Genomic DNA, 57,421 nt, shown 5'->3' on the forward strand with positions numbered 1-57,421 from the left:
GCGCGGAGCGGACGAGCCCGGGAAACGCACGCGCTCAGGCGCGCTGACTGCTGATCGAGACCACCTCGCCGGTCAGATAGGTGGTGTAGTCGCTGGCCAGCATGGCGATCGTCGCGGCGACCTCCCACGGCTCGGCCGCGCGGCCGAACGCCTCCCGCTCCGACAGGTGATCGAGCAACTCGGTCGAGCTGACCTTGTCCAGGAACGCGTGCCTGGCGATGCTCGGGGCCACCGCGTTGATCCGTACGCCGAGTTCGGCGGCCTCGATCGCGCTGCATCGGGTCAACGCCATGACGCCCGCCTTCGCCGCGGCGTAGTGCGCCTGGCCGTGCTGCGCCCGCCAGCCGAGCACGCTGGCGTTGTTCACGATCACGCCGCCGTGCCCCGCGTCGCGGAAGTAGCCGAGAGCGGCGCGGGTGCACCGGAAGGTGCCGTTCAGGGTGATGTCGAGAACTCGATCCCACTGCTCGTCGGTCATGTCGACCACGGGCGTCTCCCCGCCGAGCCCGGCGTTGTTGACCATGATGTCGATCCGCCCGAGGGCCTCGGCGGCACCGCGGATCAGCGCGTTGACCTGGTCGGTGCGCTGCACGTCACAGGCGATCGAGGCGACCCGCCGGTCCGGGAACTCACCGGCCAGCTCGGCCGCGGTATCCGCCAGACGTCGCTCGTGCCAGTCGGAGACCACCACGTCCGCGCCCTCGGCCAGCAGCCTGCGCGCGGTGGCCGAGCCGATGCCGGTGCCCGCGGCCGCGGTGATCACGGCGGCGCGTCCGGTCAGCAGGCCGTGCCCCGGAACAGGCGCGGGGGCGACCGACAGCGGGCCGGTCACGGACGCGCCTCGCGCGGTAGACCGAGCACGCGCTCGGCGATGATGTTGCGCTGCACTTCGTTCGAACCTCCGTAGATGGTGTCGGCGCGGGTGAACAGATACAGCCGCTGCCATTCGTTGAGATCGTCCTCGCCCGTCACCAGGCCGCGAGCGCCGAGCACGGCCATCGCCAGCTCACCGAGCCCGCGATGCCAATTGGCCCAAAGCAGTTTCCCCACCGAGGCCTGGCCCGCGCCGTCGTCCACACCCGCGCCCTCCATCGTGCGCATGGCGTGCGCGCGCAACACCCGCAGGCCGACCCAGGCCCGGTCGATCCGGTCGGCGATCAGCGGATCCTCGGCCGCGCCGATCCGGCGCGCCAATGCCTCGATGTCGGCCAGTTCCCGGGCGAACCGGATCTGCTGCCCCAAAGTGGAGATGCCGCGCTCGAAGGTGAGCGTGCCCATGGCGATGCGCCACCCGTCACCCGGCTCGCCGACCACCAGGTCGGCCGCGGTGCGGGCGTTGTCGAAGAAGACTTCGTTGAACTCCGACGTGCCGGTCAGCTGGATGATCGGGCGCACGTCGATGCCCGGCTGCTTCATCGGGACCAAGAGATAGGACAAACCCTTGTGCCTGGCGGACCCGCGCTCGGTGCGGGCGACGACGAAGCACCAGTCCGCGACGTGCGCCAGCGAGGTCCAGATCTTCTGCCCGTTGATCGACCACTCGTCGCCGTCCAAGTGCGCGGCGGTGGTGATCGCGGCCAGGTCGGAGCCCGCGCCCGGTTCCGAATAGCCCTGACACCACAGTTCGCTGACATTGCGGATGCCCGGCAGGAACCGGTCCTTCTGCGCCTGGGTGCCGAACGCGAGCAGGGTGGGGCCGAGCAGTTCCTCGCCGACGTGCGACACCCGCGCGGGGGCGTTCGCCTTGGCGTACTCCTCGTGGAAGATCACTTGCTGGCGCACCGTGGCCGAGCGGCCGCCGTACTCCTTCGGCCAGCCAAGGCAGGTCCACCCGGCCGCGGCGAGGTGGCGATCCCAGGCCAGGCGTTCGTCGAACGCCTCGTGTTCGCGGCCGGGTCCGCCGAGGCCGCGCAGCCCGCGGAATTCTCCGTTGAGGTTCTCCTCCAGCCACTCGCGCACTTCGGCGGCGAATCGCTCGTCCTGCGCGGCGGAAAACCGCCCGTCCGGAGCGGCGGTGTCGGATTCTGAGGTCTGGATCGCACCCACGCCGGTAGGATAACCTACCAAGCACTTGCTTTGTAGAGCACACGCATAAGTGACTCGCGGACGGTGAGGACAACCGTGACAACCCCTGCACAGACGACACCGATGGCACTGCACCACGCCGCTCGGACCTTCGGCGATGCCCCGGCGATCGCCGACGGCGAGGTCCGGCTGGACTGGACCCACTTGCTCGAGGCGGTCCAGGAAGTGGCGCGGGCGCTGATCGCGCGTGGCGTGCGGGTGGGCGACCGCGTGGCCATGTGGGCGCCCAATACGCACCACTGGGTGGTCGCCGCGCTGGCCACGCACTACGCCGGAGCGGCACTGGTACCGCTGAACACCCGCTATGTGGCCGACGAGGCCGCCGACGTGCTCGGGCGCGTGGACGCGAAGGCGCTGTTCATCGCGGGGACGTTCCTCGGCCGCGACCGGCTGGCGGAATTGCGCGCGACCGCCGCGGACCTGGCCATCGACACGGTGGTGGTGATCCCGGTCGAGCCGGGCACCGAGAACACCGACATCGCCGCGCTGGACTGGTCGGAGCTCGCGACCGTCGCCGCGCCGGTCGGCGTGGCCGAGGCCGAGCAGCGCGCCGAGTCGGTCGGCCCCGACGACATCTCCGACATCCTGTTCACCTCCGGCACCACCGGCCGCAGCAAGGGCACGCTGGTCGCCCACCGGCAGGCGCTGTCGGTGGTACGGGCCTGGGCCGAGTGCGCCACCTTGTGCGGCGACGACCGGTATCTGGTGGTGAACCCGTTCTTCCACAACTTCGGTTACAAGGCGGGCATCCTCGCCTGCCTGGTCACCGGGGCCACGATCATCCCGCAGGCCACCTTCGACGTGCCGGAGACGATGCGGCTGATCGGCGCGGAGCGGGTCACCGTGCTGCCCGGCCCGCCGACGATCTACCAGACGATCCTGGATTTCCCGCGCCGCGCCGAATTCGACCTGAGCTCGCTGCGGGTGGCCGTCACCGGCGCGGCGACGGTGCCGGTCGTGCTGATCGAGCGGATGCGCTCGGAGCTGGCCTTCGACGTCGTCATCACCGCCTACGGCCTGTCCGAGAGCGCGGGCTTCGGCACCATGTGCCGCGTCGAGGACGACGCCGATACCATCGCGAACACCTGCGGCAGGCCGATCGCGGATTTCGAGCTGCGTCTCGGCGAGGCGGGCGAGGTCCTGCTGCGCGGGCCGAACGTGATGCTGGGATACCTCGACGACCCGGACAGCACCGCGCAGACGATCGATGCCGACGGCTGGTTGCACACCGGCGACATCGGCACGATCGACGAGCGCGGGTATCTGAAGATCACCGACCGGCTCAAGGACATGTACATCTCCGGGGGCTTCAACGTCTATCCGGCCGAGGTCGAACAGGCGCTGGCCCGGCTGGACGGCGTGGCCGAGTCCGCGGTCGTCGGCGTGCCCGACACCAGGATGGGCGAGGTGGGCAAGGCGTACGTGGTGCGCAAGCCCGGCTCGGCGCTCACCGAGGACCAGGTACGCGCCCACGCGGCGACCGTGCTGGCCAACTTCAAGGTGCCGCGAGTCGTCGAATTCCGTGACCAGCTGCCTTACAGCGCCGCCGGGAAAGTGCTCAAGCGTCAACTACGTGAGGAGAAGTCGTAATGTCGGAACCGGCAACCGCGAACGAGGGTCCGGCGATCCCGGACGAAGGTGAAGTGGTCACCTACGAGCGGCGCGGACGCGTCGCGATCGTCACGCTGAACCGGCCGGACTACCGCAACGCGCAGAACTCGGTGATGACCTACGCCATCGACGCCGCCTTCGAGCGCGCGGTGGAGGACCCCGAGGTTGGCGTGATCGTGCTGGCGGGCAACGGGAAACACTTCAGCGCCGGGCACGACATCGGCACGCCCGGCCGCGACCACCACGTGCGATACCAGAACAAAGCGGCGCTGTGGTGGGACCACGTGGACCGGGCCGGCGGCGATCAGCGCTTCGCCCGCGAACTCGAGGTCTACCTCGGCATGTGCAGGCGCTGGCGGGAGATTCCGAAACCGACCATCGCCATGGTGCAGGGCGCCTGCATCGCGGGCGGACTGATGCTGGCCTGGGTGTGCGATCTGATCATCGCCTCCGACGACGCGTTCTTCTCCGATCCCGTGGTCCGCATGGGCATTCCGGGCGTCGAGTACTTCGCCCACCCGTGGGTGATGGGTCCGCGCGCGGCCAAGGAATTCCTGTTCACCGGCGACCGGTTCGACGCCGCGCAGGCCAAGGAATGGGGCATGGTCAACCGAGTGGTGCCCCGCGCCGAGCTGGAGACCGAGACGTTGGCGCTGGCCGAGAAGATCGCCACCATGCCGCAGTTCGGTCTCGCGCTGACGAAGAAGGCGGTCAACCAGGCCGAGGACCTGATGGGCATGCGGTCGGGCATGGACTCGGTCTTCGGGCTGCACCACTTCGCGCACGCGCACAACGCCGAAGTCGGCGCCGACTCGCTGGGCGGCATGAACGCCAAGTCGATGAAGGCCTCCGCGAGCACCGCAGAACAGAACGGAACGACGTAGTGGATCTGGATCTCGACCAGGCGACCCAGGAATTCCAGCGGGAGGTCCGCGAATTCCTCGCCGCGAACAAACCCGCTCGACCACTGGCCTCGATGGACACGAAGGCCGGATTCGAGGCGCACCGCGCGTGGGAGCGCACCCTCGCCGACGCCCGGCTCTCGGTGGTCGCGTGGCCGGAGGAGTTCGGCGGACGCAACGCCTCGCTGCTGGAATGGGTGCTGTTCGAGCAGGAGTACTACGCGGCGGGCGCGCCGGGCCGGGTCAGCCAGAACGGCATATTCCTGCTGGCGCCGACGCTGTTCGAACACGGCACGCCCGAACAGCTGGAGCGGATCATGCCGCGGATGGCGCGCGGCGACGACATCTGGGCGCAGGCATGGTCGGAGCCGGAAGCGGGCAGCGACCTGGCCGGTATCCGCTCGACGGCCCGGCGCACCAACGGCGGCTGGCTGCTGAGCGGCCAGAAGACCTGGAGTTCGCGCGCCGCCTTCGCGGACTGGGCGTTCGGGCTGTTCCGCAGTGATCCCGAAGCCGAACGGCACAAGGGCCTCACCTACGTCATGTTCCCGCTGACCGCCGACGGGGTCTCGGTACGCCCGATCCCGCAGCTGGACGGCGAACCCGGCTTCGCGGAGATCTTCCTCGACGACGTGTTCGTGCCCGACCGCGACGTGATCGGCACAGCCGGCGAGGGCTGGCGGGTGGCGATGAGCACCTCCAGCAACGAACGCGGCCTCTCGCTGCGCAGCCCCGGCCGGTTCAGCGCCACCGCGCGGCGGCTGATCGAGCTGTGGCGCGAGACGGGCGCGGAGCACAACACCGCGCAGCGCGACGCCGTGGTGGACGCCTGGATCGGCAGCGAGGCCTACCGGCTGCACACGTTCAGCACGGTCACCCGCCTCGACGAGGGCGGCAAGCTGGGCGCGGAATCGTCGATCACGAAGGTGTTCTGGTCCGAGCTGGACATCGCCATGCACGAGACCGCGCTCGACGTGCTCGGCACATCCGCGGAGCGTTCCGGGCCGTGGACCGACGGATACCTGTTCGCGCTGTCCGGCCCGATCTACGCGGGCACCAACGAGATCCAGCGCAACATCATCGCCGAGCGGCTGCTCGGACTACCGAGAGGAAGCAGCCGATGAGGTTCGCGCTCAGCCCCGAACAACTCGATTTCGGCGCCAGCCTGCGCAAATTGCTGGAAGCGGGCCGTGCGCCCGCCGCCGTGCGCGCGTGGGCGTCGGGCGACAGCGGGCCGGGTCGCGCGCTGATCCGGCAGCTGGCCGATGCCGGTGTGCTCGGCCTCGCCGTCGCGGAGCAGCACAGCGGTATCGGCGCCGAGCCGATCGACCTGGTCGTGGCGTTCCAGGAGCTGGGGCGGGCAGCCGTGCCCGGACCGCTGGTGGAGACCGCTGCGGCGATTCCGGCCCTGCTGCAAGCGCTTCCGGACCAGGATCTGGCGGCACGGTGGTTGCCCGGCTTCGCGGAGGGCGCGGCGCTGGGCACCATCGCCTTCGCGCCGCCCGGCCCCGGCGTCGCGCTGGACGCCGACACCGCCGAGGTGGTCCTGCTGGCCGGCGACAACCAGCTGGCCATCGGCCACCGCACCGGCCTGGTGCGATCGGTCGATCCCGCCCGCCGCCTGTTCGCGGTTGCCGCGGCCGAGACCGTCGCCGAGGGCGATCAGGTCCGCCCGGCCGTGGCCGCCGGTTTCGACACCGGCGCGCTGGCCTGCGCGGCTCAGCTCCTCGGCGCCGGGAAGGCTCTGCTGCACGCGTCGACCGAATACGCCAAGCAACGCAAGCAATTCGGCAAGCCGATCGGCGAATTCCAGGCCGTGAAGCAGAAGCTCGCGGACGTGCTGATCGCACTGGACTTGGCCGAACCCCTGCTCTACCGGGCGGCGCTGACCATGACCGAGACAACTCGGAGCCGGGACGTGTCGGCCGCAGTGATCGCCTGCGGCGATGCCGCCTACCGCGCGGCCCGCGCCGCCCTCCAGGTGCACGGCGCGATCGGTTACACCGCCGAGTACGACCTCTCCCTGTGGCTGACCAAGGTGACCGCCCTGCGTTCGGCCTGGGGCACGCCGGATCTGCATCGTGCCCGGATCGCACGGGCACTGCGGGAGGACACCGACTCGAATCGCGCCGCGCGAGGCATCGCATGAGCGGTCGGGCCACTGCCGAAAGGCCACACAGCACGGGTAATCAGGCCCGGAGAAGGCAGCGAAGCGTAACCACGCGGGGCCCAGCGCATGCCGGAAACAGACACAGCACGAGCGGTCGGTCCCGCAGGACACAGCGAGACGTGACCACGGAGTGTTCCCGCTCATGCGCGAAAGGACACCGATGAGCACCGACGAACATCAGGAATTCCTCGCCTCGGTGCGGGCGCTGCTGACCAAGCACGCGGGCTCGGCGGCGGTGCGCGCCGCGATGGACACCGAACTCGGCTACGACCCGGCCCTGTGGCGGCTGCTGTGCGAGCAGATCGGGGTCGCCGCCCTGGCGATTCCCGAGGAGTTCGGCGGCTTCGGCGCAAGTCTGGTCGAATCCTTGCTGGTCGTGGGCGAATTGGGACGCACGCTCGCCGGAGTTCCGATGCTCGGCTCGGCCGTGCTCGGCGCGCAGGCCGTGCTGCTGTCGGGCGACGCCGAAGCCTGCGCGCGGCTACTGCCCGAGGTAGCGGAGGGCACGCGCACGATCGCGCTCTGCTGGGCGGACGAGCGCGGCTGGGACGAACCGGGCGTACACGAGACGAACGGCGCCCTCAACGGGACCACGCATTACGTGCTCGACGGGATGTCGGCGGACACCCTCGTCGTCGTCACCCGGACCGGCCTGTTCGAGGTCGAGCCCACCGCGGCTGGCGTCACCCGGCGATCCGCGCCCACCATGGACCCCACCCGCAAGCTGGCCGAAGTCGATTTCGCCGACGTGCGCGCGCGACGGCTCGGCTCGGGCGACCAGGCGGCGGCCGTCGCCCGGCTGCGCCGCATCGCATGGGCCGCCGTAGCCGCCGAGCAGGTCGGGGCCGCCGACCGCTGTCTGGAGACGACGGTGGAGTATGCCAAGTCCCGCGTGCAGTTCGGCCGGGTGATCGGCAGTTTCCAGGCACTCAAGCACCGCATGGCGGACATGTACGTGCTGCTGGAATCGGCCCGGTCGGCGTCGGTCGCGGCGACCGCGGCGGTGGCGGCGGACAGCCCGTCGGCCGCCGAAGACGTGTGGGCCGCTCGCGTGCACTGTTCGGAGGCGCTCACCGCCATCGCGGCCGAGACCGTCCAGCTGCACGGCGGCATCGCGATCACCTGGGAACACGACGCGCATCTGTTCTTCAAGCGGGCCCACGGGGATGCGCAACTGTTCGGCGCAGCGCACCGTCCGGTGACGCAGCCCGCCTGAGCCCGGCGGCGGCGCACCGGTCCGGATCGACGGTGCGCCCTGTGCCGAGTGGCTGACGGCTGCTGAACCGATGAACTAAGATGTGACATGCGCCACATGCGCATAGGCGGGGATGCGTTTTCGAGTGGCACCGCAGGTCGGGATCGGTGCCGTCGCGAGTCGAACTGCCGACTCGTCACCCAACAAGTCGTCGGGGCCCACCAGCCGGGAGGATGCCATGACGCAAACAGTGAATTCCGATCTCGAGGCATTACGGTCCACCATGGACGGGCCGGTGTTCGGCCCTACCGACGCCGGGTACGACGGAGCACGCGCCATCTGGAACGGCGACATCGACCGGCATCCCGCTGTGATCGCCCAGTGCCTGTCGCCCGGTGACGTGGCCGCGGCGCTGGCCTTCGGCAGGGAACGCGGACTGGAGATATCCGTCCGCGGCGGAGCTCACTCCTACAGCGGGACCGCGGTCGGCGAGGGCGGCCTGATGATCAACCTCAGCGCCATGAAGGGCGTCGGGGTGAATCCGGAAACCGGGCGAGCGCGGGTCGGCGGCGGAGCGACGATGGCGGACCTGGACGCCGCGACTCAGGCATACGGGTTGGCGGTGACCGGCGGGGTGATCAGCGACACCGGAGTCGGCGGCCTCACCCTCGGCGGCGGCATGGGCTGGCTGACCCGCATGGCCGGGCTTGCCATCGACAACCTCGTCTCGGCACAGGTGGTTCTCGCCGACGGCCAGGTGATGCGGGCGTCCGAAGCCGAGAACGCGGATTTGTTCTGGGCACTGCGCGGAGGCGGCGGCAATTTCGGCGTGGTCACCGAATTCGAGTACCGCCTGCATCGCGTGGGGCCGGAAATCCACCTCGGCCTGTTCTTCTGGGACATGCCGGATGGGACCGCCGCACTCCGCCTGATCCGGGAGTTCATTCCCACGCTGCCGCGACGGTCGGGAGCGTTGATAGCGCTGGCGATGTCGGCGCCGCCCGCGCCTTTCGTCCCGGAGCGGTACCACGGCCGAGCGGGCCACGCATTGATCGTCGCGGGTTTCGGCACAGCCGAGGAGCACACCGCCGCGGTGGCGCCGATCCGCGAAGCACTGCCACCGCTGTTCGAATTCCTCAGCCCCATTCCGTATGCGGGGTTGCAGCGAATGCTCGACGGCGCAGCGCCGTGGGGTCTGCACGGATACGAAAAGGCGCTGGACCTGGGTGATTTCTCGAACGACGTCATCGCGGCCCTGACCGCGAACGCCGCCGAGAAGACCTCGCCGCTGTCATTCATGCCGATCTTCCCGCTCAGCGGCGCGTTCAGCACCGTCGGCGAGGACGACACGGCATTCGGTGGCGCGCGCACCCCGCATTACGGGTGCAATATCAGCGCGATCGCTCCCGACGCCGAGACGCTCGCGCTCGACCGGGACTGGGTGCGCAGAACATGGGAAGCGCTGCGCCCCATGGCTTCCAACCGCGGCGGGTACGTGAACTTCATGGCGGACGCGGACCGCGACCGAGTCCGCGAATCCTACGGAAGCACCAAATACGCGAAGCTGGCCCACATCAAGGCCAGCTACGATCCGGGCAATGTCTTCCACCGCAACGCCAACATAGTCCCCAGCTGACCCGGTCACCTGCCCGAGTGTCCGAGAGCCCGGGGATGCAACCCGTTCAGAACGATCTGCACGAGTCGGCGCCAATCGCCGCTACCGCTTCCGATGGTCGCGGACAACGCGCCGACGATCATGTAGACGTCCCTGACCGTGCAGTCGTCGCGCAGTGTTCCCGCCGCCCGGTCCCGCTCGAGCAGCTCGCCGATCACCTCTTCGAGCCTGCTGCGTGATTCGCCACGCGGCTCGCTGCCGGCCGATTGCCGCGCTGCCTCGATGGCCGCCGACAAGCCTCGATCCTCCGTCAGCACCTCGCCTACGTGGTGCAAATAGCGTGCGAGCCCCTGCCCCGGCTCGGCCCGCAGGCATTCGGTACGGGCGAATTCCTCGATCTCGGCGAAGCGCTGCGCGGCCGCGGCCTCGATGAGGTCGGCCTGGGTGGGGAAATGGCGGTAGACGGTGCCGATACCGACTCCGGCGGCGCGCGCGATCTCGGGCAGTTGCACCGCGCTGCCGCGCTCGGCGAACAGCGCGCGAGCCGCAGCCATGATGCGGGCGCGGTTGAGTGTGGCGTCGGCGCGCCGCGGACGGGGGGAGGGTGGCCTTGACACCGGCGATCCTTCCGTGTTTACGCTTCAAGCGGAACCGGAATCCGATTCCGATTACTGTCATCGAAGGGTATCAGTTCATGTCCCACAATCGCTTCCACGTCCTGCACCCCGGCGAGGTACGGCCCGGGCGGGTACCGTTACCGCCCGCGTTCGCGGTGAAAGCCACCACCGCCGACACCGAAGGCAGGTTCTCCTTACTGGAGGTGACCCTCGCGCGCGACATCCCCCGGCACACACACCATGTCGCCGATGAATGCATCTACGTTCTGGAAGGCACGCTCGACGTCGAATTCGACGATCGGACGCTATCCGCGACCCAAGGCATGTTCGTACTGCTGCCACATGGCGTGCCGCACGCGCTGCGCTGCGGATCGCAGCCGCCGCCACGGGTGCTCCAGATCTCCTCACCCGGCGACTGGGAGTGCTACCTCGAGGACCTCTTCGAAGCCGGCACGGAGGCACTGACCGACGGAGCGCTGGACCCGGTGAAGATCAATCCGATCGCCGCGAAGTACGACATTCGCTACGAGGAAACGGCCTGACCTACTCGATCGAGTCGCCAGGCAATGGTTTCGACGCCGGCCCGGCTTCACCGCGACAGCCTCCGTGGAGCCGTCCGCTCTACGGCACCTCGCTTCGGATCGTGTGGCCGGCTTCACCCCCAATAGATAGTTAGCTTATGTAATAATATTCCTGTGCAGCAAGCTCAGGTGACCACAGCGGATGACATCGTCGTCGACCTTCTCGTCACCGCGGGCAGACTCACCCGGCTGGCCGGGGTGATCAGCGGCGACGACCTGCCGCGCGCGATGTTGCGGGCACTGGCGGTGCTCGACGAACACGGCGCGCTGCGAGTCAGCGAATTCGCCAGGATCGACCGATGTTCACAGCCGGCGGCAACGGCGCTGATCGGCAAGCTGGTCACGGAAGGCTTCGCGACCCGGCGCAAGGACCCGGAAGACTTCCGGGCCGTGATCGTCGAACTCACCCCGGCCGGGCGGACCCGGCTGGCCGAGTTCCGCCGCGCATTCGCCGCCGCAATCGGCGGACACCTTCCAGGCTTCGACGACGAACGCCTGGCGCGGCTGGACACCGAACTACACGCACTGCTGGAGGCCTTGAAAACGGCTACGCGACAGCACGATCCGATCCCGAGGGGACAGTGATGAGCACTTCGGCTCCCACCCGCGCCACGGTCACGGCCGCGGACGACACCAAGCAACCGAAAGCCGTCTGGGCGGTCGCGTTCGCGAGCGTGATCGCGTTCATGGGCATCGGCCTGGTCGATCCCATTCTGAAACCGATCGGCGAACAACTGCACGCCTCACCGTCCCAGGTGTCGCTGTTGTTCACCAGCTACATGCTGGTCACGGGCGTGGCCATGCTGATCACCGGCGTGGTGTCCAGTCGTTTCGGCGCCAAGAAGACGCTGCTGGCGGGCTTGGCGATCATCATCGTCTTCGCGGCGCTGGCCGGGATGTCGGATACGGTCGAGCAGATCGTCGGCTTCCGCGCGGGCTGGGGTCTGGGCAACGCGCTGTTCATCGCCACGGCGCTGGCCACCATCGTCGGCGCGGCCAGCGGCGGCGTGGCTCGCGCGATCATCCTGTACGAGGCGGCGCTCGGCATCGGCATCGCGACCGGGCCGCTGGTCGGCGGCGTACTCGGCGGCATCAGCTGGCGCGGACCGTTCTTCGGCGTCTCGGCGCTGATGGCCGTCGCGTTGGTCAGCATCGTCGTCCTGCTGCCGGAAGGCCCCGAACCGGCGCACCGCACCTCGATCGCCGCGCCGTTCCGCGCGTTGCGCCACCGGGGACTGCTGATCGTGAGCATCACCGCCCTGCTGTACAACTTCGGCTTCTTCACCCTGCTCGCCTACACCCCGTTCCCGCTGGACATGGGCACCTATGCGATCGGTTTCATCTTCTGCGGCTGGGGTGTGCTGCTGGCGATCGCGTCGGTGTTCCTGGCTCCCGGGTTGCAGCGCCGGTTCGGTTCGCTGCCGATGATGGGACTCGCGCTGGGCCTGTTCGCGGCGGATCTGGCGATCATGGCCGTGTTCGCCGAACACAAGCCGGTGCTGATCGCGGGCACCGTGCTGGCGGGCCTGTTCCTCGGCGTGAACAACACGCTGATCACCGAGGCCGTGATGATCTCGGCGCCGGTCGAGCGGTCCACCGCTTCGGCGGCCTACAGTTTCGTCCGCTTCGCGGGCGGCGCCGCGGCGCCCTATCTCGCGGGCAAGCTCGGCGAGCACAGCATCTCGCTGCCGTTCTGGGTGGGCGCGGCATGCACCGCCGCCGCGGTGGTCGTGCTGATGGCCGGGCGCACCGCCTTGGCCCACCTCGACGACCACGATCCCGCGCCGCACAGCGTCGAGGAAGCCCAGGCCATCACGGTCGGCGACGACTGATCCGACGGCACATCGAAGGCGGCTCGGAGTGTCGTTTTCACCCCTGGCGCCTACCGGTGCGAGGAGTACGGTCGAGAAATATGACCGAAGCGAAGCGGGGCCGCGTCAGCGTCGAGACCAGCCAGAAGCGGGTGCGCGTCTACCTGGGCGGGCACCTCGTGGCCGACAGCGTGCGACCGGTGCTCGTGTGGGAAAACCCGCACTACCCCGCCTACTATCTGCCGGTCGCGGATCTGCGCGCGAAGCTCGAGCCGAACGGACATACCCAGCACTCCACGAGCCGCGGCGACGCGACCGTCTACGACGTCATGGTCGACGGCACGACGGCGGGCGGTGCGGCGCTGCGATATCACGACTCGCCGCTCACCGAATTGCGTGAACTGGTGCGGTTGGAATGGAACGCGATGGACGAGTGGTTCGAGGAAGACGAGCCGATCTACGTCCATCCGCGCAACCCGTACTCTCGGGTCGACATCCTGGCCAGTTCACGGCATGTGCGGGTGGAGATCGACGGCGTCACCGTCGCCGACTCGCGGGCGCCGCGCATCCTCTTCGAAACCGGTTTGCCCGCGCGGTATTACCTGCCGATGACCGATGTCCGGATGGACCTGCTGCACCCGTCGGCCACCCACACCAGCTGCCCGTACAAGGGCACCGCCGACTACTGGACCGTCCGCGTCGAGGGCAAGGAGTATTCCGACTACGTGTGGGGCTACCGCACGCCGCTTCCGGAAAGCCAAAAGGTCGCCGGGCTGGTCTGCTTCTACAACGAGAAGGTCGACATCTACGTGGACGGTGAACTCCAGGAACGCCCCCACTCGCCGTTCAGCTGAGGTCGGCGACAGCCCGTCTGATCGTTCGCGCACGACGGGGCAGGTCTGCGCGGCAACCCCGGGTCCGCGCCGGGCAGGCCGCCCAATCCCTCAGCGCTGCGCAGACCGGCCGTCACCTCGTGTCTCACCCGCAGCGCGGGCTCGACGACGAGACGGCCACCGGTATCGATGGCGCAGAAGACCGAAGGTGGTCCGGCGCCGGATCAGACCGCGATCAGGGGTGTGTTGTCGCCCGCGCGGCGGTATTGCCCTGGCGCCAAGCCGTATTCGCGCTTGAAGGCTTTCGCGAAGGCGAATTCGGAGGTGTAACCGACCCGGCGGGCCACGGCGCCGAGGCCGCTGCCGGTGTCGCGGAGCAGTCGGGCGGCGGTGAGCATGCGCCAGCGGGTCACGTAGGCCAGTGGCGGTTCGCCGACCGTCGCGGTGAAGCGGCGGGCGAGGGTCGCGCGGGAGACGCCCGCGATGTCACCGAGATCGGCGACGGTCCATGCTCGCGCGGGCTCCTCGTGCACGGCGCGCAGTACCGCCGCTACGGCGGGGTCGGCGAAAGCGCCTGCCCAGCCCGTGGATTGCACATCGGCCTGCTCATCGAACCAGGCGCGCAGGATGAACAGCAGCAACGTCTCGAGGATCGCGGGCACGGCCGCGTCGCTGCCCTGGCGTGGCTCGGCGATCTCCGCGGCGAGCAGGTCGACGGCGCCGCGCAACGCCGGATGACGCCCCGGACGTGCGGGCAGATGAATGAATTCGGGCAGTTCGTCGAGGATGGGATGGCTACGCCCGCGGCCGAGTTCGTAGGCACCGCACAGCAGCGCGGTACGGACGCCGGGCCCCGCGATCTCCCTGGGCTCGCCGGGCAGCGCGGTCTCGGTGACGGGGCTGTCCGGACTGTCGACCAGGTCGTGGTCGGCCCCGCGCGGCATGAACAACACATCCCCCGCGCCGAGCGCCATCGGATCGCCGTTCGGCGGCACCACCCAGCAGGAACCCTGCAAGACGACGTGGAAACCCGCGCCGGGCACTACGGGATAGCGGCGACCCCACGGAGCGTGCCGAATGAACAGGCCCGAGGTGGGACTGCCGGTGCGGATGGCCGCGATGGCCTCGCTGAGAATGTCCACGATTCACCGTAGCACTCGCTGTGTGAGAGTTTGAGACAAAGGATCAAGCTTTTAAGGCATTGGAATACTCATTTATCGTCAATAGATTCGTTTACATGACATCGACCCAAGCCACCCCCGCCATCGCCGTCTACGGGGCAACTGGACACACCGGCGGCTACTTGCTCGCGGAACTGCGCCGCCGCCACCTCACCCCGATCCTGGTCGGCCGCGATGCCGATCGCATCCGTGCCGCCGCCCATGCGGTCGACCTGCCCGACGCCGACATACGGGTGGCCGACCTGACCGACCACGCGGCCCTCGTCACCGCGTTCACCGGAGCCGACGTGGTGATCAGCAGCCTGCCCGCCTACGTGGAGCACGGCTCGGCGGTACTCGCCGCGGCGATCGAAGCCGGTGCGCACTACACCGACATGTCCGGCGAGCAACTTTTCCTGAAGCGGGTCCTCGACGAATTCGGGCCGCGCGCCGCGACTGCGGGTGTCACCGTGGTATCCGGCATCACCGACAGCAATCTCCCCGGTGACCTGCTCGCCCACCTCACCACGCGCCGGGTGGCCGGCCCGGCCGAAGTGGTGCTGAGCCACCTGAGCAAGAGCGGCGGCAACGGCTCCAAAGGCAGCGCCAAGACGGTCTTCGCCAGCCTGGACTGGTTCCGCGGCGGCGGCTGGCACTACGCCGACGGCGAATTGCGCACCGGCGCTGCCGCACGCCACGACAAAATGACCTTCCCCGGGCACACCGAGCCGACCGAAGTCGCCAAATTCCCACAGCCTCCTGTGCTGACGATCCCCCGGCACTCGGACGTCGCGTACGTCGAAGGCGTCCTCGCCACTTCGATCCTCGACACGCTCAGCGGCTTCACCGCCGAACTCATCGACGCGCTGCCCGACGCGCCCAGCGCGGACCTGCGCTACGACCTCGTCGTCGACGTATTCGGCGCGGACGGACACCACGTCCGCGGCGTGCTCAGCGGCGTCGACTCCTACCGCGATTCCGCGCTGATGGCGGTGGAGACGGCCGTCCGGCTTGCGCAAGGCGCTGCCGCGGCGGGTGCGCTCGCGGCCGCCGAGGCGTTCGACGCGGCCGATTTCCTCGACGCGCTGACTCCTTTCGGGATCACCTGGCGGATCGAGGAGAGCTGAGCGGCGACGGCGATCGGGCATAGTCGAACGATGACCGACAATCGACCGCCGCTCGCCGTCGCACTCGATCTCGCGCCGCACCCCGAGGGCGGCTGGTATCGCGAAACCTGGCGCAGCCCGGTGGAGTTCACGCCGGACGGCTACCCGGGCGCGCGCGCCGCCGCCACGGCGATCCATTTCCTGCTCCTGCCGGGCGAGCAGTCCGCCCCGCACACCGTGCGCTCCGACGAGCTGTGGTTCTGGCATCGCGGCGGACCGCTGGCGCTGGACATCGGCGGCGAGGTGGTGATCCTCGGCCCCGACCTGGAGCGTGGTCAGGCGCTCCAGGCGGTGGTCCCGGGTGGCGTCAGCCAGTCGGCACGACCGGCGGGCACGGAATACGTGCTGGTCAGCTGCATTGTCGCGCCGGGATTCGACTTCGCGGACTTCCGGCTGGACTGAGCGGGTTCAGCGCACCGGCACGGTGGCGAATTGGGCGAGTTCGTGCGGGTCGTGCGCACTGAACATTCGCACCCGGTCACCGTGGTCGGCGCGCAGGGTGCGCAGCCGCTCCAAATTCTCCACCCGCGCTCGCCCCAGCGTGCCGGCGAGAATCTCGAAGACGCCGAGCCCGACCGGCGGGCGCGCCCTTCCCGCCGCAAGCTGCCGGTGGTGGAAATAGGCGTCACCGCAGTGCAGCAACCACCCGTCGCTCTGCCGGACCGCGACGCCACTGTGCCCGCGGGTGTGCCCGACCAGCGGGATCAGCATGATGTCCTCGAGCACCGGGACGGCGGTGAAACCGAACCAGGTGTCCGCGCCGGTCTCGTGGGCCAGCCAGCGCGGGCCGTGCTCCCACTGGCGCGGCTGGTAACGCAACTTCTCCCCGAGGGTGGGGCGCTGGGTTGCCGCGTCGAGTTCGTCGGCGAAGACGTGCACGGTCGCGTCGGGGAAGTCGGACAGCCCGCCGGCGTGATCGATATCGAGATGGGTCAGCACGATGTGCCGGACATCCTCGCGCCGATAGCCGAGTCCGCGGATCTGGTGCAGCGCGGTGAGTTCCGGGCGCAGCCGCGGTCGCAGCAACTGCGCGGTACCGGCACCGAGCCGGCTGCGGTCGAGCACGTCGGCCATGCCGAACCCGGTGTCCACCAGGACCAGTCCGTCCTCGGATTCGACGAGCAGGCAATGGCCGACCAGGCCGCCGGTCAGCAGCCCACCGCTGCCCAGCAGCGCGCGCCCGCCGACCGGGCACATGGTCGCGCAGTCCAGATGCCGCACCAGCATCACGGGAACTCCCTCCTACGGCGCCGGATCGGACGTGGTCCGTTCCGGCACGAAGGTCCTTTTTGTTCCCGTCAACGTAGCCCGAGCACGATCGGCCCGCGACAGCACGGTCACCGCGAGGGCGATCGGCGGGCAAACCGATCCGCGCCGACCGCCCTGCGATATCCCGCCTAATCGGGGATTTCGAGCACGCCCTCGTCCACGGCCCAGGCGATGGTGCGCTCGAGGTTCGGACACGAGTCAGGACGGCCCGGCCCGTGGCCGCTCGCGCTGAGTTCGGCGAAAACCGGGCAGCGCTCGGCCGGGTTGCCGGTCCACTGCACCGAGGTCTGATGCGTGCTGCTCTTGCGCACCCGCACCTGACTCTGGCAGGCCTGACACCGCAGCGGGGTCAGGCCGTCCTCCAGATACCGCTGTCGGTCGACCACCGTCTGGGCGCGCACTTCGGCTCGCCGAGCGGGCTGGTCGGCGAAATCGGGTGCCTTCGCCCAGGTGGCCGACATCAGACGCTTGCCTCGGCTTCCTCGGACTCGCGCTTGCGCCGCAGGTTCTCGGCGACCTCGGCCTCCCACGCCTCGTTCGCCTTGGTGGTGTCCACCTCGAACTCGAAACGCTGGGTCATCTTCTCGGTGACGTCGGCCAGGTCGACGTAGAACTGGTCGTACCAGCGACGCAACTGGTAGACCGGCCCGTCTTCCTCGCACAGCAGCGGATTCTCGACCTTGGACTTGTGCTTCCAGATGTCGACGTCCTGCAGGAAGCCGACGCTGATGCCCTCGGTCATCTTCTCCGCCAGTTTGGTCGCCATCTCGCCCTCGACGCCTTTGGGCTTCTCCAGCGTGATGCCCCATTGCAGGACGAAGGAGTCCTGGGTGACCGGGTAGTGGCAGTTGATCAGGACGCTCTTGACCTCATAACCGCTGTAGATGTTGATCAGCGGGTTGATCATGTACGAGGGTCCGAAGTAGGAAGCCTCGGACTTGAGCAGCGTGTCACCGCCGTACTTGGAGGCCATGCCGATGTCCGGCCTGCCCTTGGTCTCCAGGAACTGGGTGGCGATGTGCCCCTCGAAGACGTTCTTGAAGTACGTCGGGAAGGCGAAATGGATGTAGAAGAAGTGGGCCATGTCGACGACGTTGTCGATGATCTCGCGGCAGTTGGCGCCCTCGATCAGCATCGAGTTCCAGGTCCAGTCGGTCCACCCGCTGTCGAGCTGCTCGCTCGGGTTGCCGTCCGCGTCGGTGTAAGGGCCCTTGATGTGCGGAATGGTGATTTCCGGCGGCGGCTGGCTGCCCTCGTGGTCGTGCCAGACGAACAGCTGGCCGTTGCGCTCCAGCGTGGTCCACTTCCTGGTGCGTGCCAGCGGAGGCACCCGGCGCGCGTACGGAATCGCGGTGCACTTGCCGTTGGTCCCCGACCAGCGCCAGTCGTGGAACGGACAGGCGATGTCGTCGCCCTTGACCTCGCCCATGCTCAAATCGCCGCCCATGTGCCTGCAGTAGGCGTCGAGCACCCGCAGTTCACCGTTGCTGTCGGCCCAGACGACGAGCTTGGTGCCGAAGACGTTCACCGCGTGCGGCTTGCCGTCCCGGAATGTCTTGGCCAGACCCAGGCAATGCCATCCCCGCGCATAGCGGGTCGGTGCGGTGCCGACATCCAGCTCCCGGACCTTCGCGCCGCTGCGCGTCGTTCGAGCCGCCTCTCGGAGCCCTCCGTGGTGACGCACGCTGCCGCCTCCGGGCCCGTCGCTCGGCGGCGGTGGGGTAACTGCCATCGCGTTTCCTCCTCCATCTGTACTAGAACACGTTACAAAACTGGCGCCCTGGACGCCAGCGATTCGCCTCACTTCCTGCATGAGCGCATGTCCAGGCAGGGGTGGACACCGGTTCTCGACAGAAATAGGAACCTGTTCTAGTCTCAGAGGCAAATGAGATTTCGGACATCAACCGACCAGGCAGGAGCAGGTCCCGAGATGACGCAAGAAGTGACCGAACGGGTCGAAGCGCTGTTGCCGACGTTGCGCGAACGCGCACAGGAGGCCGAGGACCTGCGGCGCATCCCCGACGAAAGCATGAAGGCGTTGCAGGAGACCGGCTTCTTCCGGTTGCTCCAGCCCAAGCAGTGGGGCGGTCACGCCGCCGATCCGGTGGTCTTCTACGACACCGTGCGCAAGATCGCCAGCGCCTGCGGATCCACCGGCTGGGTGGCAGGCATTGTGGGCGTGCACAACTGGCACCTCGCCTTGTTCGCGCAGCAGGCGCAGGAAGACGTCTGGGGCGAGGACACCGAAGTACGGATCTCCTCCTCCTACGCGCCGATGGGTGCGGGCACCGTCGTCGACGGCGGCTACCTGGTCAACGGCGCTTGGGCCTGGTCGTCCGGCTGCGACCACGCCACCTGGGCGGTGCTCGGCGGCCCGGTGATCAAGGACGGCAAGCCGGTGGATTTCGGCAGCTTCCTCATCCCGCGCGACGACTACCGCATCGATGACGTGTGGAATGTGGTCGGCCTGCGCGGCACCGGTTCCAACACCGTCGTTGTGAAGGACGTCTTCGTGCCGTCGCACCGGTTCCTCAGCTTCCGTGCCATGAGCGAGCTGAAGTCGCCCGGACTGGAACAGAACTCGGATCCGGTCTACAGGATGCCCTGGGGCACCATCCATCCCACCACCATCTCCACGCCGATCGTCGGCATGGCCTACGGGGCCTACGCGGCGCACGTCGAGCACCAGGGCAAGCGGGTGCGCGCGGCCTACGCGGGCGAGAAGGCCAAGGAGGATCCGTTCGCCAAGGTGCGCATCGCGGAGGCGGCCAGCGACATCGACGCCGCGTGGCGGCAGCTGTCGGGCAACGTCGCCGACGAATACGCGCTACTGGTGGCGGGCGAGGAGATTCCGTTCGACCTGCGGGTGCGGGCCAGGCGCGACCAGGTGCGCGCGACCGGTCGTTCGATCGCGGCGATCGACAAGCTGTTCGAGAGCTCCGGGGCCACCGCGCTGTCGAACGGCACTCCCCTGCAACGCTTCTGGCGCGACGCACACGCCGGTCGGGTGCACGCGGCCAACGATCCCGAGCGCGCCTACCTGATGTACGGCACGCACGAGTTCGGCCTGCCCGTCACCGACGGCATGGTGTAGGAGGACGGCGTGACCTCTACCGCGGAACTCACCGCCGAATCGACCTCACGCTACGCCCAGGTGCGGCCCGACCTGCGGCTGCACTATCACGAAGCGGGCGTGGGCAACGGGCCGACGATCGTCCTGCTGCACGGCGGCGGCCCCGGCGCGTCCTCGTGGTCGAACTTCGCGCGCAACATCCCGGTGCTGGCCGAGCACTTCCATGTGCTCGCGGTGGACCAGCCCGGCTACGGCCGCTCGGACAAGCCCACCGAGCATCCGCAGTACTTCGTGCACAGCGCGTCGGCGCTGAAGGATCTGCTCGCCCACCTGGAGATCACCACCCGGGTGCACCTGCTGGGCAACTCGCTCGGCGGCGGCGCGGCGGTCCGGTTCGCGCTGGACTACCCGGATCGGGCCGGCAAGCTGATCCTGATGGGTCCGGGCGGCCTGAGCACCAATTTGTTCGCGCCCGACCCGACCGAGGGCGTGAAGCTGCTGTCCAAGTTCAACTACGAGCCGACCAGGCAGAACCTGGAGGCGTTCCTGCGCATCATGGTCTTCGACCAGTCGCTGATCACCGACGAGTTGATCGACGAGCGGTTCGCCTCGGCGAGCACGCCCGAGGCACTGGCCGCGACCAGGGCGATGGGCAAGTCGTTCGCGAGCGCGGACTTCGAGAAGGGCATGCTCTGGCGCGACGCCTACAAGCTGCGTCAGCCGGTGCTGTTGATCTGGGGTCGCGAGGACCGGGTCAACCCGCTCGACGGCGCGCTGGTGGCGACCAAGGTGATCCCCCGGGCACAGTTGCATGTTTTCGGCGGATGCGGACACTGGGCACAGCTGGAGAAGTTCCACGAGTTCAACCGGCTGGCCATCGACTTCCTCGCGGGCCTCAAGGAGAAGTGATGGGAATCCGTTCACTGGGATATCTGCGAATCGAGGCGACCGACATGGCCGCCTGGCGGGAGTACGGGCTCAAGGTCCTCGGCATGGTCGAAGGCAAGGGCACCGACCCCGAAGCGCTGTACTTGCGCATGGACGAGTTCCCGGCCCGGCTGGTGATCGTCCCCGGCGAGCGGGACCGGCTGCTGATCTCGGGCTGGGAAACCGCCAACGCCGCAGAGCTGCAGGACATTCGCGTCCGGCTGGACGCGGCGGGCGTGCCCTTCAAGGAAGGCACCGCCGCCGAACTGGCCGACCGCCGGGTGTACGAGCTGATCCGGTTCGACGACCCCTCAGGCAACACGCTGGAGGCGTTCCACGGTGCGGCGCTGGAACATCGCCGGGTGGTCAGCCCGTACGGGCACCGCTTCGTCACCGAGGAGCAGGGGCTCGGGCACGTGGTGCTCAGCACCAAGGACGACAAGGCGGCGCTGGAGTTCTATCGCGACGTGCTCGGCTTCCGGCTGCGCGACTCGATGCGGCTGCCACCGCAGATGGTCGGGCGCCCGGCCGACGGCGAGCCGGCCTGGCTGCGTTTCTTCGGCTGCAACCCGCGCCACCACTCGCTGGCCTTCCTGCCCATGCCGACGCCGAGCGGCATCGTGCACCTGATGATCGAAGTGGAGAACGCCGACGACGTGGGATTGGCCTTGGACCGCGCGCTGCGCAAGAAGGTCAAGATGTCGGCGACGCTCGGACGGCACGTCAACGACAAGATGCTCTCCTTCTACATGAAGACACCGGGCGGCTTCGACGTCGAATTCGGTTGCGAGGGCTTGGAAGTGGATGACCACGACTGGATCGCGCGGGAATCCACCGCCGTGAGCCTGTGGGGCCACGACTTCACCGTCGGACAGCGACCGCAGTGACCGAGAGGGCGAGCGAAACGATGACCGCGGACGGATCCGGGATCGATCCACGGCAGTTCCGGAATGTGCTGGGGCAGTTCTGTACCGGCATCACCGTGATCACCACCTTCGACGACGACAGGGTGCCGATCGGCTTCGCGTGCCAGTCCTTCGCCGCCCTCTCGCTCGAACCGCCGCTGGTGCTGTTCTGCCCCACCAAGGCGTCCCGGTCCTGGGCGGCGATCGAGAAAACCGGGCGTTTCTGCGTGAACGTCTTGGCCGAACAGCAGCGCGAACTGTGCGCCCGCTTCGGCTCCCGCGAACCCGACAAGTTCGCCGGCGCGGCGTGGCACACCTCCGACCGCGACCTCCCGGTCCTGGACGAGGCCCTCGCCACCATCGAGTGCACCGTCGACAGCGTGGTGGACGGCGGCGACCACTACATCGTGATCGGCCGGGTCCAAGCCCTCTCCGAGACGACCACCACCGGACGCCCCCTGCTGTTCTACCGGGGCCAGTACACCGCCATCGAACCGGAGAAGACCACCCCGGCCCCCTGGCGCGCGGACCTGGAACACTTCCTCACGACGACGACGTTGGATACCTGGTTGTAGGGCGACAGACGCCGACCCCGACCGCCCAGCGCGGCAACCACGCCAGTCGACCGGATTCTCTTGCGGGGCCCAGCCCTGGCCGAACGTAGAAATACACTTATAACCGAATCAATGTTGCACTTGCACATGAACGACAATACTCTGGTCATGTACCAGTCCGGGTGAGCCGTGGCGTCGAACGGAGTCGAATATGGCAACGCTCCAGCGGGATGGTCGCGCCGCTGTGGCGGTGACCCCCCGCGAAATCGAGCAGGCGCGCAACGTCAGAGCATTCCTCGGCGATCGATCGACGCCGGCGGCAGTCACAGTCGGGGCGGGTGTGGGTCAGGACCTCACTCTGCCACCGGAGTTGACCGCCCTCCTTCTCCGGCTGGTCGACTTGGTGGGCCAGGGCTGCACGGTGACCATCGGGAGCATCCCTACCGAGGTGACCACCACAGTGGCTGCCAGCATGCTGGGCATGTCGCGACCGTCGTTGATGAAGCTCGTTCGCGAGGAGAAGATCCCCTCGCACAAGGTCGGATCACACACACGTCTGTACAGCAAGGACGTGCTTGCGTTCCGGCGAGCACAGCTGGAACGCCAGAGCAAAGCATTCGAGGAACTGCGCGCTCTCGAGGAGGAGTGGGGCGTTCTCGACTGAGTAGTCGCTGAGCGGTAGTCGCTGAGTGCCGAATCTCGCAGTGCCCGCCCGCTACGATCTGCTGGTGATCGGCGGGCGGGTGCAAAGAGTTCTTGTTGACGCAAACATCCTGTACTCACGGACGTTACGCGACTGGCTTTCGCTGTTGTACTTGCGGGGCGGCCTCGCAATGTTCCAGGTCTTCTGGACTGAAGACATCATGGCCGAGACGCTCTACTGGCGGAGAAAGAAGAACCCCTTCCTCTCCGAGAACCAGATTGGGGGAATTCGCCGCAGAGTCGCCGCCACCTTCGGCGACGACAGTGTCATCACTGGCTACAGGATCGATGACACAGTCGTCTACCCCGACGTTTTCGATGCCCACGTGCACGGTGCCGCCATCCACGGCGACATCGACGTCGTGTTGACCGCCAATCCTGCCGACTTCGACATGGACGAGTTCGATGACCTTCCCTACGAGGTCTACAGCGCTGACGCTTTCTTCCAGCTCATCGACGACTCTCAGCCGCAGCTCGTGCGCCGGGTCATGGAAGAGCAGCTGGCGTACTGGGTTCCGCGCAAGGGCAAGGCACTACCCGAAGCCCTTCGTGATGCGGACGCTCCCGTATTCGCCGAACGCATCCGCATATACCTGCAAGCCGCTGATATCCAACGGATTCTGGATGCCGCGGCCAGCATCTGACCAACCCCTCGGCCAGTCATCCAGGTCGATCCCGACCCGAGTCAGAATGCACCCTGGCATCGGCTGAAAGTGCAGCTGTGCCGGTCCTCCCGCAGTTGGCGGTGACACGCTCCAGCGTTGCCCTCGCGGGTCAGTACTTGTAGAAACCCTCGCCGGTGGCGATGCCGAGCTTGCCCTTATCGATGTAGTTCTCCTTCAACCACCGGGCCAGCCGCTGGGAGTCCTCGTCCTCGTTGTTGACGAGGATGTTGTACGGCGTGGTCAGGCCGATGATGTCGAGGATGCGGAATGGTCCGGCCGGTGCGCCGGTGCCGATCTGCCAGGTCTTGTCCACCGCTTCGGGATCGGCATAGCCGCCCGCCGCCAGGCTCATGCCCGCGTTGAGCAACGGCACCAGCAGCGAGTTCAGGACGTAACCCGCCTTCTCCTTCTGAATTTCGATCGGCACCATGCCGATCTTCGAGGCGAAGTCGACCACCGCCTGGTACACCGAGGGGTCGGTGTCGGTCGTGCCCATGATCTCGGCGGTGTTAAAGTGCCACACCTGATTCGCGAAGTGCAGCGCGAGGAACCGGTCCGGGCGGCCGGTGAAGTCTTTCATGGCGCTGGGCAGCAGGGTGGAGGAGTTGGTGGCGAAGATCGTGCGCTCCGGCGCGACGCGGCCGAGCTCTTCATATGTCTGCTGCTTGATGCTCAGCACCTCGGGAATGGCCTCGATGACCAGGTCCGCGTCCCGCACCGCCAGAGCCAGATCGGAACTCAGCGCGATGCCGGCCGCCACCTGTTCCGCCTTTCCGTCCCCGCCGCCGGGTACCTGCTCGCGGTAGACCGCCGCGAGCTTGTGGAGTCGCTCCTCAGCTGCGGCCAGCGCCTTGTCGTCTATGTCGTAGGCCGTCACCGCGAAACCGCGAAAAGCGGTCTGAAAGGCGATCTGCGACCCGAGCACCCCGGTGCCGAGAACGGTCACCTTGCGAATGTCGATGGTCATTCGTTTCTCCTCTCGACTGTTGCGAAAAAACCCGCGACGATCTCGACGACCTCGGAATCACCGCCGCCACGAAATAACGTACCGGCGGCCATCCCGGCGTGATCGAAGACTTGCCAGGCCTCCCATATCGCCCCACGAGTGGCACATGGGCGCGGCGAAACCCGAGAACACCACACGCTCATGTGCCACTCGTCGGTGAAGTGCTCAGATGATGAGCACTTTGGGTCGGAGGATGGGTGTGCAGACAACACCGCATCTCGGGAGGGCACCGTGGGTCAGTTGGATCAGGCCGGAATTCTCGTTTGCGCCGATGTCGCGCAGTGGGAGGAGTGGCTCGCGGCCAATCACCACCGGGCTGCCGACGTCTGGTTGAAGATCGCCAAGAAGGGGGCGGCGGGCACGACGATCAGCAACGGCGAGGCGCTCGACGGCGCGCTCTGCTTCGGCTGGATCGACAGCCACCGCCGCAGCCTCGACGCCGAGCATTACCTTCAGCGATACTCGCCGCGTCGTTCGACGAGTCCTTGGTCGCAAGTCAACGTCGCCAAAGCCGAAGCGCTGATCGCCACGGGCCGCATGCGTTCAGCCGGCTCGGCCGCCATCGCCGCCGCCCGGTCCGACGGCCGGTGGCAGGCCGCCTACGCGCCCCAGCGCACCGCTACCTGCCCCGACGATCTGACCGCCGCGCTCAGCGCAAGCCCACGCGCACGACAGAGGTTCGATCAGCTCGACCGCACAGCGCGGTACGCGCTGTTCCTGCGACTGATGAAGTCGCGGACGTCCGCCGAGCGCGCCACCCAGCTGCGCCGGATCGTCGCGGAGTTGAGCGGATAACCGCATTCCCCACTTGCGCGGAAATCGGTTGGGAATCGTGTGCGCGCACGCGAGGATATCGGTTGTGATCCTGCTTTTTCCGGCCGATGTGCTTCGCCCCCAACGCGTCGACGAGCATTTCGCCGCGGAGGCGGATGCAGCTCGAGCTGCCGGGCTGGAAGTCGCCGTGGTCGATCACGACGCGTTGAGCCAGCCCGGTGGCGCGGACGCGGCCGTCCGGCGCGTTCGGACGCAAGGTGCGGCTGTCTATCGCGGCTGGATGTTGCGCAGTGACCAGTACGCCGCGTTCGACCGGACCTTGCGGCAACGCGGCGTCATGCTACGCACGAGCGCCGAGCAGTACCGGCGCGCGCACGAGTTGCCGGGGTGGTATTCCGCGCTCGCCGAGATGACTCCCCGATCGGTATGGACCGCTGGGATCGATCGCACCGCGTTCGATCGCGCGTGCCGGGAGTTCGGGACGGGCCCTGTCGTCCTGCGCGACTACACCAAGTCGATGAAGCACTACTGGCACGAAGCCGCGCTCATCCCCGATGTGGCGAATCCGGACGCCGCCTGGCGCGTCGCGAGCCGATTCCATGAACTGCGCGGCGAGGACCTGACCGGCGGATTCGTCCTGCGCCGCTTCGAGTGTTTCCGGTCGGCCGAAGTCCGCACCTGGTGGGTGGACGGCGAGTGCCGGTCGATCGGGCCGCACCCGGACACCCCGGAGGAAATGCCCGACGCGGAGTTCGATCCGGCCACCGTGGAGGATGCCATCGCCGCCCTCGACCTTCCCTTCGTCACGGCCGACTTCGTACTGCGCGACGACCGGGTCTGGCGTCTGGTCGAGATCGGTGACGGCCAGGTCAGCGATCGCCCCAGGACCCTTCCGGCCGAGGAGCTGATCACCGTTCTGCGCGGTTGATGACTGATTCCATCGCAGTGCAGCTCGTAATTCGACACCAGCGACCGGCCATGTCTACGGTTACAGCCACCGATTCCGCGACCCCAGCCATATACAAGGCCGTTGCCGCGCGGTCGATCCTACGCACCTCGGCCGCCCCGCTCCAGCGGTGGTAGCACCGGCTGGAGCCGTGCTCAACTCGGGGAAGAGGACGTGGACATAGATGACGCCGTTCGAGGCGCGAGGCTGCTCGCCTCCGACATCGAAACTTCGCTCGGATTTGCGGTGCATGTAGAAACCGGAACTACCGATGAATGGCGTAGGTTCGCCGAGCGGACCGGTCGCCCAGAACCAAAGGAATTGGTGCGCGTTGCTGTGCCTGATGCCGGCACTGCCGCGGCCCTCGACCCCACCGAACCAGGCAGCGCGACCGCAGAGGAGTTCGCGATGGAACTGGCTCGAATTCTGCAGGATGATATCCAGATCCATATCCGGGAGCCGTGGCCCAAGGACCCGACCGCGAGTGGGCGATCGTTGGAACCGACCGAACGCGGTTGGCAAAGTTTGGCGGACAGGGCGTATCTCGTTCGATACGGGCAGCTGGGAAACTCCGCCGATCAGCCCGAGTCGCACGCGTACGTTGCCACCGACACACAACTCGGCTTTCTGGGCGGCCCGGGCCGCGAACGGTAGTTCCGTTCACGACCCGAGATCGTCCGGTCAGGCGGAGACAGTCGCCTTCTCCCGCTGCAACTCCAGCGCGATGTCGATGAGCTGATCTTCCTGGCCGCCGACGAGCTTGCGCTTGCCGGCCCGCACGAGCATTTCGGCGGCCGAGACGCCGTAGCGCTCGGCTTGGCGTTCGGCGTGCTTGAGGAAGCTGGAGTAGACGCCCGCGTAGCCCATCATCAGGGCTTGGCGATCGAGCAGGCACTCCTGGGGCATCGCGGGGCGGACGACGTCTTCGGCCGCGTCGGCGATGGCGAAGAAGTCGATGCCGGTCTTGACGCCCAGCTTGTCGCACACACCGACCAGCGCCTCGACGGGCGTGTTGCCCGCGCCCGCGCCGAAACGGCGTGCGCTGCCGTCGATCTGGGTGGCGCCGGCGCGAATGGCGTAAACCGAGTTGGCGACGGCCAGGTCGAGATTCTCGTGGCCGTGGAAGCCGACCTGCGCGTCGTCGCCGAGTTCGGTGACCACCGCCGCGACCCGGTCGGAAACCTGTTCCAGCACAAGCGCTCCGGCCGAGTCGACGATGTAGACGCACTGACACCCCGCGTCGGCCATGATGCGCGCCTGCTCGGCCAGCACCTCCGGCGGCTGAGTGTGCGACATCATCAGGAACCCGACCGTCTCCAGCCCGAGGTCCCGTGCCAGGCCGAAGTGCTGGATCGACACATCGGCCTCGGTGCAGTGGGTGGCGATGCGGCAGATGGACGCGCCGTTGTCCTGCGAGATCTTGATGTCTTCCTTCACCCCGACGCCGGGCAGCATCAGCACGGCGATCTTCGCCCGCTTCGCCGTCTCGGCCGCGATGGTGACCAATTCCTGCTCCGGCGTCTTGGAAAAGCCGTAGTTGAACGACGAGCCGCCGAGGCCGTCGCCGTGCGTCACCTCGATCACCGGGACGCCCGCGCCGTCCAGCGCGGCCACGATGTCGCGGACCTCGGTCGCGGTGAACTGGTGACGCTTGTGGTGCGATCCGTCGCGCAACGAGGTGTCGGTGACGCGGATGTCGAGTTCTGCTGAGTAGGCCATGTCGAAAGCTCCTTACACCCGGGCCGAGACGATCTGTTCGGCGATGACCTCGCCGACCTGCGTGGCGGCGGCGGTCATGATGTCGAGGTTGCCCGCGTACGGGGGCAGGAAGTCGCCCGCGCCCTCCACTTCGACGAACACCGACACCTTGGCCATCCCGCCGGAGACCACCGAGGGCTCGTCGAACTGCGGCTCGTTGAGCAGCCGGTAGCCGGGGACGTACCGCTGGATGTCGGCGACCATCCGGTGGATCGAGTCGGCGACCGCGTCGGTGTCGGCGTCGTCGGGGATGGCGCAGAAGATGGTGTCGCGCATGATCATCGGCGGCTCGGCCGGATTCAAGATGATGATGGCCTTGCCGCGCTGCGCTCCGCCGATGGTCTCCACGCCGCGGCTGGTGGTCTTGGTGAACTCGTCGATGTTCGCCCGCGTACCGGGGCCCGCGGAGACCGACGACACCGATGCGACGATCTCCGCGTACTGCACCGGGACGACGCGCGACACCGCGGCGACGATCGGAATCGTCGCCTGGCCGCCGCAAGTGATCATGTTGACGTTCGGCGCGTCGAGATTCGCGCCCAGGTTCACCGGCGGCACGACGGCGGGGCCGACGGCGGCGGGGGTGAGGTCGACCGCGCGGATACCCGCTTCGGCGTAGCGCGGGGCGGCGGCGCGGTGCACATACGCCGAGGTCGCTTCGAAGATCAGGTCGGGCAGCTCGGATTGCCCGAGTAGCCAGTCCACGCCCTCGTGCGAGGTTTCCAGCCCGAGCCCGCGCGCCCGCTTCAAGCCCTCGCTGTCCGGGTCGATCCCGATCATCCAGCGCGGCTGGATCTTCTCCGAGCGCAGCAGTTTGTAGAGCAGATCGGTGCTGATGTTGCCGGACCCGACGATCGCGGCGGTGACGGTCCCGTTGGACACGACAGCCTCCCTAGGTGAATTGCAGACGGACAGAGCCGAGTCCGGCGAACTCGGCGTGGAACGCATCGCCCGGACGGGCGTCGATGGCGCGGGTGCACGAGCCGGGCAGCACGATGTCACCGGCCTTCAACCGGACACCGAAGCTCGCGACCTTGCGCGCCAGCCAAGCCACCGCGATCACCGGGTCACCGAGCACGGCGTCGCTGCGGCCCTCGGCGACCACCTCGCCGTTGCGGGTGAGCACCGCGTCGATGGCTTTGATGTCGATGTCCTTCGGCGCGACGCGCTCGGCGCCGAGTACGAAACCGGCGGAGGACGCGTTATCGGAGATGGTGTCGGCCAGGCCGATATTCCAGTCCTTGATCCGCGAATCGATCAATTCGATCGCGGGTGCGAAGGCGACCGTGGCGGCGAGCACATCCGCTTCGGTGCATTCCGCGCCGGGCAGGTCGGCGCCGAGTACGAACCCGACCTCCACCTCAACGCGAGGAAACAGGTAGCGACCGGCTTCGACCGGAACGTCCTCGTAGACTTCCATTTCCGCGAGCAGGTGCCCGTAGTCGGGCTCGTCCACGCCCATCATCTGCTGCATGGCTTTCGAGGACAGGCCCACTTTGTGCCCGACCACGCGCGCGCCCGCGTCGAGCCTGCGCCGGATGTTGATCAGCTGGATCTCGTAGGCGTCGACCACGTCGATATCGGAGTGGCGAGCGATCAGCGGATCGATCGCCACCCGTTCGCGCTCGGCGCGCTCGAGTTCGTCGGCCAGTTCGGTTCGTACCGCGTCGGACAGCACGCTAGTTCCCTTCCGTTGCTTTTTTCAGCGCCGAGACCTGCTCGCCCGCGGCGGACCGGCCTGCCCTGCGGCCGGAGAAGATGCAGTCCGACAGCGACAGCCCACTGACGTAGGACTGGGAGCAGATGCCGATCGCGGTGCGCCCAGCCGCGAAGAGTCCGGGAATGTCGTCGCCCTCGGTCGTCTTGACCGCGCCGGTGCGCTCGTCCACGACGACGCCGCCGAGGGTGAGCATGGGGCACGGGTTGGTCAGGCTCGGTTCGATGCCCACATCCAACAACCAGAACGGGCCGGTGCGGACCGGATTGGTGAACTCCGCGGGCTTGCCGACCGGATCGGGGGCTCCGGTCTCGATCGCGGTGTTGTGCGCGTCGACCGTCGCGCGCAGCCCGGCGGGGTCGATGCCCGCCTTCGACGCGGCCTCTTCCAAGGTGGCGCCGCGAATCGCGGTGCGCCGCATCGTCTCGAACTGCCCGCGCTGGAACCAGGCGCCCTGCTTGCCGATCTGGCCGATCGCGGTGCGCATCAGCGGGTTGTCGGCCAGCAGCCAGCCCTTGCCGTCGTGCCGGGTGATCAGCGCGTTGCCCACGGCGGCGCCGTAGCGCGTCTCGTCGATCACCCGGCGACCGGCGGCGTCCACCAGCAACGCGCCGGTGAAGGAACTGGGCGGCAGCAGGAAGCGCCAGGCGGAGACGTTGTCCATGTGGTCCACCGCCGCGCCTGCCTGCTGCGCCATCAGGATGCCGCTGCCGTCGTCGGCGGTGGTGCCCAGGGCGAGACCACCGTGGAAGGCGGGCGCGTACTGCCGCACCATGTCGCGATTGGCGATGAATCCACCCGCGCTGAGCACCACCCCGCGCCGTGCGAGTACGCGAATCGTGTTGCCGTATCGGCGTTCCAGCCGTTCCAGCCGCTGTTCCAGCGCTCGCCGCAGCGGCGGATAGTAGATACCCGGCTTTGCCGCGATCTTCGCCATGCGGGTGTAGCGGTCGCGGACGCGTCCCGGCGCGTCACGCAGCGTGTGGCATTCCACGCCGATCACCGAGCCCGTCGGGTCGGTGATCAATCGGGTCACCCGGGTCAGGGTCTCCACTCGCACTCCCGCCCGGGAAGCCGCGGCGGCGAGCGGGCCGGTGAGCTTCTTGCCCGAAGTGCCCCTGCCCTTCACCCGATGTCCGCGTTGGGCGGCCGGGATGTCGCGGAAGGCGCCGGAGATCTCGCTGCCGGAGTAGTAGAGGTAGTAGCGGTCGTTGGGGTAGGAGGTCTTGTACGGGCACAGCGAGGCTTCGAACGGCACACCGTGCGCCTTCAGCCACTCGATCAGCTCCGGGCTCTCGTCGACGAACTTGCGCAGCGTCTCCGGGGTGACCGCGTCGCCGACCTCGCGCTCGAGGTAGGCGTACATCGCCTCCGGCGTGTCTTCGACCCCCGCCTCCCGCTGCACCGAGGTGCCACCGCCCGCGTAGATGATGCCGCCGGACAGCGCCGACGTCCCGCCTCCGGCGAACCGCTCCAGCACGAGCACCTGCGCGCCCGCCGCGGTCGCTTCCAGCGCGGCCGCCGCACCCGCGGCGCCGTATCCGACCACGACAACGTCGGTGGTCAGGTCCCATTCGAGGCCCATGTCCTTAACTCCGGTCTGAAACTGAAACAAGTTTCCTCGACAAATGGAACGTCGAGCAAGTCTTCTGCCACACAACATAGACCAATGGCGCGTCCATTCTATAACGTGTTCTACATGACTGATCGGGAATACGACGTGGTGGTGGTCGGCAGCGGCGCCGCCGGCATGACCGCCGCCCTCACCGCGGCCCAGCACGGGCTGAGCGTGGTGGTCATCGAAAAGGCCGCGCACTACGGCGGGTCGACCGCACGCTCCGGCGGCGGCGTGTGGATCCCGGGCAACAAGGCGCTGCGCGCGTCGGGTCGGCCCGACGACCGCGAGGACGCACGCACCTACCTGCACAGCATCATCGGCGACGTCGTGCCCGAGGAACGGATCGACACTTTCATCGATCGTGGCGCCGAAGCGATGGACTTCGTCCTCGATCACTCGCCGCTGAAGATGACATGGGTGCCGGGCTACTCCGACTATCATCCGGAGGCGCCGGGCGGGCGGCCGGAGGGGCGCTCGTGCGAGCCCAAGCCGTTCGACACGAAGATCCTCGGCGACGAGCGGTTCAACCTGGAACCGCCGTACGCGAAGGCGCCGCTGAACGTGGTGGTCATGCAGGCCGACTTCGTCCGGCTCAATCTGATCCGGCGTCATCCGAAGGGCATGCTCCGGGCGATTCGCGTCGGTGCGCGCACCTACTGGGCCAAGTTCACTCGCAAACACATCGTCGGCATGGGCCAGGCCATCATCGCGGCTATGCGCAAGGGACTCATGGACGCGAACGTGCCGTTGCTGCTGAACACTCCGATGACCGACCTCGTCGTGACCAACGGCGTCGTCACCGGCGTCCATGCGCTGCACGAGGGCGAGCCGGTCACCTTCACCGCTCGCTACGGCGTCGTCCTCGGCAGCGGCGGTTTCGAGCACAACGGTGAGATGCGCACCAAGTACCAGCGCCAGCCCATCACCACCGAGTGGACCACCGGCGCGGCCGCCAACACCGGCGACGGCATCCAAGCGGGCATGGGTGCGGGCGCGGCTATCGGCTTCATGGAGGACGCCTGGTGGGGGCCGACCATCTTCAAGGGCGGCAAACCGTGGTTCGCGCTGGCCGAACGGAACTTGCCCGGCAGCATCATGGTGAACGCCGACGGCAAGCGATTCGGAAATGAGTCCGCTCCTTACGTCGAGGCCGTGCACACCATGTACGGCGGCGAGTACGGGCAGGGTGAGGGACCGGGCGAGAACATCCCCGCGTGGCTGGTGTTCGACCAGCGCTACCGGAACCGCTACATCTTCGCCGGGCTACAGCCCGGTCAGCGTTTCCCGTCCCGGTGGATGGAAAACGACTTCATCGTCAAGGCCGACAGCATCGAGGAACTGGCGAGCAAGATCGACGTGCCCGCCGAGGGGTTGACCGCGACCGTCGCCCGGTTCAACGGCTTCGCCGAGACCGGCAAGGACGAGGACTTCGGCCGCGGCGACAGCCACTACGACCGGTACTACGGCGATCCGACCGTGCGGCCCAACCCGTGCCTGGCCGCGCTGGTGCAGGGCCCGTACTACGCCGCCAAGATCGTGCCGGGCGATCTGGGCACGAAGGGCGGGCTGGTGGCCGACACCGCCGGGCGGGTGCTGCGCGAGGACGGCAGCGTCATCGAAGGGTTGTACGCCTCAGGCAACTGCTCCACACCGGTGATGGGACACACCTACGCGGGGCCCGGCGCCACCATCGGCCCCGCGATCACCTTCGGCTACCTCGCGGTGCTGGATATCGTCGAGCGCAAGAAGGACCAGCCCGCGGCCACCGCGGGGGCGTGAGACGAGAACGCGGTGCGGACCACGGTTCACAGGACGGGCCGGAATGCGCTCGGCCCGCCCCGCGATCCATCCACAGGCCGATGCGTAGCCGCTGAACGGTCCCGCGGAACGGACGACGCACTGGCGGGCCGGCGTCCCGGGAGCGCAGGATCGGACCCGGGCGCCGTCGAGTTCCGGCGCGGCCTCGCTCGCGGCGCGGGCGGGCCGGATCTATCCACAATCATGCACAAGGAGAACTGATGCCCATCGACCCGAAGATCGCGCTCGGCGCGCAACTGCCGAGCCGGGAGTTCGCCTGGACTCCCTCGGACGTGCAGCTCTATCAGCTGGGCCTCGGCGCCGGTACGCGCTGGACCGACCCCGCCGAGCTGCGCTACCTCGACGATCGGGAACCGCAAGTGCTACCCACCTTCGCCACCGTGGCGGCGACGTTGCACGAGACCGAGCCGCCGCGGGTGAGCTTCCCGGGGATCGAGATCGACTTGGCGAAGGTGGTGCACGGTCATCAGGAGGTCGAGGTGCACCGGCCGATCCCGGCCGCGGGCAAGGCGACGAAGGTCAGCCGGATCGCCGAGATCTGGGACAAGGGCTCGGCAGCGGTCATCGTCCAGGAGCACACGGTCACCGGCTCCGACGGAGCGCCGCTGTGGACCGAGCGCTCTTCGATCTTCGCCAAGGGCGAAGGCGGTTTCGGTGGGGAGCGCGGCCCCAGCACCAAGTCGGAATTGCCCGACCGAACCCCGGATTTCGATGTCACCACGCCGACACTGCCGCAGCAGGCGCTGCTCTACCGGATGTCCGGCGACCGCAACCCGCTGCACTCCGACCCGGAATTCGCCCGCGCGGCCGGGTTTCCCGCGCCCATCCTGCACGGATTGTGCAGCTACGGCATCGTCTGCAAGACCGCGACCGACACCGTGCTCGACTCCGACGCCGGCCGCGTCATCGGATTCCGCGCCCGGTTCGCAGGCGTGCTCTACCCGGGCGAGACGATCCGCACCCGGATCTGGCGGCAGGACGACCTCCTGACCATCGCAGCGACCGTGGTCGAACGCGACGACGCCCCGGTCCTCGGTGACGTCCAGCTGCGGTTCCGGTCCGCCTGACAGCCGGGTTACGCACCGGAGAAGAGTCGCCTTGGGGCAGCACCGCGTCGGCCCGGCGACGTGGTGCGCCCATGGCGCCGGCGATCCGCACGACCGGCCGAATTCATTTGATCGCCGACATCCGGGCGGTACATCCGCGAATATCATCCTCTGGTGGACGAAATACCCGTAACCCCTTTTGCCGGCGGGTGCCTCAATCAGGGGAAGATAACGCTGCTGGGTAACACCGTGATACGCCATCAATCCCACCCTTGGCCGCGCGATGTCGGCCGCTCTCTCGCGGCGCTGTCGCGCTCGGGATTCGACAGGTGCCCACAGGTTCTGCACCAGCCCGACGACAAAACGGCCATCTTGACGTACATGCCCGGCCACGCGCTTCCGGACCCGGTTCCCATTTGGGCCGCACAACCGGCTGTCCTGCACGATGTGACATTGCTGTGCCGGCGATTCTCCGACGCCGCGCAAACCGTGCCGTCGCCGTATCGCCGTCAGGAGGATTGGGCATCCGAATTGCCATCCTCGGGCGGCACATTTCTTCATGGTGACCTACATCCGTCCAACATCGTTTTCGACGAGGCCAGGAAACCGACGGCCATCATCGACTTCGAGCTCGCCACCGTCGGCCCGTGGATATGGAACCTGACCTCGCTGCTGTTCAGCTGGACGCCGTTCGAACCGGTCGACCGCACGTGCTGGCGGTCCACCCCATGGATCTCGAGGGTGGAAAGGTGTCGTCAGATCATCACGGTCTGGCAGTTCACCGAGAATCTGTCCGCTCTCGGCGATGCCATGCTGGAGTTCATGCAATGGCGGTATCTGACCTTCACTCGGCTGGCGAGAGCGGGCAACGAAGTCGCCGCGACACACCTCGATCCACCGGAGCGCGCCGCTCGGACGTCCGCGGTCGAACAGTTGGTCGCCGAGGTGTTCCGCTGACGCGCCGCCCGAATGCTCAGGCCACCGGCGCCAACGACACCGGAACGAATTCCGGCCCGTACAGAAGACAGGACTCCGGCCGCCACCGGATATCCCCAACGAACACGGGGGGCTCGAACATCTTCGGGAGGATGCGAAGTGTCTCGGTGAGCTGCAGCAATGCCAGCGCCGAACCGACACATCGGTGTATCCCGCGCCCGAACGCGAGCGGCACGCTGCCGCGCTTCGTCCTGATGTCGAAATCATGGGGCCGCTCGAACACCGTGGGATCTCGATCCGCAGCCGCATGGCACACCAATACCGGTGTGCCATGGGTGATCTCGAGATCCTGGTAAACGAGGTCAGCGCCGGGCCAGCGCAGATTGATCCGGACGACCGAGCCCCAGCGCAGCACCTCCCATGCCGCCTGGGTCGCGGCTTCGGGATGATCCCGCAACCACACCCACTGGTCCGGAGCTCGAGCGAAAGCGACGCCGAGCCAACCCAATTGACGGGCGGTCGTTTCCCGGCCGCCCATGATGAGGGTCATCAGCAGGTTGTGCAACTCCGCTTCGATCACATCGTCGTCGCCGATAGCGCAAGCCGCGACAGCGCGGCTCACGCGATCGTCACGGGGCCGGCCGCGACGCTGCGCGACCAGCGCGGAGACATAGGCATGCAAATCGGCTACGGCCCGCTCGGCGCGATCACGCACCCCGCCGATGTCCATCGCGAGAATCAGGCCCGAATCAGCGGAAATTCGCGCGAATTCGGCCGATTGCTCGACGGGAATGCCCAGGATTCTGCACAGTACCGCTACTGGGAGCGGGTCGGCGAATGCCTGCATCCAGTCGACTGCGGACCGGTTCGCCATTCGCTCGGCGAGTGTCCACACGGTTTCGCGAATGTGCCGTGCGGTGTCGATGTCCGCGTGCCTCGGTAACAACCCCAGCAACATCGAGCGCAGTCGAGAGTGCGTGGCGGCGTCGACATTTTGGAGATTGTGCTCGAACCAATCGTAGACGGGCCCGTTCGATAGACCCATCATCTCGCGGTGATGGCTTCCGTTGGGACCGAGCCGGTTGTCCTTATCGAGTTCTACCGCCTCCTTGTGCCGAAGCACAAGCGGACCCTTTTCGGTCCGCGCATACCACTTGCGCTCGCGCGCCCGGTCGACTTCGGCACTGTCGAAACGAAATCCGGGACGGAGGATCTCGAGTTCCGCCGCGACGGTCATGGCAACGCCAGGAGCGCGGGAATCACTTGATTCTTGATGATCGGGGACAGTCCGCTGGTGTCCTTCTCTCTGATGTCGAACCAGACGATCTGGGAGATTTCCGCCCCCGGCGCCGGCGTTCCTTTGACGCGGCCGCGCACGGCTTCGATCAGGACCCGGACCCCCGGTTCGAAGGCGGCGACATCTTCGAAAGCACGCCAATACGTCGGTGCTTCGACCTCCACCCCGAGTTCTTCGAGGACTTCCCGCCGAACCGCCTCTTCGACCGTCTCGCCCGCTTCGATCGCGCCGCCCGGCAGGATCAAGGCGTCACGGCCGCGGGTTCGTACGAGCAGCAGGTGGTGTCCGTGGAGCAGGATCAAGCCCGCTTTGCGAAGCACGTTGTGTCCGAAGCGCTGCAACGCCTCACCCAACGCCCAGACCGCGTACATCGTGGGGAAGGTGAAGCGCTCACCGCCGACGCCGTCGCTGACCTGGCCGCCGCCTCGCTCGATATCCTCGGCCTGCTGCAACAGCGCGGCCATCGCGCGGCCGAGCAGACCGGCGGCGGAGCGGTGGCCGGAATCGAACCAGGCCAACGACCCGAGCACTACCGCCGCGGCAGGCGGATGGTGCCAGGACAGCCAACCGGTGCGGCCGTCCTCGGTGCGGTATTGGAATGCCTCGTGCTCACTGTGCAAGGTCAATCGCGGGTCGGACAGCTGGGTCAACGCCAGCGAAACGAGCTGGTCGTCCTGATCGTCGAGCCACCCACGATCCCTGATCTGACCGAGCAACCACAGCAACCACCCCGCCGCGACGGCACTCGAGGTGCCGCCGTCGCGCAGGACATGTTTGATCTGTCCACAAGCGAGCAGCTCGGCACGGAAGTCTCGCCACAGGTCGAACGGAAAGGCATCCGCTCGCAGCAATGCCACGAACGCGAGCAGCGACGAGACCACCGAGACCCGCTGGTCCTGCGGGAAGCGAGACCATCCCGGCTCGTCGTCGCGCACCGCGCCGCTCAACCACTCGACGCCACGGCGCAACACATCGGCGATATCGCGGTGCAGGTCCGACCACTGGCCCAGCGCGATCATGGCCAACGCGTGGGTGTGCACATTGGTGTCCTGGATCGCCGGACTGAGGAACGCGCCGTCCGCGTTCTGGAATTTCAGGAGCGCTTCGACCTCATCGATCGGCCGCACTGCGTGACCGAGCGAGATCTTCGTCGCGGACAGCGCGAGCAGGCCCTCGGCGATGTTCGCCGGCCTGACGTCGGTCTCCGGCGTCGTGCCCCAGTGGATGGGCAACTGGAGCAACCATTGCAGTCCGCTCTGACAAACCTCCCGTTGCTCCGGCAACAGCAAATCGGGGTGCTGCTGCAACAGTGCGGAATAGTCGACCGGACTCTCCTGGATCGGCGGCGCGCCGCTGCGCTGCGTGAACTCGACGAACCAGCTCGCGACCACCTCCGACACCGCGCGATGCCCCTGCCGGTCGACGTCGTAGAGCGCGATGTCTATGCCGTATTCGTCCTCGAGTTGCACCCGGACACGACGATCCGTGCTGCTCGGAAGCATGGCCACGTGACGAGGCCCTTGCCCGTGATAGTCCCGGCCGAGCAATTGCAGCGGCACCAGGATGTCTCGATCCGCCAAGCCGTAGCCGAGAAAGACCAGCTCGTAGTTGAAGAACAAGGAATAGATGAACCGCGAGAGCGCATCGTTGCTCTCGATCCGCGTGTAGTCCTCACCGCTGAGCACGAAGCGGCGCCTACCGACGTCGCCGTGCAGCTTGACGAGGAACGGCCGCCGCTCGGCGATGGAGCCGAGCATCGTTATCTCGTCCGGGATCAATCCGACGAGCGGTTCGCGGAAGTGCTTGGCGTACGCGGCTTCCAGGGCGCCGTCGTAGTTCGTCGTGATGAACCCGGCGCACGGCAGACGCACCAGATACTCGTAGGAGCCCAGATCGGGCGGCAGCGGCCGGCCGAATATCTCGCAGAGATGCTGATCGACCCGAGGGCCCATTTTGCCCCGCAGGTAGTCACCGCACGGGAGATAGGCCGCCTCGTCCAACAGGCGTTCGGCCGTGGCGGCCTCGTCCGCGTCGAGACGACCGACCCTGCGCCCGTAGGTGATCAGCTTGCCGAACAACTCGTGCCAGGAAGGGAATCCCAACGGCCGCGATAGTCCGGCGCCGACGAAGAAGACGACCGGCCGATCGCCGGTCGTCAGGTGGTCGGAGACGCGCGCGATGTCGGGATGATCCACAGTTTCCCCCTGGAAAGCAGTGTGACCGCTGCGAGCCCTACGGCCCCGGCCGGAACCCGGCCGATCACATGCCGATGGTACGCCCCACGTCCTCGGTGCGTCGGATATCGGACTCGGGCTCGCCGCGCCGGATCGCGACACCCTGGATCACCAACGCGTACAGCACGATGACCAGCACCGGGGCGGCCAGCGGCGCCCAGGCCAGGCGCACGGGGACGAGCGCCGCGCACACCGCGGCCGCCGTGAAGCCGACCGCCCCGGCCACCGACGGGATCGTGGTGGGTACCACGCCGTGCGGCGCGGTCACCGTCGCGGCGTTGAGCAGGTAGGTCGTGGCCACCAATCCCGTCGCGGCGGAGGCGAGCACACCCGCGTCGGCGATGACCAGCACGCCGAGCGCGAGCAGCACCGCGCAGACCGCCAGCGGCCGCAGCCACCAGCCGAGCCCGACGACGACGAGGGCGGGAACGCCGATCCACGGCTCCAGCAGCGCCACCGACGTCGCCAGCAGCACGCCGGAGAGAACGGCGAGGAATTTGGTCATCGGCGCACCCGCACGGTCCTGCGGTGCTCGGGAAGCGCCCGCATGATCTGGTCCAGGCGCGCGTCTTCCGGCCACGCCACGATGTCGACGCCGACGGTGCCCATGTCCCGGTACATGGCCGCGCGCTCGAGCTGCCACATCTTGGCCAGGATCGGGTCGAGGTCGTCCCGGAACGGCGTGCCGCGCAGCACGTCCACCACGACCACCACGTGTCCACGCTTGCGCAGGTCGATCAGCGCGAGCGCGAACTGGGTGTCCAGCAGCGTGGAGAAGGCGACTACGATCGCGCCGAGCGGCACGGCCGCGTGTGGCGCGAGGGTGCCGGTGGTCGGAATGTGTTCGTCGCCGACGTCGAGCACGGTGTCCACGATGCGGTAGAACTGGCGGCGCCCGATGTCCGGCCGCAGCCAGCGCGGCGCCTGGCCGAGGCAGACCACCGCGGTCCGGTCGCCCGCCTGCAAGGTCGACTGCACCACCTGCGCCGCGCCGCGCACCGACAACTCCAGCGAGTCGGTGGCCGGTCCCGGCGCCTGCTGTGAGGTGTCCACCAGCACCACCACGTCCGCGGAACGGTTGGTCAGCCGCTCGGTGACATACAACCGCCCGCGCCGCGCGCTCACCGCCCAGTTCACGATGCGCAACTGGTCGCCGGGCGCGTAGGCGCGGATGTCGGCGTACTCGACGCCGGGCCCGTGCCTGCGGGTCAGGTGGGTGCCGAGCCGCTCGGGAAGTTCGGTGCGCGGCAGGCGCATCCGCTGCGGATCGGTGATCGGATAGACGAACAGCTGGCCCGCGGGCAGCACCACGGTGGCGACCGCGAGCCCGGCCGGGCTCAGCGCCGAGACCCGCACCGACACCGGGTAGCGCCCCCATCTGCTCGCCGAGAGCGCGAGCCGCAATCCGGCGGGCGCGACTCCGGAATCGCTGGCCTCCTCGACCTGCATCGCCAGCCCGGTCGCGCTCTGCGGTTTCAGGCGCAGCAACGCGTGTCCCTTCTCGACGAAGGCGGCGACGGTGAGTACCACTTCCTCGGTCTCGAAACAGCGCAGCGTGCCGCCGCCGTCGACCTGGATCCTCGTCGAGGATTGCTGAAACCGCGCGGTGGCCAGCACACCGAGCAGCGGCGCGGCGAACACGAGCAGTTGCCACCTACCCAGGACCACCGCGAGCACCAATGCCACCGCCGCGCACCCGGCGAGCATGAAGACCAGCGGGGCAGGGCGCCACCGCAGTTCGGCGTCGACCGCGGAGCTGGCGTCGCGGTGCCTCATGTCACGGTGGCGCGCGGGACCGGCAGACGGCGCAGCAGTTCGGTGATCACGTCCTCGCCGCGGATGCGGCGCACCCACATCTCCGGCCGCAGCGTGATCCGGTGCGCCATCGCCGGGATCGCCAGCGCCTTCACATCCTCGGGGATCACGTAGTCGCGGCCGAGCAGCAGTGCCCGCGCCCGGGACATCTGCACCAGATCGAGTTCCGCGCGAGGGCTCGCACCGACCTCGACCTGGGGATGCCCCCTGGTGGCCGACGCCAGCGCGACGACATAACTCACCACGTCGGGATGCACGGTCACGTATTCCACGGATTGCCGCATCTCCAGCAGCCCGTTCGCGTCCACCACCTGGTTGACCTGCGGCTGCTGCGCCCCGCGCTCGAGCCTGCGGCGGATCATCTGCGTCTCGTCCTGCTCGGACAGATATCCCAGCCGCAGCTGGATGGCGAACCGGTCGAGCTGCGCTTCCGGCAGCGGATAAGTGCCCTCGTACTCGATCGGATTGTCGGTGGCCAGCACGACGAACGGTTGCGGCAGCAGGAACGTCTCGCCGTCCATGCTCACCTGTCCCTCGGCCATCGCCTCGAGCAGCGCGGCCTGTGTCTTCGGCGGGGTGCGGTTCACCTCGTCGGCCAATAGCAGGTTGGTGAACACCGGCCCGCGGCGGAAGGTGAACCGGCCGGAGGACATGTCGTAGATCGTCGACCCCAGCAGGTCGGCGGGCAGCAAATCGGGGGTGAACTGCACCCGGTTGAACTGCAGCCCGAGCGCGGCCGCGAACGATCTCGCGATCAGCGTCTTACCGAGGCCGGGTAAGTCCTCGATCAGCACGTGCCCACCGGACAGCACGGCGATCATGATCAACTGCAACTCGTCCTGCTTGCCGACCACGACCCGGGACAGTTCCCGGAGCACGGCCTCGCTGCGCTGGATGGTCGCGTCCATCGGCATGGTCATTTGTGTACCCGCACTTGTTGCCTCAACCCATTTCACATTCTCTGCAGGCGGCTCAGGATCTCGTCCAGCGCCGCACGTCCCGGTGCCCTGCTGGTCTGATCACGAAGGGCCGAATTGGCCGGATCCACCCAGCGCCACAATTCGGGCCCGAACTGGTGGATTCCCGCGGCCTCGACCGCTCGACGGTTCTTCGCCACCCGCTGTCCGGCGGAGAGTTCGAACTCCTTGGCCAGCAGCGGACGCAGGTGCCGGTCCCAATCGGCACGGCTGCCGTCCGCGCGGTCGGCGAGCATCTGCGCCCTGGCGTGCCAGCGTTGCAGCATTTCCGCCGGACCGTTCTCCATATCCTCGACCTCGTCGTCCCCGGCTTCCGAGCGCTCGAACAGCGACCAGATCAGCCAACCCAGCGCCACTGCCACCGGGATTCCGGCGACGATCAGCAGCAGCCCGCGGGCGCGTTCGACGGCGACCAGCTCGATCCCCGCGACGACGATAACTCCCGTGATCACCACCCCTATCCGATTCACTGGACGTCCTTTCTCGCCCGGCCGGTCACGCGGGGACCTCCCCTTGCAGGTCGGCGAGCACGATGCGCAGCAACTGCTCGGCACGCATGCGCTGCCATTCGAGCATGGCGTGCGGGCTGAACCTGGCCTCCTCGAAGAGGGCGACCAACTCACGGGCGGACGCGTCGTGCAGCGCGCCGCGTTCGAACGCACGGGCCAGCACTTCCATCGGAGTGTCCGACGCGAGCGGAGCGGCGGAGCGATCGGAGGCCAAGCCGCGCTCCATCGCGACGTAGCAGGCGATGATCGCGGTGCGCGGGTCCTGACCGGGTGCGTTCATCGCGGCCAGGCCCATTTCGGCCGCACGCGCCAGCGAGTCCGCCACGGTGGGCACGGCCGCAGCCGCCTGCGCGGGCACGGGCGCGGGCTTGCGCCGGGACGACACCGCGACCACGACCAACCCGCTCATCGCCACCGTCACCAAGCCCGCGGCCGCGATTCCGGCCAGCACCAGCGCCGTCCCGGTCAGCTCCGCCGACCTCGGATCGTATTCGGCGGGCGCCGATGTCCCCGGCTCCGGGGCAGTGCCCGTGGTGGTGGCGGGCGCGGGCGGGCGCGTGGGCTCACCGGGCCCGCTCGCGCCGATGAAGTAGATCGCCGACGCGGCCGCGAGCAGCACCCCGAGCAGCGCGAGCGCGCCGAGCACCGCCAGGCCTGCCCGCCCGAGACGCCACTGCCTACGTTCGTCCTCGCGTTCCGGCTCGGGCATGGCCAGCGGCAACCGGTGCTGGCTGGCGATCACCCCCGCCAGCAGGATCACGATCGACACGGTGAGCAGCACCGGCATGAGCGCGACCGACAAGGCGGAGGGAGCGTGCCCGCGCGGCTCGGTTTCGGTAATTCCTGGGATGTATCCGTGCAGAGCGATGGCGGCAAAAGCCAGCAGCGTGATCAGGACGATCACGCGCGATATCGGCGCTCGCGCCCGGGCCACTGGCTACCACCAAATCTGAGTACTGCACAAAACAGCCACATAGTTACATGCCGGGCGGTCCGCTCGGGATGGAATGGAATACTTCGGAGTCCCTCCTCTAAAACCGCACCTGCGCGGGGAGCCGGCGGGCTGTCCGGCCCGGCGGCGACTACCGGGCGATATCGGACGAGGACTGGGACAATTCACAAAGCCTGCTCGCCAAACGTGAGATATCCGGCACTTCCCGGACGTTCCGTACCAGCTCGTTCAGCACCGAAGACGCGACCACGGTGAGTACGCGATCGGTGTCGTAGAGAACGTCGACAAGGTTCACGAAACGCATCGACCAGGCCGGGGGAACTTCGCACAGGGGTGGTACATCTCGTATTTCCCAGTGCTGAAATCGTTGGGCCAGCGCCACATAATCCGCCGCGGATGTTGGGACTCCACACAATTCGGCGAACTCGATGACAAGAGTGCCGCCGTCGCAGGCAATGGCGCGCAATCTGCGCGGGCCGACGGAAATATCGACCGCTGATTCGTCGACGCGTTGTGCCGCACCGCGTTTCCCGGCGCCGGCGGCCGCCCTCGGTAGCGTCTTGCGAGCCGCGTGCCCCACCGGGGCCACGAGGTATCGCCCGGCGGTGAATCCAGTGCGGCAGCCACGGGAACCGAGGCAGCGGTAGTCGATCGCACCGTCGACGGCCACCACGTCCATGCGCGCGAGAATCCGTTCGATCGTCGGCACGAACCGGTCGTGGAACAGCGGATTCGGCAACAGCTCGGCGGGCGGATAGTTCGAGGTCAGCACCAGCACGATGCGGCGGGCGAACAGCGCGTCGAGCAGGCGCGCGATCAGCATCGCGTCGCCGATGTCGTGCACGTGGAATTCGTCGAAGCAGACCAGCAAGGCATCGCCGAGCAGTGTGTCCACCGCGGCGTCGATCGAGCCGGATACGTGCGCCGCGGCGTGCAGACCGGCGAAGAACTGGTGAAAGTGGTAGCGCCGCTTACGTTCCGAGGACACCGCGGCGAAGAACCGATCCATGAGCATGGTCTTGCCGCGCCCAGGCCTGCCGTGCAGATAGACGCCGCGGCGCCGCCGGAGCGGCCTGCCGCGCCGATCCACGAGTTCGCGTAGCCGCGCCGCCGCCCGCGCCTGATCGGAATCCCACCGGATGACTTCGGGTTCCATGACACCTCCTGGTCCTCTACATTTGTAGAGGACCAGGCCGAACTGCGGCAGGAAGGGTGATCATGTCCACAGGCGACCGGCGCGTGCTCCTCGTCGACACGGCCATCGAACTGATCGCGACAAGGGGCCTGCGCGCGCTCACGCACCGCGCGCTGGACGCGGAGCTGGAACTGCCCGCCGGATCGGCTTCCTACTACTTCCGCAGCAAACGCGCGCTCATCGAGGCCGTCGTGGACCGGATCACCAGCCGATCCCGCGACGATTTCGCCGCCGCCGCGCTCGCGCCGACCGGCGCCGTGGCGCCGGAATCGATCGCCGAGGCCATCGCCGCCTGGCTCGACCGGCTACTGGCCGACCGGCGCGCTCACCTGATCGCCCGGCACGCCTTGCTCATCGACCTGCTGGACGATCGCGACCTGCATCCCCGGCTCGTGCGCTGCCTGTTCTCCCCCGACCGTGCCCGAGACCTCTTCCGCGCGATGGGCGCGGCCGACCCGGACACCCGGGCGGACGACTTCGTCGCCGTCGTCGAGGGAGCCGTCTTCGACCGCTTCGCGGGCAACCGCACCGCCCTGCGCCCGAACACACCGCAGAGCGTGCGGCAGCTCGCCCGCATCCTCGCCGCACACCTGAGCGCGTGACCGCCGCCGCTCAGCGCGGCCAGCCCAGCTGGCTATAGGTCACGCCGGTGAGGTAGCCGCGGATACCGGCGGCCGGATACGGGATGAGCGTTTCCGGCAGCTTCGCGAGCGGAAACCACCGCAGTTCGTAGGACTTGTCGGGCTCGCGGTTGACCGGCTCACCCGCCCAGCGGCGGGTCTCGAAGAACAACCCGATCCGGGCCTCTCGCCCGGCATCGACGACATGCGCGGAATGGACGTGCCGCAGGTCCGCCGGGTCGATCGCCACGCCGACCTCCTCGCCCGCCTCGCGGATCGCCGCGGCGAGCGCCGACTCCCCTGCCTCCAGCTTCCCGGCAGGCAGGTGCCACAACCCGTCGAACTCGTCCGCGCTGCGCCGCCTGCTCAGCAACAACTCCGCGCCGCGCAGCAACAGCACGTGCACGTCCACCACATGCCGGACCACCACCGCCCCAACCTACGCGTCACCGCGATTCGCCCGAGGCGGTTCCTACTCCGCACCCGCCGTGAACGGGTGCCAAGCATGACCCGACCATGCGAAGCCGACCGGATCAGTCGGTGCTGAGGACCAGGCCGGAGGTGGGGACGCCGGTGCCCGCGGTGACCAGGATGTTGGTCAGGTCGGAGACCGGGTTGACCGACGTGCCGCGAATCTGGCGCACGGCCTCGGCGATGCCGTTCATACCGTGGATGTACGCCTCGCCGAGCTGGCCGCCGTGGGTGTTGAGCGGCAGTCGGCCGCCGACCTCGATGGCGCCGCCGGAGATGAAGTCCTTCGCCTCGCCCCGGCCACAGAATCCGAGCTCCTCCAGTTGCATGAGGACGAACGGGGTGAAGTGGTCGTAGAGGATCGCGGCCTGCATGTCCTCCGGACGCAATCCACTCTGCGCCCACAACTGGTCACCGACCAGGCCCATCTCCGGAAGGCCGGTCATGGCGTCGCGGTAGTAGCTGGTCATCACATACTGGTCGGCTCCGGAACCCTGGGCGGCAGCGGCGATCACGGCGGGACGCTGCGGCAGATCGCGGGCCCGCTCGACACTGGTCACCACGATCGCGACGCCGCCGTCGGACTCCTGGCAGCAGTCCAGCAGATGCAGCGGCTCGGCGATCCAGCGGGAATTCTGATGATCCTCCAGCGTGATCGGCTTGCCGTAGAAGAAGGCGGCCGGGTTCACCGCGGCATGCTTGCGGTCGGCCACGGCCACCTGACCGAAGTCCGCGCTGGTGGCCCCGTAGACGTGCATGTAGCGCCGGGCGACCATGGCTACCTGCGCGGCCGGTGTGCCCAGCCCCTGCGGGTAGGACCACCCCGCGTCGATGCCCGACGAGGTGGGCGCGGTGGCCAGCGCCGTGGAGAACTGCCCGAACCGCGACACCGATCGCTCGTTGAACGCGCGGTAGGCCACGACCACATCGGCGATTCCGGTGGCCACCGCCATGGCGGCCTGCTGGATGGTGGCGCAGGCCGCGCCGCCGCCGTAGCCGATATGGCTGAAGAACTTCAGCTGCGGAATGCCGACCGCCCTGGCGACGGCGGCCTGGGTGTTGGTGTCCATGGTGAACGTGGTCAGGCCGTCCACGTCGGCGGGCGTCAGGCCCGCGTCGGCCAGCGCGGCGGTGACCGCCTCGGCGGCCAGGCGCAGTTCGCTCCGGCCCGAGTCCTTGGAGAAGTCGGTGGCCCCGATGCCGACGATGGCGGCGCGGCCGGAAATCGGCTCAGACATCGGCCCTCCGTAACGCGATGACGGCCGTGGCCGTGATGTGGTCGCCGAGGCTGTCCTTGCCGACCACGTCGATGTGGATGTCGTCGCCCTCCAGCGCGGTCACCGTGCCGGTCAGCGTCAGTGTGTCCCCGGCGTACAACGGCACGCCCAGACGCAGCGCGATCGACTTGACAACGGCGCGCGGGCCCGCCCAGTCGGTGACGAAGCGCTGCACCAAGCCGGTGTCGGTCAGGATGTTGACGAAGATGTCCTTCGAACCGCGGGCGACGGCCTTGTCCCGGTCGTGGTGCACGTCTTGAAAATCCCTGGTGGCCAGGGCGGTGCTGATCACGAACGTGGGGTCGGCGTGGATCACCAGCTCGGGCAGCACCGTGCCGACGCGCACGGCGTCCGGTTCCACGGCGGCGGTCATGAGACCACCTGCCAGACCGGCAGGCTCGCCTCGTCGTCGAGCTTCTCGAAGCCCACCTCGACCGGCAGGCCGACCCGCACCTCGGCGGGGTCGACGCCGCGCAGTTCCCCGAGCATGCGCACGCCCTCCTCCAATTCGACCAGCGCCACCACGAACGGCAGCTGCCGTCCCGGCACCTTCGGCGCGTGGTGCACGACGTAACTGAACACGGTGCCGCGCCCGGAGGCGACGATGTAGTCGGTCGGTTTCGATTTGTCCTGCCAGATGGCCGGAATGGGCGGGTGCCGCAGCGATCCGTCCGACAGGCGCTGAATGCGCAACTCGCCCACTTTCGTTCCCTCCCAGAAGAATTCGGTGTCCCAGGAGACCAGTGGCTTGACCCGCTCGCCCGCGGCGGGTTTCGGCGCCGCGCTGCCGGGGGCGAATTTCAGCAGCCGGAACAGCATCTCGGCGACCACCTCGTCACCGACCCGCCAGCTGGTCCGGAAGGTGACGAACCATCCCTCGCCCAGCGCCGTGCGCTTCGGGCCGCGAATATCCGACAGCGTGCTGGTGACCGAGACCTGTTCGCCGACCGCGAGGTAGCGGTGGTAGGTCTGCTGACAATCCGTGGCGACCACGGAGGTGTAACCCGCGGCGTCGAGCAGTTCCGTGGCCGCGCCCATCGGGTCGTCGGCGGGTCGGGAGCCGTTGAGCCCGAACATGGTCCACACCTGCGCCATGGCGGGCGGCGCGACGATGCCGGGATGACCCGCCGCGCGCGCCGCCTCCTCGTCGACGTAGATCGGGTTGGCGTCGCCCAGCGCCTCGACCCAGTTGTTGATCATCGGCTGGTTCACCGGATCACGCCCGAAACGGGGCGCGCACTCACCCGCGGCCCGAATGGCCTCGGCTGCGGCGATGATCGCTTCCGGAGTAGTGGTTTCCGGCACGCGCGGCTCCTTCACTCGTTATCGGGGTACTCGCGGCAACCGCAGTCCGGACGAGGCGACCAGCTCGCGCATCACCTCGTTGACGCCACCGCCGAAGGTGACCACGAGGTTCTGCTTGGTCCTGCGGTCCAGCCAGGTCAGCAGTTCGCCGGTGGCCGGGTCGGCCGGGTCGCCGTAGCGGCCGACGATCTCCTCGGCGAGCCTGCCCGCCTCCTGGAGCGATTCGGTGGAGTAGACCTTGGTGGCGGACGCGTCGGCGATCACCTGGGCCTGGTCGCCGTCCACGCCGGCGGCGGTCGCGCCGGGCCCGGAGGCGGTAGCGGAGCGTGACCACGCAGGGCCCTGCGAACGCCGCCCATCGGACGCAGCGGCCACCTGCCAGTTCAGCAGTTCGTTCAACCGCACCATGGCGTGGATGCGACCCAGCGCGCGCCGCACGTCCGGTTCGGCGAGCACGCCGCGCGGTCGCGCCCAGTCGCGCACCCGGTCGTAGAGCTGCTCGATCTTGCCGGACGGACCCAGGCTCACCCGCTCGTGGTTGAGCTGCGTCGTGATCAGCTTCCAGCCCCGGTTCTCCTCGCCGACCAGCATGTTCGCCGGGACGCGCACGTTGTCGAAATAGGTCGCGTTGGTGTGGTGCGCGCCGTCGCAGGTGATGATCGGCGTCCACGAGTAGCCGGGATCCGTGGTGTCCACGATCAGGATCGTGATGCCGCGGTGGCGCGACTCGGCCGAGCCGGTGCGGCAGGCCAGCCAGACGAAGTCGGCCTCGTGCGCGCCCGTAGTGAAGATCTTCTGCCCGTTGACGATCCAGTCCCCGGCCTCGTCGCGCACCGCCGCGGTGCGCAGCGAGGCCAGGTCGGTGCCCGCCTCCGGCTCGGAGTAGCCGATCGCGAAATGGACGTCACCGGAGAGGATTCCCGGCAGGAAGCGCTGCTTCTGCTCGTCCGTGCCGAACTGCTGCAAGGTGGGGCCGACGGTCAGCAGCGTCACCAGCGGCAGCGGGACGTCGGCCCGGACCGCCTCGTTGAAGAAGATCTGCTGCTCGACCGGCCCGAAACCCTGGCCCCCGTATTCCTTGGGCCAGCCGACGCCGAGCCAGCCGTCGCGACCCATGCGGCGCACCACGGCGCGGTAGGCGTCGCCGTGCCGGTTCACCGCCATCTCGGCCTCCTCCTCAGGAGTCACGAGATCGGCGAAGTAGGCGCGCAGTTCGTCGCGCAGCCGACGTTGCTCGGTGGTCAGGTCGATGAACATCTCGCCCCCAATCGATCGAGCCGGAACGACGCGCCGCCGAGCCAGCGGGCGATGTCCTTGGCTTGTGAGTAGTAGCGGTGCATCGGGTGGGTCATGTCCACTCCGAGGCCGCCGTGCAGGTGATGGCACTTCTGCATGGCCGCGGGCAGCTGTTCGGCGACGGTGTAGGCGAGCACCGCCAGGTCGTCGTCGGTGCGCTCGCGATGTTCCCGACTCGAGTCCTCCTGGGCCAGTGCCCAGTTCGCCGAAACCGCGGCCACGTGCAGGGTGCGCGAGACGACGTACAGGTCCGCGATCTGCTGGGCCACCGCTTGGAACTCGGCCAGCGGCCTGCCGAACTGGTGACGTGTCCGCAGATGCTCGGCGGTGAGCGTGATCGCACCCTTGAGCAAGCCATCGGCTACCGAGCCGATGGAAGCGAGCGCCAAACGGTGCAGTTCCGCCAGGCCGGTCGGCCACAACTGCTCGGCGGGGATCTCCACCTGGTCCAGCCGCACGGTGCATTCGGGGATGCCGCCGGAGACCGGAGTGGGCGTCAGGGTGAGCCCTTCGGCCTGCGCGTCGACGAGGGCGATCCCGGAACCGGTCGGCACGAGCAGCCAACTCGCCTGCTCGGCGTAGGGCACGGCAACCTTGCTGCCACTGATCCGCACGGTGTTCCCGTCGGCCACCGCGGTGGTCTCCGGTTCAGCGGTGAAAGGCGCCGCGGCTTCGCTCAGCGCGGCCGTGAGCACCATCCCTTTGGCGATCTCGGGCAGCACCCGCGCCACGACGCTCTCCGGCGCACTGGCCACCAGCGGCAGCACGCCGAAGCCCAGCGTCGGAAGGGCGGGTACCGCGACCGCGTCCGTCGCCAGCTCGGTCAGCAGAGCCGCCACCTCGAGCAGCCCCATACCGTCACCGCCGTGCCGCTCCGGTACTGCGACGACAAGCAGTCCGGAGTCGGCCAGTCTCGGCCACAGTTCCATATCGCGAGCGGTTTCTCGCTCCAGCAAACTCACGACGACTTCGGCCACCGCGTCCTGGCCCTCGTCCCTGGTGAAATCCACGTTTTCTCCCGGTTGTCGGCGACTAGCTGTTCATGTCGCGAGGCAGCCCGAGAATCCGCTCACCAGCCACGGTGAGCAAGATTTGCTCAGTTCCACCAGCGATCGATAGACAGCGCGTGAGCAAGAATTCCTTCACCACTTCGGAATCCTGCGCGCCGGAAGACCCTGCCGTCTCGACAGCGAATTCAGCGACCGCTTGGCGATGGCGTACCCCGACCAATTTGCGAACACTACTTTGCGCCCCGGGGTCGCCCCCCACCAGCAACTTCACTGCGGCGCGTTGCTCGAGCAGAAGCCCGGCGACGGCTTCGGCGACGAATCCGCCGAGCCGGTCGTTCACCATTTCGGCGCCGGGACCGGTGGCGGGCGATTTCGCGATCAGCTCTTCGAGCACCGGACCGATCCCGTTCCCACCCATGGCGACCCGCTCGGTAGCCAGAGTGGAGCGGGCGATCTTCCACCCATTGTTCAATGCGCCGACCACGCAATCGTCGGGCACGAACACGTCGTCGAGGAACACCTCGCTGAAACGCGCCTCACCGGTGATCTGCACCAGCGGCCGCACTTCGAGTCCGGCGCTGTGCATGTCGACCACGAAGTAGGTGATGCCGCGGTGTTTGGGCGCATCCGGATCTGTCCGCGCCAGGCAGATCGCCCAATTCGCTTTGTCACCCAGCGAGGTCCACACCTTCTGACCGCGCAGCACCCAGCCGCCGTCCGTCTTCTTCGCGGTGGTGCGCAACGCCGCCAGGTCGGAGCCCGCTTCGGGTTCGCTGAACAGCTGGCACCAGACCACCTCCCCGCGCAAGGTCGGCCAGGCGAAGCGCTCGATCTGCTCCGGGGTCCCGTGCTGCAACAGCGTCGGAATCGCCCAGCCGCCGATGGCGAGGTCCGGCGCGGTGAGCCCCGCGCGGCGCAGCTCCTCGGAGATCACCAGGCCGGTCATCGGGTCCGCGGCGCGTCCGTAGGGCCGCGGCCAATGCGGCATGACCAGACCCGCCTCGACCATCGCGTCGCGCTGCCGATCGGCGGGCAGCGCGGCGATCCGCGCGACTTCGGCGGCCAGCTCCTGCGCGCTGTCGCCGTCCACGGCCACGCCCTCGTCGGCGAAGACCCGGTCGGCGCCGGTGGTGCGCCGCAGGCCCTGGCGGGTCAACTCGGTGACCCGCGCCCGCCAGCGCGCCGAACCGCCGAGCAGTTGCCGCAGCGCCGTCACCCGGCGCAGGTACAGGTGCGCGTCGTGCTCCCAGGTGAAGCCGATGCCGCCGAGCACCTGGATGCAGTCCTTGGCGGTCTCGACGGCGGCGTCCAGGGCGATCGCGGCCGCGATGGCGGCGGCGATCGGCAGCTCGGCGCCGCCTTCGTCCACGGCGGCCGCGGTGTCGGCCGCTACGGCGCGGATGAGCTCGGTGCGGCACAGCATCCAGGCACAGATGTGCTTGACCGCCTGGAACGACCCGATCTTGCGACCGAACTGCTCGCGCACCTTGGCGTACTCGACCGCGGTCTCCAGACACCAGCCTGCGAGACCGGACAGTTCGGCGGTGACCAGCGCGACGAGCAGATCCCCGGCGGCGTGCGGCGCGACGAACACCTGTTCGGCGGGCACGCGCAGATCGGCGCAGTGCACCCGGGCCAGCGGCGTGCTCGGATCCAGCGGCGCGAGCGCCTCGATCCGCAAGCCGTCGGCATCGGGCGGGACCAGGCACCACCGCTGGCCCTGCGGGTGATCGATCGGCAGCAGCACGGCGGTACCGGGGGCAGCGCCGAGCACGGAATCCCAGGTACCCGTGAGCAACACACCGTCGCTTGCGGCGGGTACGCTCACCGTCGAACCGACGACGAAGTCGAGCGCGACACCGCAGGGCAGGTCCTCGTCGAGCCTGCCCTCGGTGATCAGATTGGCCAAAGCCGTTGCGAGCACGGGGCCGCCGACCAGGTCGTGCGCCGCCTGCTCCACCAGCACGGCCAGATCGGCGACCGACCCGCCCGCACCGCCCGCGTCCTCGGCCACCGCGACCCGGAAGATCCCGATCTCGGCCAGCGCGGGCCAGTAGGCGCGCCAGAAGTCGGCCGCGCCGGTTCGCATTGTTGCAATTGGACGGACCGACGCCGCCCATCCGCGCATCGACTCCTGAACGGCTTTATGCTCGTCAGTGGTGGCGATGGTCACACTCCATACCGCCTTTCCGGCGTGACTCCCACACCTAGAACATGTTCTAATATCCTAGCCGGGCGGAAGTCAAGAGACCATCACGCCGCGGCGACACCGCGCACGCAGCCGACGAAACGACGTTTCCGGAAAGGACTTTCATCAATGGCCAGTCCGTCCCGATCGCAGCCAGCCGACTCGAGCGCGGCCCGGCCCGCGGCCACGGTCACCACGCTCAGCGAGGACGAGCTGAGTTCGGCGGCGCAGCGTGAACGGCGCAAGCGGATCCTGGACGCGACCTTGGCGCTCGCGTCCAAGGGTGGTTACGACGCGGTCCAGATGCGCGCGGTGGCCGAGCGCGCCGATGTCGCCGTCGGCACGCTGTACCGCTACTTCCCGTCCAAGGTGCACCTGCTGGTCTCGGCGCTGTCACGCGAATTCGAGCAGATCGAGGGCAAACGCAAGCCGCTTGCCGGGCAGTCTCCCCAGGAGCGCATGCACCTGCTGCTCACCCAGATCACCCGGATGATGCAGCGCGATCCGCTGCTCACCGAGGCCATGACCCGGGCGTTCATGTTCGCCGACGCCTCGGCCGCCGCCGAGGTGGACCGCGTCGGCAAGGTGATGGACCGCGTCTTCGCGCGGGCCATGAACGACGGCGAGCCCACCGAACGGCAACTGGCCATCGCGCGGGTGATCAGCGACGTGTGGTTGTCGAACCTGGTCGCTTGGCTGACTCGCCGCGCCTCGGCCACCGACGTCACCGAACGTCTGGAACTGACCGTCGACCTCCTCCTCGGCGAACGCAACCAGTAAGCTCTAACGGGATCTCTCAGCGCACAGCGAGCAAATTCGACGCCCCGTCACCCATCGGGCCCGAATTGCCCGCTGTGCTGCGACGAAGCTCACCCGCTCGGATCCCGTTGCCGTTAGCTGGGCAGATCCACCGGACACCGGTTCAGCACCTGCGTAATCGTGCGCACGCGGACCGGCGCGCTGCTGTGCGGCGAATTCAACACAGTATTGTTTTGCCCGCCCCCTGAAAAAACTCCTCCGATCACTAGGTTGGATGCGTGAGCGCACAGGATCTGCCACTGGAACTTCGCCGTGCACTGTCGACGGTCGCGCGCGTGCCACGGCTTTTGGTCGCATCGGACTACGACGGGACACTCGCGCCCATCGTCTCCGACCCGGCCAAAGCCTTTCCCCATCGGGAATCGGTGAGCGCGTTACGAGCCCTCGCCGGCCTGACCGGGACCACGGCCGCCGTGATCTCCGGCCGCGCGCTGCGAGATCTCGCGGCGCTGTCCCGCCTGCCCGTCGAGGTGCAACTGATCGGCAGCCACGGCTCGGAATTCGACGTGGGCTTCGTGCACGCGATCGACAACGACGCCAAGCATCTGCTCCAAGAGGTGCAGACGGCGCTGAACCAGGTCGCCTCGGACAATCCGGGCGTCACCGTCGAGATCAAGCCGGCCAGTGTCGCGTTGCACGTGCGCAACGCCAGCCCGGAAATCGGGCATCGCGCGTTGTCGCAGGTCCGGCTCGGTCCGGCGTGCTGGTTCGGGGTGCAGGTCACCGAGGGCAAGGCCGTCATCGAACTGGCTGTGGTGCAGACCGACAAGGGCACCGCACTCGACACCGTCCGGCATCAGGCGGGGGCCTCGGCCGCGGTGTTCTTCGGCGACGACGTCACCGACGAGAAGGCGTTCCGGGTGCTCTCGGGTCCGGACGTCGGCATCAAGGTCGGCGAGGGCGAGAGCCTGGCCAGATTCCGGGTGGACAGCACCGAGGCCGTGGCGCGCGCGCTGGCCTACCTGCTGGAGGAGCGCCGGACCTGGCTGGCGGGCGCGAGCGCGCCACGCATCGAGCGGCTGACCATGCTGGCCAGCCCCCGCTCGGTCGCGCTGCTCACCCCGGACGCCACGGTCACCTGGTTCTGCCACCCGGAACCGGATTCCGCCGCGGTGTTCGCACACCTGCTCGGCGGCCCGCAAGGCGGTCACTTCACCATCGAGCCCGAGCGCCCGGGACTGCCGCTCTCGCAGCGCTACGTCGACGGCACGATGACCGTCGAGACCCGTTGGGCCAAATTGCAAGTCACCGACTACCTGCCACACGACGTGGCGTCCACCCGTACCGACCTGACCCGGGTGATCACCGGTGACGCGAAGGCCGTGGTCACCTTCGCTCCCCGGCCGGAATTCGGCCAGGTGCCGGTGAACCTCGAAGCGCAGGAGGGCGGGCTGCGCGTGCACGGCACCAACGATCCGATCGTGCTGCGTTCCCCCGGCGTGCGGTGGGAGATCGTCTCGGACGGGACCCACGAGTCGGCGCGGGCCGTGGTCGACCCGTCCACGGGCCCGATCGTGCTCGAACTACGCTGTGGCACCACCGATCTCGATCCCGCCGCGGCCGGCGAGACGGAGCGGCGCCGGGAGGCGGAGCGGTACTGGTCGGAGTGGGCCTCGAAACTCGCCCTGCCGCCGCTGAAGCCCGACCTGATGAAGCGTTCCGCGCTGACCCTGCGCGGCTTGGTGCACGCGCCGTCCGGTTCGATCCTCGCGGCCGCGACCACCTCGCTGCCCGAGGACATCGGCGGCGTGCGCAACTGGGACTACCGCTACTGCTGGCTGCGCGACGCGGCGCTCACCGCGCAGGCACTGGTCTCGCTCGGCTCGCTCACCGAAGCCGAGGACTACCTCGGCTGGGTGCACCGGGTGCTGGAGACGTTGCCCGGCCCCGAGCGCCTGCACCCGCTGTACACGCTGTACGGCGAGACGCTGCCGCCGGAGGCCTCGATCGATCAGTTGCCCGGCTACGCGGGCTCACGCCCGGTGCGCGTCGGCAACGCGGCCAACATGCAGGTGCAGCTGGACGTCTTCGGCCCGATCGTGGATCTCATCGCCACCCTGGCGCACGCCAGGGAGCTGCGGGGCGTGACCGCTCCGGCGGAGGTGCTGCCCGACGCCGACTGGGAGCTGGTGCGCGCCATGGTCGCGGCGGTGCAGCGGCGCTGGCAGGAGCCCGACCACGGCATCTGGGAGATCCGCGGCAACCCCCGCCACCACGTGTACTCGAAGGTGATGGGCTGGCTGACCGTCGACCGGGCGCTGACCCTGGCACAGAAATTCGATCGCGAGATCGACCCGGCCTGGCCGGTGCTGCGCGACACCATCGCCGACGAGGTGAAGGCGAAGGGCTGGAACGACGAGGTGCAGTCCTACACCGCGGCCTACGACGGCACCGACCTGGACGCGGCGACCCTGCACATCGGGTTGAGCGGCCTGATCGACCCGTCCGACCCGCGCTTCGCGGCGACCGTCGTGGCGACCGAGGCCGAGCTGCGCAGCGGTTCGACCGTGTACCGGTACCACCACGACGACGGCCTGCCCGGCGGCGAGGGTGGCTTCCACCTGTGCGCGGCCTGGCTGGTCGAGGCGTATCTGCTGATCGGGAAGCGCTCCGACGCCGAGGCGCTGTTCGCCCAACTGGTCGACGTCGCGGGGCCGACGGGGCTGCTCAGCGAGGAGTACGACCCGGTGGCCGAACGCTCGCTGGGTAATCACCCGCAGGCCTACAGCCATCTCGGCCTGTTGCGCTGTGCACAGCTGCTCGGACAGCCGGTGGAGGCCGCACTGGTCTGACCCGCGCATCGCGCCGAGGGCCCGCGAACGAGTAATCGTTCACGGGCCCTTCGTATTTCGCCTTTTCGAGGGCTTCGCATCTTACCGTGTAACGATGCCTGCTAAAGTTAAACGGGAACGATTTCCATTATGATCTAGAGCACTGCCAGGAGTACCCCCACGTGAGAACCGGATTTGCCATCACCTGCGCAGGCATCGCCGTAGGGGTCGCCTCCGCCCTGACGCTGACCGCCTGCGGCGGCTCGGCCGACGACGGACGGCCCTCCGTCGTGGCCTCCACCGACGTGTGGGGCGATATCGCCGCCGCCATCGCCGGCCCCGACGCCGCTGTCCGGTCACTGATCACCGATCCATCCGCCGACCCGCACTCGCACGAGACCTCTGCCGTCGAGTCGGCCGAACTCAGCGATGCCGACCTCGTGATCTACAACGGCGGCGGCTACGACGAGTTCGCCGAGAAGGCCGTAGCGGGCACGAACAAGCGCACCGTGGACGCGTTCTCCTTGCGGGTCGACCAGAGCGACCGGAACGAGCACGTCTGGTACGACGTGCGCACCGTCGGCGTGGTCGCCGCCCGGATCGCCGCCCAGCTCGGCGAACTGGATCCGGACAAGGCCGCCGCCTACGCCGAGCGCGCGACGGCGTTCGAGAACGGGCTCGCCGCGGTCACCGCCATCACCGGCAAGCTCGCCGCCGAGCACCCGAGAACACCGGTGTTGCAGACCGAACCCCTCGCGCACTACCTCGTGGCCGCCGCCGGGGCGGACGACCTGACTCCGCACGAGTTCCAGGAAGCCATCGAGCAGGAGACCGACCCGGCGCCCGCGGCCGTCGCGGCGACCCAGGACCTGCTCATCGGCAAGCGGGTCCGCGCCCTGATCTACAACGTGCAGACCGAGGACAAGATCACCAAGGACCTGCGCGGCACCGCGCAGAACGCGGGCGTCACCGTCGTCGAGGTGACCGAGACCCTGCCCGAGGGCGTGGATTACATTCAGTGGCAGACGAAGAATGCGCAGGCGCTGGCCGCCGCGCTGGGCTGAGCAGATGAACGAGGGAGCCGCGCTGACCGAGCACACCGACCGGGTGGAACGGCGGCCATCGAACATCGGCGTGGACTCGGCCGCGGTGCGGCTGGAGGCCGCATGCTTGTCCTACGGGGACCGAACCCTGTGGGAGGGGCTGGATCTCACCGTCGCGCGGG

The 57,421-nt window shown here is 68.2% G+C and carries 55 protein-coding genes and 1 pseudogene (1 of these 56 cut by a window edge); 29 read left to right on the plus strand and 27 right to left on the minus strand.

The genetic code is table 11. The features are described from left to right. Positions 1–34 precede the first annotated feature (34 nt). Positions 35–832: an SDR family oxidoreductase gene (locus ACFU5M_RS16110; RefSeq protein WP_379049360.1), complete on the minus strand. Its 798-nt coding sequence runs from the start codon at positions 830–832 to the stop codon at positions 35–37. Continuing rightward, positions 829–2,046 (minus strand): acyl-CoA dehydrogenase family protein, encoded by a 1,218-nt coding sequence (locus tag ACFU5M_RS16115; protein ID WP_379049362.1) that lies wholly within the window; start codon positions 2,044–2,046, stop codon positions 829–831. The genes ACFU5M_RS16110 and ACFU5M_RS16115 overlap by 4 nt, the downstream gene beginning before the upstream one ends. A 75-nt stretch (positions 2,047–2,121) precedes the next feature. Here ACFU5M_RS16115 and ACFU5M_RS16120 point away from each other — a divergent pair, with 75 nt between their 5' ends. The 6 genes from ACFU5M_RS16120 to ACFU5M_RS16145 all read left to right on the plus strand — a co-directional run bounded on the left by ACFU5M_RS16120 (position 2,122) and on the right by ACFU5M_RS16145 (position 9,599). Next, positions 2,122–3,675 (plus strand): FadD3 family acyl-CoA ligase, encoded by a 1,554-nt coding sequence (locus ACFU5M_RS16120; protein ID WP_379049364.1) that lies wholly within the window; start codon positions 2,122–2,124, stop codon positions 3,673–3,675. Next, positions 3,675–4,580, plus strand: coding sequence for an enoyl-CoA hydratase (locus ACFU5M_RS16125; RefSeq protein ID WP_379049366.1), 906 nt, complete (start codon positions 3,675–3,677; stop codon positions 4,578–4,580). Before ACFU5M_RS16120 ends, ACFU5M_RS16125 begins: the two co-directional genes overlap by 1 nt. Further along, positions 4,580–5,722 (plus strand): acyl-CoA dehydrogenase family protein, encoded by a 1,143-nt coding sequence (locus tag ACFU5M_RS16130; protein WP_379049368.1) that lies wholly within the window; start codon positions 4,580–4,582, stop codon positions 5,720–5,722. Before ACFU5M_RS16125 ends, ACFU5M_RS16130 begins: the two co-directional genes overlap by 1 nt. After that, a complete protein-coding gene (locus ACFU5M_RS16135; RefSeq protein ID WP_379049370.1) occupies positions 5,719–6,747 on the plus strand; it encodes an acyl-CoA dehydrogenase family protein in 1,029 nt (342 codons plus the stop codon). The genes ACFU5M_RS16130 and ACFU5M_RS16135 overlap by 4 nt, the downstream gene beginning before the upstream one ends. Before the next feature lie 181 nt (positions 6,748–6,928). After that, entirely contained in the window at positions 6,929–7,984 is a 1,056-nt protein-coding gene (locus ACFU5M_RS16140) for an acyl-CoA dehydrogenase family protein (protein WP_379049373.1), read from the plus strand. A gap of 217 nt (positions 7,985–8,201) precedes the next feature. Next, complete coding sequence (locus ACFU5M_RS16145; protein WP_379049375.1) at positions 8,202–9,599, plus strand: FAD-binding oxidoreductase; 1,398 nt, start codon at positions 8,202–8,204, stop codon at positions 9,597–9,599. A gap of 5 nt (positions 9,600–9,604) precedes the next feature. On the opposite strand, the gene ACFU5M_RS16150 is transcribed toward ACFU5M_RS16145, so the two are convergent. Further along, the gene (locus ACFU5M_RS16150; RefSeq protein WP_379049377.1) at positions 9,605–10,195 is read right to left on the minus strand and encodes a TetR/AcrR family transcriptional regulator; all 591 of its coding nucleotides are present in this window, start codon (positions 10,193–10,195) and stop codon (positions 9,605–9,607) included. Between the two features lie 77 nt (positions 10,196–10,272). Here ACFU5M_RS16150 and ACFU5M_RS16155 point away from each other — a divergent pair, with 77 nt between their 5' ends. The 4 genes from ACFU5M_RS16155 to ACFU5M_RS16170 all read left to right on the plus strand — a co-directional run bounded on the left by ACFU5M_RS16155 (position 10,273) and on the right by ACFU5M_RS16170 (position 13,441). Then, positions 10,273–10,737 carry a cupin domain-containing protein gene (locus ACFU5M_RS16155; RefSeq protein WP_379049379.1) on the plus strand — a complete coding sequence of 155 codons (465 nt, stop codon included), beginning with the start codon at positions 10,273–10,275 and terminating at the stop codon, positions 10,735–10,737. 168 nt (positions 10,738–10,905) lie between these two features. Further along, on the plus strand, positions 10,906–11,361 hold the full coding sequence (locus ACFU5M_RS16160; protein ID WP_379049382.1) for a MarR family winged helix-turn-helix transcriptional regulator: 456 nt from the start codon (positions 10,906–10,908) through the stop codon (positions 11,359–11,361). Continuing rightward, positions 11,361–12,608, plus strand: coding sequence for an MFS transporter (locus ACFU5M_RS16165; RefSeq protein ID WP_379049385.1), 1,248 nt, complete (start codon positions 11,361–11,363; stop codon positions 12,606–12,608). The genes ACFU5M_RS16160 and ACFU5M_RS16165 overlap by 1 nt, the downstream gene beginning before the upstream one ends. A gap of 80 nt (positions 12,609–12,688) precedes the next feature. Then, the gene (locus tag ACFU5M_RS16170; RefSeq protein WP_379049388.1) at positions 12,689–13,441 is read left to right on the plus strand and encodes a DUF427 domain-containing protein; all 753 of its coding nucleotides are present in this window, start codon (positions 12,689–12,691) and stop codon (positions 13,439–13,441) included. Between the two features lie 203 nt (positions 13,442–13,644). On the opposite strand, the gene ACFU5M_RS16175 is transcribed toward ACFU5M_RS16170, so the two are convergent. Then, complete coding sequence (locus ACFU5M_RS16175) at positions 13,645–14,562, minus strand: AraC family transcriptional regulator (RefSeq protein ID WP_379049391.1); 918 nt, start codon at positions 14,560–14,562, stop codon at positions 13,645–13,647. Between the two features lie 95 nt (positions 14,563–14,657). Here ACFU5M_RS16175 and ACFU5M_RS16180 point away from each other — a divergent pair, with 95 nt between their 5' ends. Next, on the plus strand, positions 14,658–15,707 hold the full coding sequence (locus ACFU5M_RS16180; protein ID WP_379049393.1) for a saccharopine dehydrogenase NADP-binding domain-containing protein: 1,050 nt from the start codon (positions 14,658–14,660) through the stop codon (positions 15,705–15,707). A 30-nt stretch (positions 15,708–15,737) separates the two neighbouring features. Then, on the plus strand, positions 15,738–16,148 hold the full coding sequence (locus tag ACFU5M_RS16185; RefSeq protein ID WP_379049395.1) for a cupin domain-containing protein: 411 nt from the start codon (positions 15,738–15,740) through the stop codon (positions 16,146–16,148). Between the two features lie 6 nt (positions 16,149–16,154). Here the strand turns inward: ACFU5M_RS16185 and ACFU5M_RS16190 are convergent, their stop codons facing one another. The 3 genes from ACFU5M_RS16190 to ACFU5M_RS16200 form a co-directional block, all read right to left on the minus strand. Continuing rightward, entirely contained in the window at positions 16,155–16,973 is an 819-nt protein-coding gene (locus tag ACFU5M_RS16190; RefSeq protein ID WP_379049398.1) for an MBL fold metallo-hydrolase, read from the minus strand. 170 nt (positions 16,974–17,143) lie between these two features. Then, positions 17,144–17,476 carry a hypothetical protein gene (locus ACFU5M_RS16195; protein ID WP_379049401.1) on the minus strand — a complete coding sequence of 111 codons (333 nt, stop codon included), beginning with the start codon at positions 17,474–17,476 and terminating at the stop codon, positions 17,144–17,146. Next, positions 17,476–18,747 (minus strand): Rieske 2Fe-2S domain-containing protein, encoded by a 1,272-nt coding sequence (locus ACFU5M_RS16200; protein ID WP_379049403.1) that lies wholly within the window; start codon positions 18,745–18,747, stop codon positions 17,476–17,478. Before ACFU5M_RS16200 ends, ACFU5M_RS16195 begins: the two co-directional genes overlap by 1 nt. A gap of 198 nt (positions 18,748–18,945) precedes the next feature. Here ACFU5M_RS16200 and hsaA point away from each other — a divergent pair, with 198 nt between their 5' ends. The 6 genes from hsaA to ACFU5M_RS16230 all read left to right on the plus strand — a co-directional run bounded on the left by hsaA (position 18,946) and on the right by ACFU5M_RS16230 (position 23,820). Then, complete coding sequence (hsaA, locus tag ACFU5M_RS16205; protein WP_379049406.1) at positions 18,946–20,109, plus strand: 3-hydroxy-9,10-secoandrosta-1,3,5(10)-triene-9,17-dione monooxygenase oxygenase subunit; 1,164 nt, start codon at positions 18,946–18,948, stop codon at positions 20,107–20,109. Positions 20,110–20,118: 9 nt separating this feature from the next. Next, a complete protein-coding gene (hsaD, locus tag ACFU5M_RS16210; RefSeq protein WP_379049409.1) occupies positions 20,119–20,997 on the plus strand; it encodes a 4,5:9,10-diseco-3-hydroxy-5,9,17-trioxoandrosta-1(10),2-diene-4-oate hydrolase in 879 nt (292 codons plus the stop codon). Beyond that, positions 20,997–21,902 carry an iron-dependent extradiol dioxygenase HsaC gene (gene hsaC / locus ACFU5M_RS16215; protein ID WP_379049412.1) on the plus strand — a complete coding sequence of 302 codons (906 nt, stop codon included), beginning with the start codon at positions 20,997–20,999 and terminating at the stop codon, positions 21,900–21,902. The genes hsaD and hsaC overlap by 1 nt, the downstream gene beginning before the upstream one ends. Before the next feature lie 20 nt (positions 21,903–21,922). Further along, a complete protein-coding gene (gene hsaB / locus ACFU5M_RS16220; RefSeq protein WP_379049415.1) occupies positions 21,923–22,495 on the plus strand; it encodes a 3-hydroxy-9,10-secoandrosta-1,3,5(10)-triene-9,17-dione monooxygenase reductase subunit in 573 nt (190 codons plus the stop codon). A 190-nt stretch (positions 22,496–22,685) separates the two neighbouring features. Beyond that, on the plus strand, positions 22,686–23,138 hold the full coding sequence (locus ACFU5M_RS16225) for a helix-turn-helix domain-containing protein (RefSeq protein WP_379049417.1): 453 nt from the start codon (positions 22,686–22,688) through the stop codon (positions 23,136–23,138). 25 nt (positions 23,139–23,163) lie between these two features. Further along, positions 23,164–23,820, plus strand: coding sequence for a hypothetical protein (locus ACFU5M_RS16230; protein ID WP_379049420.1), 657 nt, complete (start codon positions 23,164–23,166; stop codon positions 23,818–23,820). A gap of 130 nt (positions 23,821–23,950) precedes the next feature. Here the strand turns inward: ACFU5M_RS16230 and ACFU5M_RS16235 are convergent, their stop codons facing one another. After that, on the minus strand, positions 23,951–24,808 hold the full coding sequence (locus ACFU5M_RS16235; protein WP_379049421.1) for a 3-hydroxyacyl-CoA dehydrogenase: 858 nt from the start codon (positions 24,806–24,808) through the stop codon (positions 23,951–23,953). 270 nt (positions 24,809–25,078) lie between these two features. Here ACFU5M_RS16235 and ACFU5M_RS16240 point away from each other — a divergent pair, with 270 nt between their 5' ends. From ACFU5M_RS16240 to ACFU5M_RS16250, 3 genes are all read left to right on the plus strand, one after another. Continuing rightward, a complete protein-coding gene (locus ACFU5M_RS16240) occupies positions 25,079–25,642 on the plus strand; it encodes a YdeI family protein (RefSeq protein ID WP_379049423.1) in 564 nt (187 codons plus the stop codon). A 64-nt stretch (positions 25,643–25,706) separates the two neighbouring features. Further along, a complete protein-coding gene (locus tag ACFU5M_RS16245) occupies positions 25,707–26,549 on the plus strand; it encodes an ATP-grasp domain-containing protein (protein ID WP_379049426.1) in 843 nt (280 codons plus the stop codon). 192 nt (positions 26,550–26,741) lie between these two features. Continuing rightward, positions 26,742–27,221, plus strand: coding sequence for a hypothetical protein (locus ACFU5M_RS16250; RefSeq protein WP_379049428.1), 480 nt, complete (start codon positions 26,742–26,744; stop codon positions 27,219–27,221). 27 nt (positions 27,222–27,248) lie between these two features. Here the strand turns inward: ACFU5M_RS16250 and dmpG are convergent, their stop codons facing one another. Genes dmpG through ACFU5M_RS16270 form a run of 4 tightly spaced genes read right to left on the minus strand, consistent with a single transcriptional unit; the run spans position 27,249 to position 31,627 of the window. Next, positions 27,249–28,286: a 4-hydroxy-2-oxovalerate aldolase gene (dmpG, locus tag ACFU5M_RS16255; RefSeq protein ID WP_379049431.1), complete on the minus strand. Its 1,038-nt coding sequence runs from the start codon at positions 28,284–28,286 to the stop codon at positions 27,249–27,251. Between the two features lie 12 nt (positions 28,287–28,298). Further along, positions 28,299–29,207: an acetaldehyde dehydrogenase (acetylating) gene (locus ACFU5M_RS16260; RefSeq protein ID WP_379049434.1), complete on the minus strand. Its 909-nt coding sequence runs from the start codon at positions 29,205–29,207 to the stop codon at positions 28,299–28,301. 10 nt (positions 29,208–29,217) lie between these two features. Beyond that, positions 29,218–30,003: a 2-keto-4-pentenoate hydratase gene (locus ACFU5M_RS16265; RefSeq protein WP_379049437.1), complete on the minus strand. Its 786-nt coding sequence runs from the start codon at positions 30,001–30,003 to the stop codon at positions 29,218–29,220. Position 30,004: 1 nt separating this feature from the next. Next, on the minus strand, positions 30,005–31,627 hold the full coding sequence (locus tag ACFU5M_RS16270; protein WP_379049440.1) for an FAD-binding protein: 1,623 nt from the start codon (positions 31,625–31,627) through the stop codon (positions 30,005–30,007). A 105-nt stretch (positions 31,628–31,732) separates the two neighbouring features. Between ACFU5M_RS16270 and kstD the strand changes: the two genes are divergently transcribed. The 3 genes from kstD to ACFU5M_RS16285 all read left to right on the plus strand — a co-directional run bounded on the left by kstD (position 31,733) and on the right by ACFU5M_RS16285 (position 35,481). After that, positions 31,733–33,439, plus strand: coding sequence for a 3-oxosteroid 1-dehydrogenase (kstD, locus tag ACFU5M_RS16275; protein WP_379049442.1), 1,707 nt, complete (start codon positions 31,733–31,735; stop codon positions 33,437–33,439). Between the two features lie 239 nt (positions 33,440–33,678). Then, positions 33,679–34,545, plus strand: a complete 867-nt coding sequence (locus ACFU5M_RS16280; protein ID WP_379049444.1) for a MaoC/PaaZ C-terminal domain-containing protein — start codon at positions 33,679–33,681, stop codon at positions 34,543–34,545. A 153-nt stretch (positions 34,546–34,698) separates the two neighbouring features. Continuing rightward, the gene (locus ACFU5M_RS16285; protein WP_379049447.1) at positions 34,699–35,481 is read left to right on the plus strand and encodes an aminoglycoside phosphotransferase family protein; all 783 of its coding nucleotides are present in this window, start codon (positions 34,699–34,701) and stop codon (positions 35,479–35,481) included. Positions 35,482–35,497: 16 nt separating this feature from the next. Here ACFU5M_RS16285 and ACFU5M_RS16290 read toward each other — a convergent pair whose 3' ends face one another. From ACFU5M_RS16290 to zapE, 8 genes are all read right to left on the minus strand, one after another. Next, positions 35,498–36,697 carry a cytochrome P450 gene (locus ACFU5M_RS16290; RefSeq protein ID WP_379049449.1) on the minus strand — a complete coding sequence of 400 codons (1,200 nt, stop codon included), beginning with the start codon at positions 36,695–36,697 and terminating at the stop codon, positions 35,498–35,500. Beyond that, a complete protein-coding gene (locus ACFU5M_RS16295) occupies positions 36,694–38,952 on the minus strand; it encodes an SIR2 family protein (RefSeq protein ID WP_379049451.1) in 2,259 nt (752 codons plus the stop codon). Before ACFU5M_RS16295 ends, ACFU5M_RS16290 begins: the two co-directional genes overlap by 4 nt. Before the next feature lie 64 nt (positions 38,953–39,016). Beyond that, entirely contained in the window at positions 39,017–39,496 is a 480-nt protein-coding gene (locus ACFU5M_RS16300) for a hypothetical protein (protein ID WP_379049453.1), read from the minus strand. Continuing rightward, positions 39,493–40,767, minus strand: coding sequence for a DUF58 domain-containing protein (locus ACFU5M_RS16305; protein WP_379049456.1), 1,275 nt, complete (start codon positions 40,765–40,767; stop codon positions 39,493–39,495). Before ACFU5M_RS16305 ends, ACFU5M_RS16300 begins: the two co-directional genes overlap by 4 nt. Beyond that, the gene (locus ACFU5M_RS16310) at positions 40,764–41,726 is read right to left on the minus strand and encodes an AAA family ATPase (protein ID WP_379049459.1); all 963 of its coding nucleotides are present in this window, start codon (positions 41,724–41,726) and stop codon (positions 40,764–40,766) included. The genes ACFU5M_RS16305 and ACFU5M_RS16310 overlap by 4 nt, the downstream gene beginning before the upstream one ends. Before the next feature lie 32 nt (positions 41,727–41,758). Further along, entirely contained in the window at positions 41,759–42,235 is a 477-nt protein-coding gene (locus ACFU5M_RS16315) for a hypothetical protein (RefSeq protein ID WP_379049461.1), read from the minus strand. Between the two features lie 43 nt (positions 42,236–42,278). Continuing rightward, entirely contained in the window at positions 42,279–43,196 is a 918-nt protein-coding gene (locus ACFU5M_RS16320) for a DUF4129 domain-containing protein (protein ID WP_379049462.1), read from the minus strand. A 178-nt stretch (positions 43,197–43,374) separates the two neighbouring features. Further along, positions 43,375–44,400, minus strand: a complete 1,026-nt coding sequence (zapE, locus tag ACFU5M_RS16325; protein WP_379049465.1) for a cell division protein ZapE — start codon at positions 44,398–44,400, stop codon at positions 43,375–43,377. Between the two features lie 62 nt (positions 44,401–44,462). On the opposite strand from zapE, the gene ACFU5M_RS16330 reads away from it, so the two are divergent. Continuing rightward, positions 44,463–45,041 carry a TetR/AcrR family transcriptional regulator gene (locus ACFU5M_RS16330; RefSeq protein ID WP_379049468.1) on the plus strand — a complete coding sequence of 193 codons (579 nt, stop codon included), beginning with the start codon at positions 44,463–44,465 and terminating at the stop codon, positions 45,039–45,041. A 10-nt stretch (positions 45,042–45,051) separates the two neighbouring features. Here ACFU5M_RS16330 and ACFU5M_RS16335 read toward each other — a convergent pair whose 3' ends face one another. The 7 genes from ACFU5M_RS16335 to ACFU5M_RS16365 form a co-directional block, all read right to left on the minus strand. Continuing rightward, positions 45,052–45,489, minus strand: coding sequence for an NUDIX domain-containing protein (locus tag ACFU5M_RS16335; protein ID WP_379049471.1), 438 nt, complete (start codon positions 45,487–45,489; stop codon positions 45,052–45,054). A 103-nt stretch (positions 45,490–45,592) separates the two neighbouring features. Further along, positions 45,593–46,768, minus strand: a complete 1,176-nt coding sequence (locus tag ACFU5M_RS16340; RefSeq protein WP_379049474.1) for a lipid-transfer protein — start codon at positions 46,766–46,768, stop codon at positions 45,593–45,595. Further along, entirely contained in the window at positions 46,761–47,180 is a 420-nt protein-coding gene (locus ACFU5M_RS16345; protein ID WP_379049476.1) for a MaoC family dehydratase, read from the minus strand. Before ACFU5M_RS16345 ends, ACFU5M_RS16340 begins: the two co-directional genes overlap by 8 nt. Next, positions 47,177–48,112, minus strand: a complete 936-nt coding sequence (locus ACFU5M_RS16350) for a bifunctional MaoC family dehydratase N-terminal/OB-fold nucleic acid binding domain-containing protein (protein WP_379049478.1) — start codon at positions 48,110–48,112, stop codon at positions 47,177–47,179. The genes ACFU5M_RS16345 and ACFU5M_RS16350 overlap by 4 nt, the downstream gene beginning before the upstream one ends. An 18-nt stretch (positions 48,113–48,130) precedes the next feature. Beyond that, positions 48,131–49,369: an acyl-CoA dehydrogenase family protein gene (locus ACFU5M_RS16355; protein WP_379049481.1), complete on the minus strand. Its 1,239-nt coding sequence runs from the start codon at positions 49,367–49,369 to the stop codon at positions 48,131–48,133. After that, the gene (locus ACFU5M_RS16360; protein WP_379049482.1) at positions 49,354–50,418 is read right to left on the minus strand and encodes an acyl-CoA dehydrogenase family protein; all 1,065 of its coding nucleotides are present in this window, start codon (positions 50,416–50,418) and stop codon (positions 49,354–49,356) included. Before ACFU5M_RS16360 ends, ACFU5M_RS16355 begins: the two co-directional genes overlap by 16 nt. 22 nt (positions 50,419–50,440) lie before the next feature. Continuing rightward, positions 50,441–52,591 (minus strand): acyl-CoA dehydrogenase family protein, encoded by a 2,151-nt coding sequence (locus tag ACFU5M_RS16365; RefSeq protein WP_379049484.1) that lies wholly within the window; start codon positions 52,589–52,591, stop codon positions 50,441–50,443. Between the two features lie 144 nt (positions 52,592–52,735). Between ACFU5M_RS16365 and kstR the strand changes: the two genes are divergently transcribed. The 4 genes and pseudogenes from kstR to ACFU5M_RS16385 all read left to right on the plus strand — a co-directional run. Further along, positions 52,736–53,386 carry a cholesterol catabolism transcriptional regulator KstR gene (gene kstR, locus ACFU5M_RS16370; protein ID WP_040864563.1) on the plus strand — a complete coding sequence of 217 codons (651 nt, stop codon included), beginning with the start codon at positions 52,736–52,738 and terminating at the stop codon, positions 53,384–53,386. A 257-nt stretch (positions 53,387–53,643) separates the two neighbouring features. Continuing rightward, entirely contained in the window at positions 53,644–56,217 is a 2,574-nt protein-coding gene (gene otsB / locus ACFU5M_RS16375) for a trehalose-phosphatase (protein WP_379049487.1), read from the plus strand. Positions 56,218–56,378: 161 nt separating this feature from the next. Next, entirely contained in the window at positions 56,379–57,260 is an 882-nt protein-coding gene (locus ACFU5M_RS16380; protein ID WP_379049489.1) for a metal ABC transporter solute-binding protein, Zn/Mn family, read from the plus strand. Positions 57,261–57,264: 4 nt separating this feature from the next. Next, a pseudogene (locus ACFU5M_RS16385) lies at positions 57,265–57,421 on the plus strand (metal ABC transporter ATP-binding protein) (its annotated part continues 707 nt past the right edge of the window); the annotation flags it as partial.

It is taken from the genome of Nocardia sp. NPDC057455 (genome assembly GCF_042802775.1).
GTDB lineage: Bacteria > Actinomycetota > Actinomycetes > Mycobacteriales > Mycobacteriaceae > Nocardia.

Bases quoted from the DNA above. Each gene is read 5' to 3' on its own strand.
- ACFU5M_RS16125 (WP_379049366.1), top strand. From the start codon at position 3,675: ATGTCGGAACCGGCAACCGCGAACGAGGGTCCGGCGATCCCGGACGAA.
- ACFU5M_RS16135 (WP_379049370.1), top strand. From the start codon at position 5,719: ATGAGGTTCGCGCTCAGCCCCGAACAACTCGATTTCGGCGCCAGCCTG.
- ACFU5M_RS16140 (WP_379049373.1), top strand. From the start codon at position 6,929: ATGAGCACCGACGAACATCAGGAATTCCTCGCCTCGGTGCGGGCGCTG.
- ACFU5M_RS16145 (WP_379049375.1), top strand. From the start codon at position 8,202: ATGACGCAAACAGTGAATTCCGATCTCGAGGCATTACGGTCCACCATG.
- ACFU5M_RS16155 (WP_379049379.1), top strand. From the start codon at position 10,273: ATGTCCCACAATCGCTTCCACGTCCTGCACCCCGGCGAGGTACGGCCC.
- ACFU5M_RS16165 (WP_379049385.1), top strand. From the start codon at position 11,361: ATGAGCACTTCGGCTCCCACCCGCGCCACGGTCACGGCCGCGGACGAC.
- ACFU5M_RS16170 (WP_379049388.1), top strand. From the start codon at position 12,689: ATGACCGAAGCGAAGCGGGGCCGCGTCAGCGTCGAGACCAGCCAGAAG.
- ACFU5M_RS16180 (WP_379049393.1), top strand. From the start codon at position 14,658: ATGACATCGACCCAAGCCACCCCCGCCATCGCCGTCTACGGGGCAACT.
- ACFU5M_RS16185 (WP_379049395.1), top strand. From the start codon at position 15,738: ATGACCGACAATCGACCGCCGCTCGCCGTCGCACTCGATCTCGCGCCG.
- ACFU5M_RS16190 (WP_379049398.1), bottom strand. From the start codon at position 16,973: ATGCTGGTGCGGCATCTGGACTGCGCGACCATGTGCCCGGTCGGCGGG.
- ACFU5M_RS16195 (WP_379049401.1), bottom strand. From the start codon at position 17,476: ATGTCGGCCACCTGGGCGAAGGCACCCGATTTCGCCGACCAGCCCGCT.
- ACFU5M_RS16200 (WP_379049403.1), bottom strand. From the start codon at position 18,747: ATGGCAGTTACCCCACCGCCGCCGAGCGACGGGCCCGGAGGCGGCAGC.
- hsaA (WP_379049406.1), top strand. From the start codon at position 18,946: ATGACGCAAGAAGTGACCGAACGGGTCGAAGCGCTGTTGCCGACGTTG.
- hsaC (WP_379049412.1), top strand. From the start codon at position 20,997: ATGGGAATCCGTTCACTGGGATATCTGCGAATCGAGGCGACCGACATG.
- hsaB (WP_379049415.1), top strand. From the start codon at position 21,923: ATGACCGCGGACGGATCCGGGATCGATCCACGGCAGTTCCGGAATGTG.
- ACFU5M_RS16225 (WP_379049417.1), top strand. From the start codon at position 22,686: ATGGCAACGCTCCAGCGGGATGGTCGCGCCGCTGTGGCGGTGACCCCC.
- ACFU5M_RS16235 (WP_379049421.1), bottom strand. From the start codon at position 24,808: ATGACCATCGACATTCGCAAGGTGACCGTTCTCGGCACCGGGGTGCTC.
- dmpG (WP_379049431.1), bottom strand. From the start codon at position 28,286: ATGGCCTACTCAGCAGAACTCGACATCCGCGTCACCGACACCTCGTTG.
- ACFU5M_RS16270 (WP_379049440.1), bottom strand. From the start codon at position 31,627: ATGGGCCTCGAATGGGACCTGACCACCGACGTTGTCGTGGTCGGATAC.
- ACFU5M_RS16280 (WP_379049444.1), top strand. From the start codon at position 33,679: ATGCCCATCGACCCGAAGATCGCGCTCGGCGCGCAACTGCCGAGCCGG.
- ACFU5M_RS16290 (WP_379049449.1), bottom strand. From the start codon at position 36,697: ATGACCGTCGCGGCGGAACTCGAGATCCTCCGTCCCGGATTTCGTTTC.
- ACFU5M_RS16300 (WP_379049453.1), bottom strand. From the start codon at position 39,496: ATGACCAAATTCCTCGCCGTTCTCTCCGGCGTGCTGCTGGCGACGTCG.
- ACFU5M_RS16305 (WP_379049456.1), bottom strand. From the start codon at position 40,767: ATGAGGCACCGCGACGCCAGCTCCGCGGTCGACGCCGAACTGCGGTGG.
- ACFU5M_RS16310 (WP_379049459.1), bottom strand. From the start codon at position 41,726: ATGACCATGCCGATGGACGCGACCATCCAGCGCAGCGAGGCCGTGCTC.
- zapE (WP_379049465.1), bottom strand. From the start codon at position 44,400: ATGGAACCCGAAGTCATCCGGTGGGATTCCGATCAGGCGCGGGCGGCG.
- ACFU5M_RS16330 (WP_379049468.1), top strand. From the start codon at position 44,463: ATGTCCACAGGCGACCGGCGCGTGCTCCTCGTCGACACGGCCATCGAA.
- ACFU5M_RS16340 (WP_379049474.1), bottom strand. From the start codon at position 46,768: ATGTCTGAGCCGATTTCCGGCCGCGCCGCCATCGTCGGCATCGGGGCC.
- ACFU5M_RS16345 (WP_379049476.1), bottom strand. From the start codon at position 47,180: ATGACCGCCGCCGTGGAACCGGACGCCGTGCGCGTCGGCACGGTGCTG.
- ACFU5M_RS16355 (WP_379049481.1), bottom strand. From the start codon at position 49,369: ATGTTCATCGACCTGACCACCGAGCAACGTCGGCTGCGCGACGAACTG.
- kstR (WP_040864563.1), top strand. From the start codon at position 52,736: ATGGCCAGTCCGTCCCGATCGCAGCCAGCCGACTCGAGCGCGGCCCGG.